General features: G+C 61.1%; 47 protein-coding genes, 1 tRNA gene and 2 riboswitches (1 of these 50 running past the window's edge). Of the genes, 29 read left to right on the top strand and 19 right to left on the bottom strand.

Annotated elements, in window-relative coordinates; genetic code table 11:
* The 8 genes from resB to alr form a co-directional block, all read right to left on the bottom strand.
* Window positions 1-589: the beginning of a cytochrome c biogenesis protein ResB gene (resB, locus tag JFN93_RS20090; RefSeq protein WP_199385933.1), read on the bottom strand. Its footprint begins 773 nt before the window's first position; 589 of the gene's 1,362 nt are visible here — the first part of the coding sequence; its start codon is at window positions 587-589; its stop codon lies beyond the left edge, outside the window.
* Between the two features lie 171 nt (window positions 590-760).
* Window positions 761-1,030 (bottom strand): cytochrome c3 family protein, encoded by a 270-nt coding sequence (locus tag JFN93_RS20085; RefSeq protein ID WP_199385932.1) that lies wholly within the window; start codon window positions 1,028-1,030, stop codon window positions 761-763.
* A 284-nt stretch (window positions 1,031-1,314) separates the two neighbouring features.
* A complete protein-coding gene (purE, locus tag JFN93_RS20080) occupies window positions 1,315-1,818 on the bottom strand; it encodes a 5-(carboxyamino)imidazole ribonucleotide mutase (RefSeq protein ID WP_199385931.1) in 504 nt (167 codons plus the stop codon).
* A 357-nt stretch (window positions 1,819-2,175) separates the two neighbouring features.
* Window positions 2,176-3,450 carry a phosphoribosylamine--glycine ligase gene (gene purD, locus JFN93_RS20075; RefSeq protein ID WP_199385930.1) on the bottom strand — a complete coding sequence of 425 codons (1,275 nt, stop codon included), beginning with the start codon at window positions 3,448-3,450 and terminating at the stop codon, window positions 2,176-2,178.
* Window positions 3,451-3,662: 212 nt separating this feature from the next.
* The gene (gene purH, locus JFN93_RS20070; RefSeq protein WP_199385929.1) at window positions 3,663-5,228 is read right to left on the bottom strand and encodes a bifunctional phosphoribosylaminoimidazolecarboxamide formyltransferase/IMP cyclohydrolase; all 1,566 of its coding nucleotides are present in this window, start codon (window positions 5,226-5,228) and stop codon (window positions 3,663-3,665) included.
* Between the two features lie 390 nt (window positions 5,229-5,618).
* Window positions 5,619-6,872: an ASKHA domain-containing protein gene (locus JFN93_RS20065; protein WP_199385928.1), complete on the bottom strand. Its 1,254-nt coding sequence runs from the start codon at window positions 6,870-6,872 to the stop codon at window positions 5,619-5,621.
* A gap of 461 nt (window positions 6,873-7,333) precedes the next feature.
* Window positions 7,334-8,362, bottom strand: coding sequence for a selenide, water dikinase SelD (gene selD, locus JFN93_RS20060; RefSeq protein ID WP_199385927.1), 1,029 nt, complete (start codon window positions 8,360-8,362; stop codon window positions 7,334-7,336).
* Window positions 8,363-8,512: 150 nt separating this feature from the next.
* Window positions 8,513-9,646 carry an alanine racemase gene (alr, locus tag JFN93_RS20055; RefSeq protein ID WP_199385926.1) on the bottom strand — a complete coding sequence of 378 codons (1,134 nt, stop codon included), beginning with the start codon at window positions 9,644-9,646 and terminating at the stop codon, window positions 8,513-8,515.
* 201 nt (window positions 9,647-9,847) lie between these two features.
* A riboswitch (TPP riboswitch) is annotated at window positions 9,848-9,950 on the top strand.
* A gap of 256 nt (window positions 9,951-10,206) precedes the next feature.
* On the opposite strand from alr, the gene thiD reads away from it, so the two are divergent.
* The 3 genes from thiD (at window position 10,207) to JFN93_RS20040 (ending at window position 13,619) form a co-directional block, all read left to right on the top strand.
* On the top strand, window positions 10,207-11,631 hold the full coding sequence (gene thiD, locus JFN93_RS20050; protein WP_199385925.1) for a bifunctional hydroxymethylpyrimidine kinase/phosphomethylpyrimidine kinase: 1,425 nt from the start codon (window positions 10,207-10,209) through the stop codon (window positions 11,629-11,631).
* Between the two features lie 33 nt (window positions 11,632-11,664).
* The gene (gene thiC / locus JFN93_RS20045; RefSeq protein WP_199385924.1) at window positions 11,665-12,978 is read left to right on the top strand and encodes a phosphomethylpyrimidine synthase ThiC; all 1,314 of its coding nucleotides are present in this window, start codon (window positions 11,665-11,667) and stop codon (window positions 12,976-12,978) included.
* 368 nt (window positions 12,979-13,346) lie between these two features.
* Complete coding sequence (locus JFN93_RS20040) at window positions 13,347-13,619, top strand: hypothetical protein (protein ID WP_199385923.1); 273 nt, start codon at window positions 13,347-13,349, stop codon at window positions 13,617-13,619.
* Window positions 13,620-13,860: 241 nt separating this feature from the next.
* On the opposite strand, the gene JFN93_RS20035 is transcribed toward JFN93_RS20040, so the two are convergent.
* The gene (locus JFN93_RS20035; RefSeq protein WP_199385922.1) at window positions 13,861-14,286 is read right to left on the bottom strand and encodes a TOBE domain-containing protein; all 426 of its coding nucleotides are present in this window, start codon (window positions 14,284-14,286) and stop codon (window positions 13,861-13,863) included.
* A 505-nt stretch (window positions 14,287-14,791) separates the two neighbouring features.
* Between JFN93_RS20035 and JFN93_RS20030 the strand changes: the two genes are divergently transcribed.
* From JFN93_RS20030 to pap, 10 genes are all read left to right on the top strand, one after another.
* Window positions 14,792-15,280, top strand: a complete 489-nt coding sequence (locus tag JFN93_RS20030) for a DUF6484 domain-containing protein (protein WP_199385921.1) — start codon at window positions 14,792-14,794, stop codon at window positions 15,278-15,280.
* A gap of 16 nt (window positions 15,281-15,296) precedes the next feature.
* A complete protein-coding gene (locus JFN93_RS20025) occupies window positions 15,297-15,941 on the top strand; it encodes a DUF4150 domain-containing protein (RefSeq protein WP_199385920.1) in 645 nt (214 codons plus the stop codon).
* 13 nt (window positions 15,942-15,954) lie between these two features.
* Window positions 15,955-17,583 carry an esterase/lipase family protein gene (locus JFN93_RS20020; RefSeq protein WP_199385919.1) on the top strand — a complete coding sequence of 543 codons (1,629 nt, stop codon included), beginning with the start codon at window positions 15,955-15,957 and terminating at the stop codon, window positions 17,581-17,583.
* Window positions 17,584-17,716: 133 nt separating this feature from the next.
* Window positions 17,717-18,634, top strand: a complete 918-nt coding sequence (locus tag JFN93_RS20015) for a T6SS immunity protein Tli4 family protein (RefSeq protein ID WP_199385918.1) — start codon at window positions 17,717-17,719, stop codon at window positions 18,632-18,634.
* A gap of 240 nt (window positions 18,635-18,874) precedes the next feature.
* Window positions 18,875-20,530: an esterase/lipase family protein gene (locus JFN93_RS20010; RefSeq protein ID WP_199385917.1), complete on the top strand. Its 1,656-nt coding sequence runs from the start codon at window positions 18,875-18,877 to the stop codon at window positions 20,528-20,530.
* Between the two features lies 1 nt (window position 20,531).
* Entirely contained in the window at window positions 20,532-21,563 is a 1,032-nt protein-coding gene (locus JFN93_RS20005; RefSeq protein WP_199385916.1) for a T6SS immunity protein Tli4 family protein, read from the top strand.
* Window positions 21,560-23,923, top strand: coding sequence for a TIGR02270 family protein (locus JFN93_RS20000; RefSeq protein WP_199385915.1), 2,364 nt, complete (start codon window positions 21,560-21,562; stop codon window positions 23,921-23,923). Before JFN93_RS20005 ends, JFN93_RS20000 begins: the two co-directional genes overlap by 4 nt.
* A 208-nt stretch (window positions 23,924-24,131) precedes the next feature.
* Window positions 24,132-24,207, top strand: a tRNA-Thr gene (locus tag JFN93_RS19995).
* A gap of 133 nt (window positions 24,208-24,340) precedes the next feature.
* Window positions 24,341-24,829, top strand: a complete 489-nt coding sequence (locus JFN93_RS19990; RefSeq protein WP_199385914.1) for a CYTH domain-containing protein — start codon at window positions 24,341-24,343, stop codon at window positions 24,827-24,829.
* A 141-nt stretch (window positions 24,830-24,970) separates the two neighbouring features.
* The gene (gene pap / locus JFN93_RS19985) at window positions 24,971-26,569 is read left to right on the top strand and encodes a polyphosphate:AMP phosphotransferase (protein ID WP_199385913.1); all 1,599 of its coding nucleotides are present in this window, start codon (window positions 24,971-24,973) and stop codon (window positions 26,567-26,569) included.
* Window positions 26,570-26,759: 190 nt separating this feature from the next.
* Here the strand turns inward: pap and JFN93_RS19980 are convergent, their stop codons facing one another.
* Together JFN93_RS19980 and JFN93_RS19975 are read right to left on the bottom strand one after the other, a co-directional pair.
* On the bottom strand, window positions 26,760-27,533 hold the full coding sequence (locus tag JFN93_RS19980) for a Smr/MutS family protein (protein WP_199385912.1): 774 nt from the start codon (window positions 27,531-27,533) through the stop codon (window positions 26,760-26,762).
* A gap of 17 nt (window positions 27,534-27,550) precedes the next feature.
* Complete coding sequence (locus JFN93_RS19975; protein ID WP_199385911.1) at window positions 27,551-28,411, bottom strand: OmpA family protein; 861 nt, start codon at window positions 28,409-28,411, stop codon at window positions 27,551-27,553.
* Window positions 28,412-28,694: 283 nt separating this feature from the next.
* Between JFN93_RS19975 and JFN93_RS19970 the strand changes: the two genes are divergently transcribed.
* Window positions 28,695-30,593 carry a GspE/PulE family protein gene (locus JFN93_RS19970; RefSeq protein WP_199385910.1) on the top strand — a complete coding sequence of 633 codons (1,899 nt, stop codon included), beginning with the start codon at window positions 28,695-28,697 and terminating at the stop codon, window positions 30,591-30,593.
* Window position 30,594: 1 nt separating this feature from the next.
* Window positions 30,595-31,461, top strand: coding sequence for an HDOD domain-containing protein (locus JFN93_RS19965; RefSeq protein ID WP_199385909.1), 867 nt, complete (start codon window positions 30,595-30,597; stop codon window positions 31,459-31,461).
* Here JFN93_RS19965 and JFN93_RS19960 read toward each other — a convergent pair.
* From JFN93_RS19960 to JFN93_RS19950, 3 genes are all read right to left on the bottom strand, one after another.
* Window positions 31,433-32,422, bottom strand: a complete 990-nt coding sequence (locus JFN93_RS19960; RefSeq protein ID WP_199385908.1) for a PilZ-like domain-containing protein — start codon at window positions 32,420-32,422, stop codon at window positions 31,433-31,435. The two genes, JFN93_RS19965 and JFN93_RS19960, sit on opposite strands and share 29 nt — an antisense overlap.
* Window positions 32,423-32,560: 138 nt before the next feature.
* Window positions 32,561-35,239: a DNA polymerase I gene (polA, locus tag JFN93_RS19955; RefSeq protein WP_199385907.1), complete on the bottom strand. Its 2,679-nt coding sequence runs from the start codon at window positions 35,237-35,239 to the stop codon at window positions 32,561-32,563.
* A complete protein-coding gene (locus JFN93_RS19950; protein WP_199385906.1) occupies window positions 35,236-35,412 on the bottom strand; it encodes a DUF4177 domain-containing protein in 177 nt (58 codons plus the stop codon). The genes polA and JFN93_RS19950 overlap by 4 nt, the downstream gene beginning before the upstream one ends.
* Before the next feature lie 184 nt (window positions 35,413-35,596).
* Here JFN93_RS19950 and JFN93_RS19945 point away from each other — a divergent pair, with 184 nt between their 5' ends.
* The gene (locus tag JFN93_RS19945) at window positions 35,597-35,770 is read left to right on the top strand and encodes a hypothetical protein (protein WP_199385905.1); all 174 of its coding nucleotides are present in this window, start codon (window positions 35,597-35,599) and stop codon (window positions 35,768-35,770) included.
* 126 nt (window positions 35,771-35,896) lie between these two features.
* On the top strand, window positions 35,897-36,331 hold the full coding sequence (locus tag JFN93_RS19940) for an Hsp20/alpha crystallin family protein (protein WP_199385904.1): 435 nt from the start codon (window positions 35,897-35,899) through the stop codon (window positions 36,329-36,331).
* On the opposite strand, the gene larE is transcribed toward JFN93_RS19940, so the two are convergent.
* The 3 genes from larE to JFN93_RS19925 all read right to left on the bottom strand — a co-directional run bounded on the left by larE (window position 36,318) and on the right by JFN93_RS19925 (window position 38,068).
* Complete coding sequence (larE, locus tag JFN93_RS19935) at window positions 36,318-37,151, bottom strand: ATP-dependent sacrificial sulfur transferase LarE (protein ID WP_199385903.1); 834 nt, start codon at window positions 37,149-37,151, stop codon at window positions 36,318-36,320. The genes JFN93_RS19940 and larE overlap by 14 nt on opposite strands.
* A 127-nt stretch (window positions 37,152-37,278) precedes the next feature.
* A complete protein-coding gene (locus JFN93_RS19930) occupies window positions 37,279-37,737 on the bottom strand; it encodes an RrF2 family transcriptional regulator (RefSeq protein WP_199385902.1) in 459 nt (152 codons plus the stop codon).
* Window positions 37,738-37,858: 121 nt separating this feature from the next.
* Entirely contained in the window at window positions 37,859-38,068 is a 210-nt protein-coding gene (locus JFN93_RS19925) for a hypothetical protein (RefSeq protein ID WP_199385901.1), read from the bottom strand.
* Between the two features lie 134 nt (window positions 38,069-38,202).
* On the opposite strand from JFN93_RS19925, the gene dapF reads away from it, so the two are divergent.
* From dapF to dtd, 5 genes are all read left to right on the top strand, one after another.
* On the top strand, window positions 38,203-39,039 hold the full coding sequence (dapF, locus tag JFN93_RS19920) for a diaminopimelate epimerase (RefSeq protein WP_199385900.1): 837 nt from the start codon (window positions 38,203-38,205) through the stop codon (window positions 39,037-39,039).
* Between the two features lie 137 nt (window positions 39,040-39,176).
* Window positions 39,177-39,596 (top strand): HIT family protein, encoded by a 420-nt coding sequence (locus JFN93_RS19915; RefSeq protein ID WP_199385899.1) that lies wholly within the window; start codon window positions 39,177-39,179, stop codon window positions 39,594-39,596.
* 4 nt (window positions 39,597-39,600) lie between these two features.
* Complete coding sequence (locus tag JFN93_RS19910) at window positions 39,601-40,452, top strand: deoxyribonuclease IV (RefSeq protein WP_199385898.1); 852 nt, start codon at window positions 39,601-39,603, stop codon at window positions 40,450-40,452.
* A 15-nt stretch (window positions 40,453-40,467) separates the two neighbouring features.
* The gene (locus JFN93_RS19905) at window positions 40,468-40,986 is read left to right on the top strand and encodes an O-acetyl-ADP-ribose deacetylase (protein WP_199385897.1); all 519 of its coding nucleotides are present in this window, start codon (window positions 40,468-40,470) and stop codon (window positions 40,984-40,986) included.
* Window positions 40,983-41,444: a D-aminoacyl-tRNA deacylase gene (dtd, locus tag JFN93_RS19900; RefSeq protein WP_199385896.1), complete on the top strand. Its 462-nt coding sequence runs from the start codon at window positions 40,983-40,985 to the stop codon at window positions 41,442-41,444. The genes JFN93_RS19905 and dtd overlap by 4 nt, the downstream gene beginning before the upstream one ends.
* Window positions 41,445-41,644: 200 nt before the next feature.
* Here the strand turns inward: dtd and JFN93_RS19895 are convergent, their stop codons facing one another.
* The gene (locus JFN93_RS19895) at window positions 41,645-42,013 is read right to left on the bottom strand and encodes a pyridoxamine 5'-phosphate oxidase family protein (protein WP_199385895.1); all 369 of its coding nucleotides are present in this window, start codon (window positions 42,011-42,013) and stop codon (window positions 41,645-41,647) included.
* 94 nt (window positions 42,014-42,107) lie between these two features.
* On the opposite strand from JFN93_RS19895, the gene JFN93_RS19890 reads away from it, so the two are divergent.
* The 4 genes from JFN93_RS19890 (at window position 42,108) to metX (ending at window position 47,190) form a co-directional block, all read left to right on the top strand.
* Window positions 42,108-42,968: a TIGR02757 family protein gene (locus tag JFN93_RS19890; protein ID WP_199385894.1), complete on the top strand. Its 861-nt coding sequence runs from the start codon at window positions 42,108-42,110 to the stop codon at window positions 42,966-42,968.
* On the top strand, window positions 42,965-44,683 hold the full coding sequence (gene pabB / locus JFN93_RS19885; protein ID WP_199385893.1) for an aminodeoxychorismate synthase component I: 1,719 nt from the start codon (window positions 42,965-42,967) through the stop codon (window positions 44,681-44,683). Before JFN93_RS19890 ends, pabB begins: the two co-directional genes overlap by 4 nt.
* Before the next feature lie 191 nt (window positions 44,684-44,874).
* Complete coding sequence (locus JFN93_RS19880; RefSeq protein ID WP_199385892.1) at window positions 44,875-45,735, top strand: NAD(P)-dependent oxidoreductase; 861 nt, start codon at window positions 44,875-44,877, stop codon at window positions 45,733-45,735.
* Between the two features lie 167 nt (window positions 45,736-45,902).
* Window positions 45,903-46,001, top strand: a riboswitch (SAM riboswitch).
* Window positions 46,002-46,086: 85 nt separating this feature from the next.
* Window positions 46,087-47,190, top strand: a complete 1,104-nt coding sequence (metX, locus tag JFN93_RS19875; RefSeq protein ID WP_199385891.1) for a homoserine O-acetyltransferase MetX — start codon at window positions 46,087-46,089, stop codon at window positions 47,188-47,190.
* 194 nt (window positions 47,191-47,384) lie between these two features.
* On the opposite strand, the gene JFN93_RS19870 is transcribed toward metX, so the two are convergent.
* Window positions 47,385-48,593 (bottom strand): acetate kinase, encoded by a 1,209-nt coding sequence (locus tag JFN93_RS19870; RefSeq protein WP_199385890.1) that lies wholly within the window; start codon window positions 48,591-48,593, stop codon window positions 47,385-47,387.
* A gap of 659 nt (window positions 48,594-49,252) precedes the next feature.
* Between JFN93_RS19870 and recC the strand changes: the two genes are divergently transcribed.
* The 3 genes from recC to recD are packed head-to-tail and all read left to right on the top strand — an operon-like array spanning window position 49,253 to window position 57,518.
* Window positions 49,253-52,528: an exodeoxyribonuclease V subunit gamma gene (gene recC, locus JFN93_RS19865; RefSeq protein ID WP_199385889.1), complete on the top strand. Its 3,276-nt coding sequence runs from the start codon at window positions 49,253-49,255 to the stop codon at window positions 52,526-52,528.
* Window positions 52,525-55,734, top strand: a complete 3,210-nt coding sequence (gene recB, locus JFN93_RS19860; protein ID WP_199385888.1) for an exodeoxyribonuclease V subunit beta — start codon at window positions 52,525-52,527, stop codon at window positions 55,732-55,734. The genes recC and recB overlap by 4 nt, the downstream gene beginning before the upstream one ends.
* Complete coding sequence (recD, locus tag JFN93_RS19855) at window positions 55,731-57,518, top strand: exodeoxyribonuclease V subunit alpha (protein ID WP_199385887.1); 1,788 nt, start codon at window positions 55,731-55,733, stop codon at window positions 57,516-57,518. Before recB ends, recD begins: the two co-directional genes overlap by 4 nt.
* Window positions 57,519-57,671: the final 153 nt, after the last annotated feature.

The following is a 57,671-nucleotide window of genomic DNA, read 5'->3' as shown; positions in this document are numbered from 1 at the left end:
GGATGTTGACGTATCCCTTATATCCGGCAAAGGAGCCGATGATGGCCCCGATAAATACGATGATGATCGAGAAGTGAACTACGTAGACCCCGAGGCGGCACCAGGCGTGTTTCTGGGCGAACAAGTGATACTCGCCGTTTACCTCGGTGACGACCGGCTCGGCGAACTCCTGCTTGAGGAAGGAGACGATCTGGTCTTTGATGGAGGCGGCGGCGCCGGTCATTTTGACATCGCGGGTGATCGAGAGAGAAGTCTCGAAGCGATCGTCCATGACCAGAACCGGCTCGGAAATGATCTTCCAGACCCGGGGGAGCCGCTTGATGGAGCAGCAGATGAGGTTGAGGGTCAGGAAGTAAAGAAGGAGGATGAACCACCAGGAGTGGTACATGTCGAAAAAGCCGAGCTGCTGGTACAGCTTGAACTTCGTTTCACTGATAGTCTGCAGGTACTCTTGCGGGGGGTTCCCCTGCGGGATGATCGTGCCGATAATGGAAACGAGGGCAAGCCCGATGAGAAGAAAAATTGAGAGTCTCAGAGAGCAGAAAAAATCCCATAGTTGGTAAGCAAATCCGCGTTTCGTCGTATTCAAGGCGAGTCTCCCGATGAGGTGGTTTGCAACTGACTGAAAAGAAAGCAAGCCATTATAGACAAATTGTCGAATAGCGACAAACAAAAAATTCCGCTACTTATACCGAGAGATAAAAAAAGGGTAACCGGAACAGTCCGGCTACCCTTTTATTACAAAACAATCAGGAAAACATTACTTCTTGTGGCATTCGCCGCACTTGGTGGGGCCGCTGGTCTTGGCGTGGCACCCTTTGCAGAGCTCGTGCGCCTTGTTCTTGTCGATGGTGATCTTCGACGGAGCCCCTTCGCCGTGGCAAGCCTTGCACTCGGCGCGGCCCTGGTGGGCTTTGTGGTTGAAAGTGACCGCACCTTTGGAAGGAGCCGGGTAGACGACGGTGTCCGCGGCCACGGCGGAAACGGCAAACGCGAAGGTAAGAGCGACGGCTACGATGATTTTGTTCATTAGATTCCCTCCAGTATCGTAAAGTAACGCGAAGATTAATACAGCGCTTTAACCATTGTCAAGGATAAAACCAGGAGCCAGGGGCTCGGGATACGGGGCAGGGAAGCCGAAATCGTCCGTGTTTTAGCGCAAGCGGCACCTCAAGCGGCACCAACTAAGTCCGAGCAAGTCCCCCTTTGTGAAGGGGGATTTGCCTTGGAGGATTTGCCTTCTGAAGGGTTACCAGAACCTCAGCCCCCCTTCGCAAAAGGGGGAGTACAAGGCTCCTTAGCCTAGGGGGGCCACTAGCTCCTCGATTTCTGCAGCTCGTTGTCCTTGCGCTCGACCTCGGCGGCCATCTGCTCGCGATAGGCAATGAGCTTCTTGGTCAGCTCCGGGTCGCGCAGCGAGAGGATCTGCACCGCGAAGATGCCGGCGTTTTTGGCGCCGGCCTTGCCGACCGCCATGGTGGCGACCGGGATACCGCCCGGCATCTGGACCGTGGCGTAGAGAGCGTCGATGCCGCTCAGGGCACCCCCCCCCATCGGGACGCCGATGACCGGCAGGGTAGTCTCGGCGGCGACGACACCGGCCAAGTGGGCAGCCATGCCGGCGGCAGCGATCACCAGCTGGACGCCGCGCCCCGCCGCCTCGTGAGCCAGTTGGGCGGTTCTTTTCGGCGAGCGGTGCGCCGACGAGATGCGCATTTCGTATGGGACGCCGAACTCGTCGAGGACCTTGGCAGCCTCCTCCATGGTCGGCAGGTCGGAGTCGCTCCCCATAACGATAAGAACAGCAGGGTTATTCATTGATTCACCTCTTGGGTTGGTGTGTCAGAAACTGCGCCCTTGGATAACGTTGCCCACGAGCGGATAAAAACGATTGAATTAGTGCGATTAAGGCAAATAACCCATCCTCACCCTGTCCGTCGCAAGCTCGCGCTTTCGCGCGCGTCCCTTGAAGGAGAGGGAACGTTAGACAAGGCAACCGGGCCTTTAAGCACCCGCGTCCTGAGGGGTAGCGGGCGAGCGTGGGTTGGAACGGATGGGGTGAGGGGGGGGGCCACGGTCACAAAACCTGAAAGGCAAATCCCCCCCAGCCCCCCTTTTTCAAAGGGGGGAGGTGCAAGGTTGTACCCTAGCCCCTAGTCCCTAGCCCCGGTTTCCTTATCCCCGCGTCATCGCCTTCGCCCCGATATCCTTCCGGCAGTGCATGCCAGGCCAGGAAATGCGAGCAACGCCCTGGTAGGCGCGGTCGATGGCGTCCTTCACGGTCGTCCCCAGCGCGGTGACGCCGAGAACCCGGCCGCCGTTGGTGACGATCTTGCCGTCCTGGCTTTTGGTACCGGCGTGGAATACCACCAGCTCTTCGAGCTGCGCGGCATCGCCCATTCCGGAGATGACGTCCCCCTTGCGGTAGTCGCCTGGGTAACCCTCGGCGGCCAGCACCACGCAGACCGCGGCCTTGTCGTGCCACTCGACCTGGACCTTGGAGATGTCGCCGGAGGCGACCGCCATAAGCACCGGCACGATGTCCGACTTCATCCGCATCAAGAGCGGCTGGCACTCGGGATCGCCGAAGCGGGCGTTGAATTCGAGGGTCTTGACGTTTTCGCCGTCGATCATGAGCCCGGCGTAGAGGACGCCGCGGTAGGGACGCCCTTCGGCGGCCATGCCGTCGACGGTACGCCGCATCACCTCGGCCATCGCTTTGTCGTGGATCGACTGGGTGACCACCGGAGCCGGGGAGTATGCCCCCATCCCGCCGGTGTTGGGCCCCTTGTCGCCATCGAAAACGGCCTTGTGGTCCTGGGCGCTCGCCAGCGGAATGATGTTCTTGCCGTCGGTGAAGGCGAGGAAGGAGGCCTCCTCCCCTTTCAGGAACTCCTCGACCACGACGCGCGAGCCCGCCGAGCCGAAGGCATTGCCGGAGAGCATGTCCTCAACCGTGGCAACCGCTTCCTCACGGGTCTGGGCGATGATGACCCCCTTGCCCGCAGCGAGCCCGTCCGCCTTGATGACGATGGGAATCCCGGTCCGGTCGATGAACTCGATGGCCGGCTGGACCTCGGTGAAGACACCGTAGGCGGCGGTCGGCACGTTGTATTTATGCATCAGGTCCTTGGAAAAGGCCTTGCTCGCCTCGATGAGGGCGGCGTTCTTCCGGGCGCCGAACGCCTTGAGGCCGTTGTCCTCGAAGAGGTCGACCAGTCCCAGGGAGAGCGGAAGCTCCGGCCCGACCACGGTCAGGTCGATGGCATTGTCCTGGGCGAATTTCAGCAGGCCGGGCAGGTCGTCCACCGCGATGGCGACGTTCTCAGCGAGCTCCGCGGTCCCGGGGTTGCCCGGGGCGCAATATACCTTCTTGACCAGCGGCGACTGGGCGATCTTCCATACCAGTGCGTGTTCCCTCCCGCCGCTGCCTATTACCAGTATCTTCATGTCAATTCCTCAACTGTGCTGTGTGCCCCACTCCGAAGGCCGAAGAAGCGGGACTGGGGGCTAGGGGCTGGGGACTAGAGTGAGCAGACGAGAAGAACGGCGATCCCTCTTCTTTCGTTGAAGCCTGGGGCAACCGGACCTGCCACCCTTTTGGAAGAAGTGTCACGGTTTTCCCTAGCCCCTAGCCACTGCTCCCTAGCCCCGGCTTTTTCCTAGTGGCGGAAATGCCTCATACCGGTGAAGACCATGGCGATGCCGTGCTCGTCGGCGGCGGCGATCACCTCGGCGTCTCTCATGCTGCCACCCGGCTGGATCACCGCGGTCACCCCGGCCTGGGCGGCGTTGTCGAGACCGTCACGGAACGGGAAGAAGGCGTCGGAGGCCATCACGGCACCCTTGACCGGAATCCCGGCGTGCTCGGCCTTGATCGCCGCGATACGGGCGGAGTTGACGCGGCTCATCTGGCCGGCGCCGACCCCTACGGTCGCGTTGCCGCGGCCGTAGACGATGGCGTTGGACTTCACGAACTTGGCCACCTTCCAGGTGAAGAGGAGGTCTTCCATCTCGGCGTCGGTCGGCGCCCGCTTGGTCACCACCTTGAGCTCGTTGAAGAGTTCCAGGTCGGCGTCCTGCACCAGGATCCCGCCGTTGACCCGTTTGAAGTCAAGGCGCGCCGCCGGCTGCTCGGCCCAGAAACCGCACTCGAGGAGACGGACGTTCTTCTTGGCGGCGACCACCTCGGAGGCGGCCTCGCTGATCTTCGGAGCGATGATGACTTCGACGAACTGGCGGTCGACGATGGCGCGGGCGGTCATCTCGTCGAGCTCGCGGTTGAAGGCGATGATCCCGCCGAAAGCGGATTCGGTATCGGTCTTATAGGCCGCCTCGTACGCTTCGAGGATGTTGCCGGCGACGGCGACGCCGCAGGGATTGGCGTGCTTCACGATGACGCAGGCCGGGCCTTCGTTGAACTGCTTGACGCACTCGAGCGCCGCGTCGGTGTCGGCGATGTTGTTGTAGGAAAGCTCTTTGCCCTGGAGCTGACGGGCGGTGCAGATGGAAGCGTCCGTCACGTTCTTTTCGACGTAGAAGGCCGCGCCCTGGTGCGGGTTCTCGCCGTAGCGCATCCCCTGGGCCAGACGGTACTGCATGGTGAGGGTCTGCGGGTAGGCATCGACCCCTTCGCCCAGACGGGCGCCGAGCCAGTTGGAGATGGCGCCGTCGTAGGCGGCGGTGTGCTGGTAGACCTTGACGGCCAGCCGGAAGTTGGTCTCGCGGGAAACGGCGCCGCCGGAAGCCTTCATCTCGTCCAGGACCACCTGGTAATCGGCGTGGTCGACGATGACGGTGACGTCGCGGTTATTCTTGGCCGCGGAGCGGAGCATGGTCGGGCCGCCGATATCGATGTTCTCGATGGCGTCTTCCATGGTGCACCCTTCCTTGGCGACGGTCGCCTCGAACGGGTAGAGGTTCACGACCACCATGTCGATCGGCTCGATGCCGTGCTCCTGCATCTTGGCAACGTGCGCCGGGTTCTCCCTCATGCCGAGGATCCCGCCGTGCACCTTCGGGTGCAGCGTCTTGACCCGGCCGTCGAGCATTTCCGGGAAGCCGGTGAACTCGGAGACGTCCTTCACCGGGACCCCCGCATCACGCAGCAGCTTTGCGGTTCCGCCGGTGGAGAGGATCTCCACGCCATACCCGGAAAGCGCCTTGGAAAACTCGACCACACCGGTCTTCTCCGACACACTGATCAGCGCGCGACCAATCTTTGCCATGAATGTACTCCTTTTCCTTTTCTATTGGTTTTACTTGCCTGACGACGAGTCCAAAAAACAAAAAAGCATTCGGTCCGCAGATACACGCAGATGAACGCAGATAACTTCAAAATCTGAGTGGGAAACAACCGGGGACTGGCTCCGCAGGTGCCTGTCCCCCTCTCAGCCGACACGCAGGTGCCACGACACGCAGGTGCCAGGCACTTTCTAATCCACAGCTCCGCAGGTGCCAGGCACTTTCTAATCCAATTCGTAGGGTGGGCACGCTGTGCCCACGCGGTCAGCTTGGTGGGCAGAGGGCTACCCACCCTACAGAAGGGGGAACGAAGGGGGGACTACCCCTTACCTATGAAGCAACTCCGGCGGGCGGTCGGCCGACCACCTGGGGAGTCATGGGAAATCCAGATTGGCAAGGAACAACTGTTCGAAAAGCGGGGTGCCGGAGAGCGGGATCACGCGGACGGCTTCGGCCAGGCGCTCGACCTGCTCGCGCCCCCCGGGATCGGTCAGGAACCGCTCCACCCCGGCCAGCGCGCCCTCACGGACAAAGCCCGTGATTATTACCATTTTTTCGGTGAAAATTCCAATACTTTTTAGGACCGCAGGGGAAAGCACGGCACCGAAGGAGCCGGTGAGAACGACCTCGCTCAAATCGTCGGCAGAGAGGTGGGCGCGGGAGAGGAGAACCTCTATCCCGGCACGCAGCGCCCCCTTGGCAAGCTGAAGCGCGCGGATGTCCTCCTGGTCGAGGTAGACCGTGCTTTTCGCGTCCCGGTGCAGCACGAACGCGGGGACGCCGTTGATATCGGTACGCCGGTTGGCGAGATTGGAGGGAATCTCGTCGGCGGAGACGATCCGGCCGGTGGCGTCGATGATGCCGGCGCCGCGCAGCGCGGATACGGCCTCAAGAACGCCGGAACCGCAGATGCCATGCGGCGGCGCTCCCGGGATGGTGCGGACGGCCAGACGGTCGCCCGATATCTCCACGGAGCTGATCGCACCGGGAAGCGCGGCGGTGCCGCACTTCAGGTTCCCCCCTTCGAAGGCAGGCCCCGCTGCCGCGGAGGTGGCGAGAAAACCGTTGCCATCGTAGAGGGCGATCTCGGCGTTGGTGCCGAGATCCAGATAGAGCGAGCGGGGGCGGGGCGTTTCGGCGAGCCCGTGCAGGAAGGCGAGCAGGTCGCCGCCGACGAAGCCCCCGGGGAGCGGGAAGAGGTAGGCGGGGACGTCGAGATCCCATCCGAGTTTTGCCGTGGTCACGGATTGGCCGGCACTGAACGAGGGGCGAAAGGGAGGCGCGGCTAAGGATTTGGGGTAGAGCCCGAGGGCGATCTCCTCCATGGCCGAGTTCGCTGCGACCGCGACGCCGGAAAGGTGCTCCGGCGAAGCGTCTATCTGCTGCAGCAGGTCCCGGGTCATCCGCTCCATTTCGGCCGCGGCGGCCATCTGCATGCCGGAGAGCTCCACGGGATCGGCAGCGGCGCCGATACGGGCAAGCACGTCCGAGCCCCACTGGCGCTGTGGATTCATAGCGGAACAGACGCCAAGACGCTCGCCGGTACCAAGGTCAAGGAGAGAGGCGGCGATGGTGGTCGTGCCGAGGTCAAAGGCGGCAGCGAGTTTGCGAATGTGGGAAGGAGTCATTGAAAAAAGGGGCTCTTTATTTGGGAAGACGGAAAATTCACAGAGAAAGGCGCCGACACCTGCAGGAGCGGCATTCCTGCCGTGATCAAAGCCATTCGCGCCCGGAAGGGCGCTCCCACAGCAAGGCGGGCAGATCCGGAGCTACGCTGCGGTGTATTTCGCTAGGCGATGTTGAGGAGCAGACTGGCCGGTTCCCCATGAAGCAGGCGCCAACCCTGTGGGAGCGCCATTCTTGGCGCGAACAACTGGTGCCAAAACTTGTAGGAGCAGCATTCCTGCCGCGATCAAAGCCATTCGCGCCCGGAAGGGCGCTCCCACAGCAAGGCCCTTGATCGCCCCCCTTTGACAAAGGGGGGCCGGAGAGGATTTGCTGTCAGGGTTTTACTTGTTTCTCTGCGCGAGGGAGAACCTCAGAGGCAAATCCCCCTAAATCCCCCTTCGCAAAGGGGGACTTAACGGTGCTACCTGAAAACCAATGCGGTCTCTCTTTTAGGCACGACCTCCCCGATCTGCACCGCGAAGGCGCCGCGGTCGGCAGAACGAGCGAGGAATTCACGGGCGTCGGCCGGAGCGAAGGCGATCAGCAGCCCGCCGGAGGTCTGCGGATCGAAGAGGGGCAGGAGCCGGTCCGGTGTCCCGCCGGATACCAGCTCACTATAGTATTCACGGTTGCGGTAGCATCCGGCCGGAACCATCCCGTCCGCCACCAACGCATCGACCCCGGCAAGGACCGGTATCCGATCCAGCTCCAAGGCAAAGGAAAGCCCGGCACCAAGGGCCATCTCGCAGGCATGCCCGATGAAGCCGAAACCGGTGACGTCGGTCGCGGCAGATGCATTGCATTGCACCATGAGTTCCGCCGCTTCCTTGTTGAGTCGGGTCATCCAGCGGCTGCACTCGGCGGCAAGCTCAGCCGGGACCATCTCCGCCTTGATCGCGGTGGAAACGATGCCGGAGCCGAGCGGCTTGGTGAGGACGAGAACATCGCCGGGACGGGAGGTACTGTTGCGGATTACCCGGCTCGGATCAATCAGCCCGGTCACCGCCAGGCCGTATTTGAGCTCATCATCTTCAACGGTGTGGCCGCCGACGAGGCAGGCGCCCGCCTCGCGCAGCGCATCAGCGCCGCCGGCGAGGATGGCAGCCAGCACCGAAGTCGGGAGCGAACACGCCGGGAAAAAGGCGAGGTTCAGCGCAGTCACCGGCCGTCCCCCCATGGCATACACATCGGAGAGGGAATTGGCCGCCGCAATGCGCCCGAAGGTAAAGGGGTCGTCGACCAGCGGCGTGATGACGTCGGTGGTCTGCACCAGGGCGAGCTGGTCCCCTATGCGGTAGACTCCCGCATCCTCCGCCCCCTCAACCCCCACGATCAGGTTCGGGTCATCGGAGCGTACGATATCAGCAATGGCTTCCTCCAGGCCCGCCGGGCCCAGCTTGGCGGCTCAACCGGCCGCCTTCACCATGCTGGTAAGTCTGATGTCAGACATTGGCAGCTCCTTGTAATGGTTTGTCGGCAGTAGCTGGCGCAGGGACGTAAGGGATATCAACAAACCCTATCGTTTTTCCCTAGCCCCCAGTCCCCAGCCCCTAGCCCCGGGTTCCAGGCCTTCCTTCCCACCCCCAGCCCCGGTTCCTGGCTAATCCAGATAGATCCGCGGGACGCGCTTGCTGATACAGCAGAAAATCTCGTAGGGTATCGTCCCGGCTTTATCGGCAAGTTCCTGGGCGCTGATGCAGACGCCGCTCGGGTCCATCCCCAAAAGGGTCACTTCGTCGCCCACCGACACCCCCTCGATCCCGGTCACGTCGACCATGATCCAGTCCATGCAGACCGTCCCGGTCACCCGCGCCCGCTTGCCGCGGATCAGCACCTCTCCCTTGTTGGTGAGGGCCCGGTTGTAGCCGTCGGCGTAGCCTACCGGCACGCTGGCGATCAGCCGACGCTCATCGGCCGTGTAGCGCCGGCCATAACTGATGCAGGTTCCCGGATCGACCCACTTCAACATGGCGACTTTGCTCCGGAAGCGTAAAACCGGCTCCGGCTCCACCACCTTCCCCTGAAAATCTGCGGAAGGGAGGGCGCCATACAAAATAATGCCGGGACGCACCAGGTTGCAGTAGGGAAGCTTCAGGTTCAAGACTGCTGCGCTGTTGGCGATGTGGATGTACCGGGGTGCAAAGCCCTGGGCCCGTGCCTCGGACACCGCTTTGGAAAACCGTTCCGCCTGGAGTTCGGTGTAGTTCACCCCCTCCGGGTCGAGTTCGTCGGCACTGGCGAAGTGGGAGAAAATCCCCTCCAGCTCCAGGTTCTTGAATCTCTTGAGCTCCCTCAGAAAGGCGGGGATGTCGGCATGGGAGACGCCGAGTCGCCCCATCCCGGTGTCGACTTCGAGGTGGACCAGCGCCTTGCGGTAGAGTTTCGCCGCTGCCGCATCCAGTCCTTCGGCCTGTTCCAGGGTGAAAAGGGCGGTGGAGAGGTGGTAGCCGACGCACTTTCGCTCCTCGCCGGGATAGATCCCCCCCAGGATGAGGACGGTGCGGTCCAGCCCGCTGCGACGCAGTTGGATCCCTTCGGCCAGGAAGGCGACCCCGAAGGCCTCCGCCCCGAGCGACTCCAGCTCCTTGGAAATGTCGAGAAAGCCGTGGCCGTAGGCGTCGGCCTTCACGACGGCGAGGATCCCGCTCCCGGCGGGAATGGTGCGCTTCACCAGCGCGTAATTTTTGCGAAGGGCGGCGAGGTTGATCTCCGCAACGGTCGTACGACCATCCATTTCGTGAATTCCCCATACATCTGAAGATTTCGGTTCCATCGGAAAAGCCCCGGGCCGTTACCAGCCAGGGGCATTCCAGATGCTCGCTTTTTTTAGCACTTCTCCCCTTGGCTGTAAAGGCAAAAACCCGGAAACCGTTGACCTTACGGGAAAAAGAGACGTTGACAAAACGCTGTCTATGAAATAACGTATGCCGCTACACTTGCCAGCTGGGGGAGTTCTTCCGAACTGAGACAGGCACCGCCTGAGACCCTTTGAACCTGATCCGGCTAGAACCGGCGTAGGGAAGCGGCGCGAACTCCCATCCATACCATCCAGGAGCCGCGACCCTTTCCGTCGCGGCTTTTTTATTGGCTGGTGATCGTAAATCCGACGGGCCCTCGCCCTACGGGAGAGGGTCGGGGTAAGGGTCGTATCAGTCTCCCCCGTCCCGTTGTGGCCTCTTCCCTCACCCGCCCTCCGAGCCCCCTCTCCCGAGGGGAGAAGGGTAGATAGGTGTTGCGGGCGCGGCATGCTGCGCCCCTAGCGGTTCAGCCACCCTTTAAGAGATAAGAAGGACCATGTCTTTACATCGAAAAAGTGTCATCTCCGGCCTCTACCTCATCACCGACGACGGCGAACACCTTTTGGAACGGGTCGAGGCGGCACTGCACGGCGGGGTCCGTGTCCTGCAGTACCGCGACAAGCACCGCAGCCACGCCGACCGGTTCGCCCTGGGCAGTGCCCTCAAAGAGCTCTGTGCCCGATTCGATGTTCCTTTCATCGTGAACGACGACCTGGAACTCGCCCGGGAGCTCGACGCCGACGGCGTCCACCTGGGGCAGGACGACGGCGACCCGGTCCGGGCCCGGCAGTTGCTGGGACCGAATAAAGTAATAGGGATCTCCACCCACAACCCGGAAGAGGCCGCTACCGCGGAGGCCGCCGGTGCCGATTACCTCGGCTTTGGCGCCATCTACCCCACCGCCTCCAAGGAGGTCGGCATCATCCAGGGGCCGGAGGCGGTGCGCGCCATCAAGGAACGGGTGAAGATTCCCGTGGTGGCGATCGGCGGCATCGACCGCGACAACGCCCCGGCGCTCATCGACAACGGGATCGATGCGGTCGCCGTCATCTCCGCGGTCCTGGCCGCGGGAGAGCCGGAACTGGCGGCTCGCGAGATCGCCCTTCTGTTCAACCGGGCCCTCCCCCAGCCGCGCGGCGCCGTCCTCACCGTCGCCGGCAGCGACTCCGGCGGCGGCGCCGGCATCCAGGGGGACCTGAAGACGATCACCCTTCTGGGGAGCTACGGCGCCTCGGCCATCGCGGCCCTCACCGCCCAAAACAGCACCGGGGTCACCGGAATCCATCCCGTCCCGGCCGAGTTTCTCCGCGACCAGCTCGATGCAGTCCTGTCCGACCTCCCGATCGACGTGGTGAAGGTGGGGATGCTCCTGTCCCCGGAAAACGCCGCGGTCCTCGCCGACCGGCTCCGCACTTACCGCAAGCAAATGCTGGTACTGGACACGGTGATGGTCGCCAAGGGCGGCGCTCACTTGCTCGATGACGAGGCGGTCCAGGTGCTCAAGAAGGAGTTGATTCCGCTCAGCTACCTCCTCACCCCGAACGTTCCCGAAGCGGAACGGCTGACCGGACTTTCCATCACCAGCGTGGAAGCCATGGTGGCCGCGACCCGGGAGCTGCACCGGATGGGGGCGCGCAACGTTCTTCTCAAAGGGGGACACCTGGAGGGGGACGAGGTGGCCGATCTTTTTTTTGACGGTTCCCGCTTCGCCATTTTCACCGCCCCGCGCACGCCGACGCCGCATACCCACGGCACCGGCTGCGCCCTCGCCTCCGCCATTGCGACGTTCCTCGCCCAGGGGGAACCGCTTCCGGCGGCGATCAGCCGGGGAAAACAGTACATTACCCGCGCCATACAGTTCGCCGGCCCCTTCGGAAAAGGACACGGATCGGTGAACCACTATCGCGCTGCAACACCTTAACAACCCGGCCCTGCCGGACCTATACGACCAGGAGTGGACATGACACAGCTCGAATACGCCCGCAAGGGGATCATTACCGACAAGATGAAGGAAGCAGCCCTCTGGGAAGGAGTGGAGCCGGAATTCATCCGCGCGGGGATCGAAGCGGGGAACATCATCATCTGCCATAACGTGAAGCACAAGAACGGCCGGCCGCTGCCGGTCGGCAAGGGCCTTCGCACCAAGGTGAACGCCAACATCGGCTCTTCCGCCGACGACCTCGACATCCAGAAAGAGCTGGAAAAGGCCCGGGTGGCGGTGCACAGCGGCGCCGACGCCATCATGGACCTCTCCACCGGCGGGCCGGTCGACGAGATCCGCCGCGCCATCATCGCCGAAACCTCCGCCTGCATCGGCACCGTGCCGCTCTACCAGGCGGCGCTCGACGCGGTGCGCAACCAGAAGAAGGCGATCGTCGAGATGACCGTCGAGGACATCTTCAAGGGGATCATCAAGCACGCCGAGGACGGCGTCGACTTCATCACCGTCCATTGCGGCGTCACCCGCTCCACCGTGGAGCGGATGCGCAACGAGGGGCGGATCATGGACGTCGTCTCCCGCGGCGGCGCCTTCACCATCGAGTGGATGGCGCACAACAACATGGAGAACCCCCTTTTCGAGCACTTCGACCGGCTCCTGGAGATCGTCAAGGAATACGACATGACCCTGTCGCTGGGCGACGGTTTCCGCCCCGGCTGCCTGGCTGACGCCACCGACCGTGCCCAGATCCACGAGCTGATCCTTTTGGGCGAGCTGACCCAGCGCGCCTGGGACTTCGGCGTCCAGGTGATGATCGAAGGTCCGGGCCACATGCCGCTGAACCAGATCGAGGCGAACATCATGCTGCAAAAGCGCCTCTGCCACGGCGCGCCGTTCTACGTCCTCGGGCCGCTGGTCACCGACATCGCTCCGGGCTACGACCACATCACTTCCGCCATCGGCGGGACCATCGCCGCCGCGGCCGGCGCCGACTTTCTCTGCTACGTCACCCCGAGCGAGCACCTGAAGCTGCCGTCGGTCGACGATGTGAAGGAAGGGGTGGTGGCAAGCCGCATCGCCGCCCACGCCGCCGACATCGTCAAAGGGGTGAAAGGGGCGATCGAGAAGGACAAGAAGATGGCCGCCTGCCGCAAGAAGCTCGACTGGGAAGGGCAATTCGCGCTGGCCATCGACCCGGAGAAAGCCCGCCGGCTGCGCGCCGAGTCGGGGGTCGCCGATCACGGCGCCTGCACCATGTGCGGCGAGTTCTGCGCCTACAAGGTCATGGACGACGCCACCGAGATGGAGCGCAAAACAAGCCACAAGTAGCGGATATGTGGATTCATTCCTGACATAGCATCTCAGATTGCAGTCACAGATAAAAAGCCATGAGTCATAAGACCCATGGCTTTTTCTTATTTGACTCTCGGCCGATGAAAGCGGCGGCGCTCCCCGGGTCCCCTCTCCTTCTTGGGTCGCGCACGAAAGGACGAGCGTGCGACGGACAGGGTGATCGGGTAAGCCCTCAAGAATCGACTTAACACGACGCCAGAGCCACCTCTGTCAAAGCCCCGATCTCCCGGCGGTTTCTAACCTTTTCCTGAGAGTCTTCTCCGTCAAAAACCTTTGCACTATAAGAAGGTAACGAGCATAATGTTTCCATGATAGCAACTTTCACTTTCAGGAGGACCGGTTAGATGAGAAAATTAGCCATAATGCTTGCCGCTGCAATGTGCATGAGCACTGCGGCGCCGGCCTTTGCAGACATGGCCGGTACCGCTCAAAAAGACGAATGCCTGCTTGCTTCTAAAAACTGCTCGAACACCGTGGACGACATCCAGAATCAGGTCCGCAGGCTGACTGCTGAAATTCAGAAGGGCACCAAAGTCTACTCTCCGGATGAGCTTGCCAAGCTCCAGATGAAGCTCAACGACATCAAAGCGATGATCGAGAGAATGAACGAGGAGTAAGAGTTGGTCCCGCAGCACCTTTTCCGTTTTTGCAATGCAATCGCGTAGGAGGTCTTGAACGCGGAGGAGCGGACCGCGAGGCCCGCTCTGCCTTTTTGTGGCCCTGCCCGGGAGAGAGTACGGGACAGACCGTCGGACCTTGTTTCAGGACAGTTGGAAAAGAAAAACCCCATCATGCCAGGCGGGGTTTTTCTTTTCCAAAGGACAGCGGATGAGACCGCTGCTGCCGATGAAAGCCGTCTCAGGCGACGCCGAGGATGACGCTCGACGCCTTGAACATGGCGCAGGCATGCCCGCCGACCTTGAGGCCGAGTTTCATTGAACTCCCGTGGGTAATAACGGCGCTGACGAGGTTCCCGCCACCGATCTCGATGTCGACCTCGGTACTGACCGGACCTTCAATGATCGTGGCGATGGTGCCGCAGAACATGTTGCGCGCACTGACCTTCGCATCGTGCAGGTCGGTGCCGATAATGACGGAACTCGCCTTGACGATGGCAAACGCAGCGTCTCCGTTCTTAAGCCCGAGGTTGGTAACCGCCCCGTTGGTTACCGTGGCAACGATGGAGACACCGCCTTTTAGTTCGAGAACCACTTCAGAGTTCACAGCCCCTTTAGTGATGTTGGAAACGGTCCCCGAGAATGTGTTACGTGCACTTACCTTCATCGCGATCCTCCCTAGGAAGCTGGCTGGGGGAAGTCATAGACCCCTTTGCCAGGTTGGCCAGGCGAACCACGCTGTTCTCCTGGATACTCACAGACTCTTTACATAGTGACATAGTAGAAAGCGCCTCCAAACAGAAGCGTATTTTTGACAGGTATAGCAGACACGCAGTTGTTGTAAAGAAATGCTCTCTCAGAAATCCGCCCAGTGAAGGAGGGTCTCTTAGGGACAGTCCTCCGGCAACGTGCACGCCTTTCGCTGCAGGAGCAGCATTCCTGCCGCGAACAACCACAGATTCGCAGAAAAAGCCTCCGGTAGGGATGAGGCTTCTTGGCTCGCCAGGGTTCGAGGATCGGTAGATGTTCTTCGGCGTCCCGCGGTGGCTTGACAGGAAGATCCGCCAATGTAGCATGGGGTTCTTATTAACGCACCTCACCCCACCCTTTCCAACCATCTGATAAATCCCCGCCAAACCTAACCTATCCCCAAGGCCCAAAGGTGACCCGCCATGAGCGAACCTGTCAGGATTTTGCCGGTGCCGGAAGACGACGACGGTGACTCCAGGCTTTCTTCCGGATTCAGTACCGGAACGGTAATTTCGGTCGACCCGGGAGAAGTCCTGGTGGATTTCCCCGGCAACCGACGCGGCCCCCTCCGGGCGCAACTGACATCCTCAGTCCAGGCCCAACTGTGGAGACTCTCCCCGCCCGCACAAGTGCTGCTTTGCTTCGAGGACGGCAAGGCCAGCCTCCCGATCATCGTCGACACCATCGCCGGAGAGCCGCAGCCGAGTATCGACGGCCCCTCCCAGCCGGTCGGAATCATCGTTGACGGCAAAAGCCTTATCGTCGATGCCGCCGAAGAGGTGGTACTTCGCTGCGGAAAGGCCAGCATCACCCTGAACAAGTCAGGCAAGGTGCTGATCAAGGGGGAGTATTTGATCAGCCGCGCCTCCGGCACCCACTGCATCCAGGGGAGCTCGATCCGGATCAACTGAGATCGCGGAGGAAGCTATGGCAACCACCACGCAAGTAAACGGCCAGACCGTGGTCCACAAGACCAGCGAGGGCGTGTTGATTACCGTCCCCGACACCTGCCTCACCCCCGTGGGCCCGACCCTCGTCCCCATCCCCTATACCAACGTGGCCCGTTCCGAAGACACCCAGAACGGGAGCCAGACCGTCCTCGTCGACGGGAACCCGATCATGCTCAAGGACTCCTGCTTTTCCAAGAGCAGCGGCGGCATCGGGCCCGGCGTTCTTTCCGGGACCAGTAACGGTAGGGCCACCTTCCAGAACTATTCCTTCGACGTGAAGGTCGAAGGGCGCAACGTCTGTCGCCGGCTCGACGTGATGACCAGCAACAACGGCAACACGCCGCCGGGCCGGCTGACGCAACCCAACTGCGCTGGTGGCACACCGGAAGCCGCCGCAGGCAAGTACCAGCTCACCATCGCCTTCGAGTATCGCCACCCTGACGTGCGCAGCGGCCGCAGACATCAGCCGGTGTTCCAGGTCGCGCATACGGTGAAGGGACCGGAGACCCACCAAAAGACGGAACTAGGTTACGTCGGCACCGTCCACCACTGCGACACACCGGGCGGAAAGTATGGCTTGGGGTTCGAGAGGGGAGACAAACCGGAGGAGCAACCGGATTAACACGGGGGCGAGCATGGGAAGACGCAACTACATCGACATCGACTGGCCGGAGTTGCTTGAGCTGATCGACGGACTGGACCAGGAAAAACTGAACCGGATCCGCATCAACCGGGAGGTAATCCCCATCATCTTCGTCCCCGGCATCATGGGGAGCCGCCTGAAAAACAAGAACTCGGGTGAGAGGGTGTGGGATCCGGACCGGGAGATCATGTGCATGCTCATGAAATACGGAGGGGCGTGGAATTCCCCAGCCCAACGCAAGCGGATGCTCATCGGGGAAAGATTTGAGCCGGAGTACCTGGTGGTTGACCGCGACAACCCGGATCACAACAAGAAGTTTTATACCTCAGAAGACCCTGGTCGTGCCAAGAGGGGATGGGGTGGCGTTTACTGGGGGTCGTACGGGCGGTTCCTTGAACAACTGCAAAATCATGATTGGGAAGTGCCGTTACAACCATCCGAAAAGCCAGGAATAAAGGATCTCGTTGGATATTGTTTCGAATTCCCAGTCCATGCCTTCGGTTACAACTGGACGGACAGCAATTTTAATAGCGGGGAAAAGTTGGCAGAGGAGATCGACAGCGTCATCTGGCGGTATCGAAAAAAAGAGCGGATGTGCAATCACGTAATTCTTGTCAGTCATTCGATGGGGGGGCTCGTTTGTCGTTCAGCATGCAAGCTTCATGATGCGGAGAAGAAGGTGTTGGGGGTCATCCATGGAGTCCAACCGGCCACTGGAGCGGCCGCAGCGTACTGGCGGATGAAAGCAGGTTTCGAGAGAACGGGCGGAGGGCTGCTAAGTTCGCTCAACAGCAAAGTATCAGCCTGGGTGCTGGGGACAAATGGAGAGGAAGTCACCTGCATCCTGGCAAATTCGCCGGGTGGCCTGGAACTGTTACCGAACCAGCACTATACCGATAACAACGGCAATGCCGGTTGGCTACACATACCCGTCAAAGGAGGTACCGAACTTGTTTTGCCAAAGAACGGTGATCCCTATGAAGAAATATATAGAATTAAATCTCAGAAGTTTTGGCGACTGATTAGACCGGACTGGCTGTCACCAACAGACAAGGCTCTTACAACAGAAGATAGGTATGGAAACGAAAAAAGTGCTTGGGGTGAGTACCTCCGTTGTTTAAAGAAAGCAAAATCATTCCACACAAAGCTCAACAAGCTGTGTCATCGGACCACCTACCACTTTTTTTCTAGCAACCTCAAAACCGTCGACCAAATATCTTTTAAAGACGAAGAACTCAGATCTTGGTCAGAATACAAAGCAGCTACTGATGCAGGGGGTATCCCCTACTACATTGAAAAGACATATTCTCACCAATTATCATCCAGGGGTAGTTGCGTAATCTATGCCAATGAGGCAGGAGACGAGTTTACATCGCCACCAGCTGACACAGATGGATTAAGAGTTTTTACAATGACCCATCCAGAACAGTTTCGCGGTGGTGGCGACGGTACTGTACCTCAATCATCAGGGTTCGCATTAGCAGGAGAAGCAGATAGTTTCAAATTATTAGGAGTGGACCACCAAAGTGTTTTTGAAGACCAGATTGCCGTTACCTTCGTCTACTCCACTATTATCAATATTGCAGCCGAACTTATTGAAGCTAACAGAGTCACATGCTGAAGCTTTGAAGGGGGCAAATATGTATAAGCAAACGGGGATTTCGTCTGGTTTCACAATAGCAGTTTCGTTTCTGGTGTTTATCTCCTTTCAAGGATGTACATCAAAAAGATCATCTGCGGGATACGGAGGCCAAATGGGGACAAATCTGATTGGCAGATTTTCGGTTTCGACACCAACTGAAATGGAAATAAAACTTCGGTCGTCGATGCTGAGACGTACCGAATTAAAGGAGATCAGGTGGTCGCCAGGCCGTGAGATGGAGGCGCGATCGCTTGAGTGGGAACGACAACTCCAGGAAATACATGAGTTAAAGGCACCGGAAGGGAAAAAAGCGTTGATAATCACACAAGTGGACAAGTTCCCTCTATTAGAAAAGTGGGCAAAAGGTATCTACTATTACCATGATTTTTATGATGAGGAAGCGGCCCAATGGTCTCTGCTTTTGGACTCGGGCCCTATTGGATTATGGATTGTTGGGAAACCTACCATCGTTGAAATGGAGTTGATTAATCATAAGATGGCCAAGAATATAGAAAATATTGCTTTGCATTACCAAACACTCAACGCAGCTCAAGCAGAACTTGGCCGAGCCAGCAACGGTTTCTATCTGAGTCATGGGGTTATTGATTTACCATACTCTGTTCATGAGGAATCGATCGCTCGTTTCGAAGGGCATCCGCTGCAGCTATCGCTTCTGATTGAGATGTATATGGACGCTAGAAAGGAGATTGAAACCACAAGTCTCATCTCCGGGACCCGCGCCATGCTCGCAGCATCACTATTCATTCCGGGAAGTAGCATGTCGAAGATTCGCCTGCAGCATCGTGAGGTAGCCGGGATGCCGGGCGAGGAATCGGTCCTGAGAATCAAGGAGGGAGACAGCAGAAATCTCGTCTTCACCTGGCGGTTCAACGGCAAATATGACTCTGGTGAGTATCCGACCACGCGGATCGAGATGGAGTCCCCCGACGGCAACCTGGACGAGAAGCTGCAGATCTGGGACGCGATCCTCGACTCGATGAAACCGATGTTCGTCCGGAAACCATCATGAGCAAACCTCCGGGTACCACGGATCGGGTCGTCATTTCCCCCATTGGTCTCGTCACCTCACGGGGACTCGAAGGCAGCCTGTATCGCCCCCCTACCGTAAAGGGGCCGGAGACCCACCAGAAGACCGAACCCGGTCACGTCGGCACCGTCCACCACTGCGACACACCCGGGGGGAAATACAGCTTAGAGTTCGATAGAGGAGACAAACCAGAGGAGCAACCGGATTAGCGTGGGGTCGACTATGGGAAAGCGCAACTACATCGACATCGACTGGCCGGATCTGTTCAAGCCGATCCCCGGGCTGGACCAGGAAAAGTACAACCGGATACGCATCAACCGCGAAGTGATCCCCATCATCTTCGTCCCCGGCATCATGGGGAGCCGGCTGAAGAACAAAAAAACCGGCGAAATCGTCTGGGACCCAGACCGGGAGATCATGTGCATGTTCCGGAAATATGGCGGGTTCTGGAATACGCCGGCACAAAGGAAACGGATGCTGATCGGAAATTCATTTAATGGGAGCTATCTCGAGGTGGATGAGGACAACCATGATCACAACCGGAAGGTGAACAGTCCACTGGATCCTTATCGCGCGGCCCGGGGCTGGGGAGGTGTCTATTGGGGCTCGTATGGAAATTTCCTGGAAACATTACAGAACCACCAATGGTCCCAGCATGTGGATTATGGTCCCACTTCGGCTGAGGAGTTGAGACGACGGACAAAATTAAATGACATGATTGGGATTTGTTTCGAATTTCCTGTTTGGGCCTTCGGATATAACTGGACGGACACCAACCGCGAATCTGGACATAAGCTCGCAGAAAAGATTGAAAAGATCATCGGTTGGTACAGGTCCAAGGGTAGATTATGTACATATGTGATCCTCGTCAGCCACTCTATGGGGGGACTCGTCTGCCGCTCTGCATGCAAGCTTTGGAATGCAGAGAATAACGTGCTCGGCGTAATCCATGGGGTGCAGCCAGTCACCGGTGCTGCGGCAGCGTACTGGCGAATGAAAGCGGGATTCGAGCGGGTCGGAACCGGCTTTTTGAACAGATTTTGTAGCAAAGCCTCAGCATGGGTACTTGGAACTAACGGTGAGGAAGTTACTTGTATCATGGGCAACTCTCCAGGATGCCTGGAGCTACTGCCGAACCAGCTATATAGAAATAACAAACAGGAAGCAGCGTGGCTGAAAATACCCGCGGCAAATGGAGGGTTCACCAGCCTGCCGCGCATGGGCAATCCATACAAAGAAATATACAAAGAGGGTAATCGGTACTGGCGACTGATAGATCCAGACTGGTTGTCCCCAAAAGACAAGGGGGGCACTGAGATTGCACAAAATGCAACCAGGACGACATCTTGGAACAGCTTCATAACATGTCTTAACAAGGCAGAATTTTTCCACTCGTGCCTAAGGGATTCCTGCCACAAGCGCACCTATCAATTTTTCTCTTCTATGCTGAACACTGTTGATTTCATTGGATTTGAGCAGGAGCTATTGTCACTTCAAAAGCAAGAGCAACCATCGGCTTTTAAATTTTCAACATCTATTGCAACAAGTCCGGCCTCTACGACTTTATCCCGAGGAAACAGCATAATGTACTCAGATGGCGATGATATACAAATACCGTCCAGCATCAATCCTACGACACGGCGAGTGAAGCTGTTGCACCCAAACAATTATCACGGAGGAGGCGATGGGACAGTTCCTGTTTCGTCGGCGACCGCACTGAAGATGGTTCTGAATTCCCATCAACTTAAGGGGCTTCCACACCAGGAGGTCTACGCCGACAGGAGTGCAATCGAATATGTAGTCGGTGCAATCGTCAAATTAGCAAACGGAATAATGGATAGAGAGGTTTCAGCATCAACAAAGAGAATTGGAGGTTGAGATGATTAAGGTAATGAATAGGTTGAATCCATTCTGGATCATCCTAGCCATTTTCTTCTCGTGGGCAGCCGTACTTCAAGTAAGGTTTGAAACATCTCCAGAAAAAAAAGGAAGAAAGCTGATGAACACATATCGTATAGGAAGATTTTCAATAGGAATACCAACCCTTATGGAGCAGAAGCTGCGTTCGTCACAATTGAGATTCGCAGATATCAAAGAAATTATCTGGCCGCCTCGCATATCACAGGAGCAGGCACGAGATCAAGAATGGAAAACTTTTATAAATGAGGTAAATCGTCTCCAACCGCCCGAAGGTGTAAACAAGGTAGTTATTTTGCAGCCTGAATTCAATATCGAGGGCAAATGGTCTAAGGGAATCCTATATTACAATGATGAGTTTGACTCCGTGGGCGGACGTTGGTCACTATTATTTGATTCTGGGAAAGTAGGAGTGTGGTTAACCACAGATAACATTGACATCAGGAGAGAAAGTTTCGAACGCCTAAGCATACGGAATTATGAGACAATTGCTAAGGCATATCAACCATTTGACCAATACACCGTCTCACACCAAAGAGATAGCTTTTACCTCGAACACGGGATGATTAACCTTCCATATTCGGAACAGGAAGAATCCATTGTACGTTTCGAAGGTCACCCACTCAACCTCACGTTGGTAATAGAGATGAATATGGACCTCACTCAGAAGATCGAAAAAAGCAGTCTCATCAATGGGACGAGAGCCATGATTGCCGCGTCAATTCTCGTTCCTGGTGGGAGCATATCGAAAATCCGCCTGCGTCATCGCGAAGTCGCAGGGATGCCGGGGGAGGAATCGGTTCTGAGGATACGGGAAGGGGATTCCAAAGATTTGGTATTCACCTGGCAGTTCAACGGCAGAGACAATTCCGGCGAGTACCCGACGACCAAGATCGAAATGCAATCCCCGGACGGCAACCTGGACGAGAAGCTGCAGATCTGGGACGCCATCCTCGACTCGATGAAACCGATGTTCGTTCGGAAGCCGTCATGAACAGCCCCGCCACCTCGGATCGGGTTGCCATCACGGCCATGGGGCTCGTGACCTCACTGGGATTGGACGCCGCCAGTTCCCTTGCCGCCATCCGCAGCGGGCTGGCCAACTTCTCCGAACACGAAACGGTCCTGGTCGAATGTGACCAGTACGGAACTGAACTATGCGGCGCCACCATTGCGCGTTTGCCGCATAACATTTGCCCGCGTGACCTCCAGGGCGCAGATCGGTCCATCGCGCTCCTCTCCCGGGCAATCACGGAATGCACAGAGGGAATTCCCAACCACCTTCGGCAACGGGCGTTGTGGCTGGTTTCGGCCGGGTCGTCGCCCGACCCAAGGGCCCCGGTCCCGCTTCTCCTAGCCGCCCACCCCGAGATCTCGGTTCACATCCCCCAGAAGAAAAACGAACCAGATAGCCAGCTTGGACGCTGCCTCTTTTTCGAAGATCTCATTCAAGCTGCCGAAGCATTGCAGAAACGTGCGGTAGAACTGGCGTTCATAGGATGCGTCGATTCTCTTTGCGGCACCGAAATCCTCGAACTGTTATTGGAAGAAGACCGGCTGAAAAGTCGGATGGACAACCCGGAAGGGATCGTTGCCGGCGAGGCGGCGGGCGTATTTGCGCTGGAGTTGGCATCAAGCGCCGCTCGCCGTGGCGCTGCCCCACTCGGTTTTATCGACTCATGGGGCGGCGGCATCGAGCCTTGCCCTTGGAACAGTAGCAAATCCGAGTTCAGCGCGGTCGGGCTCAGCGAAGCCTTGAATAAGACGGTGCCCCCTATTGATAGCAACGGTGGCAGGCAGTTGATCCATGTGGTCGCGGACCTCAATGGAAATGGCAAAAGATCGCAGGAATGGGCACTGGCCGCCTCACGGGTCTTCGTAGGAAAGGCGGAAACAGAATTGCTGCACCCGGCCGACTGCACCGGTGACTGCGGGATGGCCATGGGCGCAGTGCTGCTCGCCACTGCTCTCGATCTTCTATCCGAGACGCCCTCTCCTACCCGCGTTGTCGTCTACTGTTCCGATGAGGGCTCCGCCCGGCGGGCCCTGTCGCTGCAAAGGGGACATGGATGCCAGGAGACTTCGACCGATGCAAAAAAGGGCAAAGGGGCAGTTACCGTTCCTGCGGTCATCAGCCAGCATGGTGAAGAAGTCGTCTTCCTATGGAACAGCCGCTCGGAAATCGTCACAGCGCCGGATCGGAGCTTGGCCGACCTCAGCCGGCACGACCGACGCTTGGCGGCAAACCTCGCCGGCTTAACCCTTGCCAAAGAGTCCGGAGGGGACGGCTGGGAGCATTGGCCAGCGTTCCCGGAGGCAAGCGATTACTTTGCCGTGGCCTATCCGGCATTCAAAACTGCCGATCAGGAAAGCATCGAGGCTCTCCTGGAAAAAGCAGCGGAAGATGCCGGCTTTTTGAAAGCCATTGCATCGGCCTTGGGCTGGCTGCCATTCACCAAGGCGAAGCCTCACATCGATTTCCTGTTCCGATCCGATTCGCCCCTGCACCGCTACATCACGGTCTCCGCCTGCGCTTTCCACCGCCACGATCCCGGCCACCTTCTCAATCACGCAGCCTACGATGCCTGCCCCCTTCTCGTCGCACGGACGATGAGATCCATGGGGGAGTTGGGGAGACGGGGAAGGCTGAACCTGGTCCACCTGAGCCACTCCTACCAGGCAGATGACCATGAGGTGAGATTTTGGGCCGCCTGGGCCGGAGTCATGGCGGGGGACCCCGATGCAATGTCCGTACTGACGAAGTTCATCACTCCGGAGTCCGAATTCCGGCACCGGGCCTTAGCGCTGGCTCTCAGGCACATGGAGCAGTCAAAGGCTCACCGATGGTGGGATGTCTTGGCGCGTTATCAATCCACCCGCCGACTGGCAGCAGATGCCGCCGGCATAATCGGAGATCCGATGCTGGTTCCGTGGCTTTTGGAACAGATGGCAGCTCCCACCTATGCACGAGGTGCCGGGGCAGCGTTTAGCCTGATAACGGGTGTCGACTTGGCCAACTTGAAGCTCGATACAGCACCTGCGAAACCTTGCGGTTCACCATCTGAGACCGCCGGGGATGCATCGGAGCCTACCCAGGCCCCTGATCGAGGGCTCCCCTGGCCGGACGGGAAAAAGGTCGCCGCCTGGTGGAACGAGAACAGGAAGAATTTCCGTCCGGGCGTCCGCCATCGCCTGGGTCAGCCCCTCTCCAAACTCCACCTGCAGCAAGTCCTGAAGAACGGCAACCAGAGCGCCCGCACCGCGGCCGCGCTTGATCTCGCGCTGATGAATCCGGGGCAGCCACTTTTTGACGTGGAAGCACCGGCAGGTCGGCAGGTTGCGTTGCTGTCTTAGCCCCCCCCCCGGAGCGGCAGCTGTTTACCGACAGGGGACATGGCACAGAGTCGCTCCTGCCTTCGGCAGAGACAGGATCTGCTTCGGAAAATCTCATTGACGATGCACCGTTTTTAAGGTAAAAAGTTGCGTTGACTTGTTCCATCCACACTACGCCGTCACCGGCAGCCAGATCGACGGAACAAGCTTGGCAGTGAAAAACAAATAGGCCGGAGTAACTCAGTTGGTAGAGTAGCTGATTCGTAATCAGCAAGTCGGCGGTTCGAGTCCGCTCTTCGGCTCCATCAAAAAAAAGCCCCTATCCGTCAGGAGAGGGGCTTTTTTCTTAGCTCGGCTGACAATATCCTCTTGAGTCATCCAGAGAACAAGGTACCTTTTTCTGGTCCACTTCCCGCTGATACTGAAAAGGATCGCACTATGCCCACGGAGATCGAACGCAAGTTCTTACTCAAAGATGAAAGCTGGCGCAACCACGCCGGAAAAGGGACCCACCTCCGGCAGGGATACCTCTGCCTGGACAAGGGCCGGGTGGTCCGGGTCCGCACCAAGGAAACAGCAGCGTTTTTGACCATCAAGGGGGAGCGTCAGGGAATATCGGCATCCGAGTTCGAGTATCCCCTGCCGCTTGCCGATGCCGAGGAGCTGTTGCGGGATATCTGCGTGCAGCCGGTGATCGAGAAAATCCGCTACGAGATCGTCCACGAGGGATTCACCTGGGAGGTCGACGAGTTTTTCGGCGAGAACGAAGGTCTCTTCATCGCGGAGGTCGAGCTCGAATCGGAAGAACAGCGGCCTCCCCACCCGCCTTGGGTCGGAGCAGAGGTAAGCGATGATCGGCGCTATTCCAACGCGAGCCTCGTCACCCATCCGTACCGGGAATGGAAAGAGCGTAAAAAGCACCCCTAGCAAGTATCGTTTCAAACCTCCCTCTCCCTCGGGGAGCGGGCTGGGGTGAGGGAAATCACGTTGTAGCGCCCCGCCCTCCGGGCACCCTCGCCCAGGGGGAGAGGGGCATAACGTTTACCTGCTGTGGCAAGGGAGGGCTGCATGTTTGAATCGGCGGAGCTGGGTCACAAGATCGACAATGCTACCTACAAGCGCGAGCTTCCTCCGCTGCGGGAGGCCCTTCTTGACGCGCAGTACGATCTCCTGGATACGCGCAAGTTCCCCCTGATCATCCTGATGGCAGGGGTCGACATGGCCGGGAAAGGTGAGACAGTAAACCTCCTCAACGAATGGCTGGATCCGCGCCACATCGAAACTCACGCGCTGCGCGATCTCACCGACGAGGAGCTGCAGCGCCCGCCGATGTGGCGCTACTGGCGTGTACTTCCACCACGCGGCAAAATCGGCATCTTCATCGGGAGCTGGTACTCCAGTCCGCTTTTGGAAAACGTCTACGGCTCGATAGGCAACGCCGAGCTCGACCAGCGACTGGAACGGATCAACCGTTTCGAGAAGATCCTCTGCGACGAGGGGGCGCTGATCCTCAAGTTCTGGCTCCACCTCTCCGCCGACCAGCAGAAAAAACGCCTCAAGGCGCTGGAAAAAGATCCCGACACCCGCTGGCGGGTCACCGAGAAGGACCGCCGCCACCTCAAGCTGTACGACCGGTTTCACCAGGTCTCCGAGCGGATGCTCCGCGTCACCAGTTCCCCCCGCGCCCCCTGGTTCATCGTCGACGGCAGCGACCCGAACTATCGCTCCCTCACCATTGGAAAGGTGATACTCCAGGCGCTCCGCGAGCGGCTCGACGCGCCACCGCCGGCGCCGGAAGCAAGCTTCCCACCGGTCACCACCGCCATCGACGGGCGCACCGTTTTGAAATCCCTGCAACTCGACCAGAAGCTGAGCAAGGCCGATTACAAGAAAGAACTGGAGCACTGGCAAGGGAAGCTGAACCTGCTCTCCCGCCACCCGGATTTCAAGAAAATCTCCCTGCTCGTCGTCTTCGAAGGAAACGATGCCGCCGGCAAGGGGGGAGCCATCCGCCGCGTGACGCAAGCGCTCGACGCCCGGCAGTACCGGAGCAATCCCGTCGCTGCGCCTTCCGAGGAGGAGCGGCTGCAGCCCTGGCTGTGGCGCTTCTGGCGCCGACTCCCGCCGCGGGGCACCTTCGCCATCTTCGACCGTTCCTGGTACGGCCGGGTTCTGGTGGAACGGGTGGAGGGATACTGCTCCCCGGCGGACTGGATGCGGGCCTATGGCGAGATCAACGACTTCGAGGAGCAGCTGGAGCGCCATCACTTCCTGGTGGTGAAGTTCTGGCTGGCGATCAGCAAGGAGGAACAGTTGCGCCGTTTCGAGGAGCGCGAACGGGTCGCGTTCAAGCGCTTCAAGATCACCGAGGAGGACTGGCGCAACCGGGACAAGTGGGACGAGTACGAGGCGGCGATCTGCGACATGATCGACCGCACCAGCGCCGAGATCACACCTTGGGTGCTGGTTGAGGCGAACAACAAGTATTTCGCCCGGATCAAGGTGCTCAAGTCGCTTTGCCGTTCGGTCGAACAGGCGCTAAAGAGCGTGGCGGCCGATGGGCCGACCAAGGGAGTGGTGGTAAAGCCGGAAAGACGGAAAGAGGTTAAAGCCGTACCGGCCAAACTTAAAAAAGCGAATGGGGGGAAAGAGAAGAAAGGGAAGTAGCGGCGCGAGGACTCATGCTGCTGTGGGAGCGCCCTTCCGGGCGCGATTGGCGGTCCTTGACCGCGCCCGGAAGGGCGCTCCCACAGGGTAATGGCGCTAAGCAAGAAATGAGAAGTTAAGTGCCCCTCCGAACCCAAAGGTTTCGAAAAAAGAGACGCCCCGGTATCTGCCGGGGCGTCTCTTTTTGCACCTATTTACCCTCGGAGGGCTCCCCCTGGTCGGGCTCGGGCGGCTTCTTTTCCTTCAGAAAGACGACGAAGGCGCCGCCGCCTCCCATTTCGCGGGGGGCCGCCACGAACTCCGCGACCATCGGCTTCCCCGCCTCGCGCAACCAGGTAGCGACGGCCTGTTTCAGTACCGGCTCACCGGGAGAATTGTTCCCCTTCCCGGTGATGACCAGCACCCCTTTCTGGCCGCGGCCATAGGCCCCCTTGACGAACCGCTCCAGGTTCTCGATCGCCTCCTCGCGCGTCAGGCCGTGCAGGTCGAGCTCCAGGTCCACCCGGATCGTCCCCCGGCGCACCTGGCGCAAACGGTTTACCGACGCGGGAGGTGCCGTCGGCTCCGGGATCTCATCGGTAAACCGGACGTCCATCCGCAGCGCTTCCACCGCCTGCAGAAAAACCCGCGCATCATCATCGTCCCGCTTGGTAGATTTCGGCGCGGTCGGCTGGGCCGGCTGGGCCGGGGCAGGAGTTCCCTTCTGGCCGAGCCGCTGCACCCCCTCCATGGCATCGAAGAAAAACGACATGTCTTCGGCTTCCTCACGCGACGGGGGCGTTTTGGCGGCCGGCGTGGCAGCGGGCTTTACGGGGGGCTTGGCCCCGGCCGGCTTCGTCGCCGGGGCGGGCTGCTTGGCAGCCGGAGCTTCCTTTTCCCCTGAGGCGACCAGCTTTTTCAACGCCTGGAACGGGGAGGCCGAAAACTCCTTCGGTTTCTGTTGGGTGGGCTGCTTTTTCTTCATATCCTCTCGCTGAATTGCTATTCGTTGGAAACGAGGGTGATCTCGATTCTCCGGTTTTTTGCCCGATCCTCGGGGGTGTCGTTGGAGGCAACGGGATGGTATTCACCGAACGCCACCGCCGCCAAAAGGTGCGGGTCGATACCGTTTTGCTGCAGGTAGCGGGTCACGTTGATGGCACGGGCCGCGGAGAGCTCCCAATTCGTGGGGTAGCGGCGGACCAGTTCGCCACCGATCTGAACGTTGTCGGTGTGCCCCTCGACGCGGATCGCCTTGTCCTTGAGCGTCTTCAGGATGTCTACGACCTTGAAGAGCACCGCCTTTCCTTCCGGCTTCACTTCCGCCTTGCCGGAGTCGAAGAGAACCGACTCCACCACGTTCACGGTCAGTTTCCCCTTCAACTCGGAGATGGTGATCTCACCCTTGGAAATCTCCCCTTTCATCTTGTCCAGCAGGTCCTCGTAGGTCTTGCTGGTCTTCTGCACCTCGAGCTCCTTGAGCTTTTGCTGCCGGACCAGTTCGTCCTTGAGGCGCTTGTTCTCGGTCTGCTGCTCGCCCAGGGTCTGGCTCAGCTCGGCGATGCGCGCGTTTTTGGAATCGGCGGTGGAGCGCAGGCTCTCCTCCAGCCCCTTCTTCGACGTTGCCAGCGCATCGCGCTCGCCCTGGACCGTCTTCAGATCGCCGGAGAGGCGCTGCACCTCCCCCTGGCACTGTTCGTTGCGGGCGGCGAGCTTTTTCCCCTCCCCCTGCTGTTCTTCGAGGCTCTTGCCCAGTCGGGCCGCCTCCTGTTCCTTCACGCGGTAGGTCTCGTTGGAGACACATCCGGTGAGCTGAAAAACGGCGCAAAGCACCGCGACGAGGCAGGATAGATTCCGCATCATGTCAGGCTCTCCAATCTTGAAAATGTATTTGCGGGTGGGGAGTTGGGGAAGTCCGGGGCCGGCGGGAAAGGCTGAACATACATTAGCCGCCTCCAATTCGCGTGATATAATACCAGCCATTTGGGTCAAAAGTCAACGAGAGCAAGGGGTCCGGGGCGCCGCGGCACGCGGCCGCTACCGGATCCGGGCTCTCCAGCGAGGGCATGGTCGGGGGTTTGGAGAGGGGAGAGCAAAGCGATTTGCCCCCAATCCGGACCCCCGACCCCTATTTTAGGAGCGCCCCATGGCAAACGACAGCGGTGTCCAGATAAGCACGGAAGATTCCGGACTCGAGATCGCGGCGCTGTTGGTGAAGGCCGGACATCTCACCCCGGAACAGTTGCAACATGCCAAGCGGGTCAAGGGGAAGCTCCTCACTCCGAAGACCCTGGTCTCGGTGATGCTGGACCTCGGTTTCTTCAACCGGGAGCAGCTCCGGACCACCCTGCAGCAAGGGATCCACTCGGTGAAGCTCGGCGCGCTCCTGGTGGAGCTCGGTTATCTGAAGCCGGGCGAGCTCCAGGCGGCGCTCGCGATCCAGCAGGAAGGGGAAAACACCAAGCTTTTGGGTGAGATCCTGGTGGAACAGCGCTTCATCGAGGAATACACCCTGGCCGAAGCGCTTGCCTACCAGCTCGGCTATCCCTACCTCGACATCGACGTCGCCACCATCGACCGGGCCCTGCTGGGGCGCATTCCGCCCCAGTGGATCGCCCAGCACAGCTTCCTCCCGATCCGCGAGGAGGCGGGCCGGGTGCTGGTCGCCCTGGCCGACCCGCTCGACGCCGAAGCACGCAAGATATCGGAGAAGCTCTTCGGCATCGGGACTACCTTCGCCATCGCCACCCTGAAGGGGATCCGCGAGGCGGTCACCCTCCTGAAGAAGGGGACCGCCACCGGCGGCGACAGCACCGCCACCGACGAGCACACCGTCACCGGCATCGTCAACAGCATCTTCGAAGAGGCGATGCGGGAGGGGGCCAGCGACATCCACATCGAGCCGCTCAAGGGAAAACTGCGGGTCCGTTTCCGGCGCGACGGGATCCTCACCCTGTACAAGGACTTCCCCAAGGAGCTCTCCATGCCGATCAGCTCCCGGGTCAAGGTCATGGCCGATGCCGACATCGCGGAAAGAAGGCGCCACCAGGACGGCCGCATCTGCTACGAGAGCGCCAAGAGCGGCCAGATCCTGGACATGCGGGTCTCCTTTTACATCACCATCCACGGGGAAAAGATCGTCCTCAGGCTTTTGAACAAGAAAGGGGAACTCCTCGAACTCAAGGAGATCGGGATGCCGGACCGGATGCTGGAGCGCTTCATCGACGACGCGCTCGATCCCCCCAGCGGGGTCATGATCGTCACCGGCCCCACCGGCAGCGGCAAGACCTCGACCCTGTACAGCTGTGTCCAGCATCTCAATACCCTGGACGCCTGCATCGTCACCGTCGAGGAACCGGTCGAGTACATCGTCGAAGGGATCGCCCAGTGCTCCATCAACAGCAAGATCGGGGTGACGTTCGACGAGACGCTGCGCCACATCGTGCGCCAGGACCCGGACATCATCGTTTTGGGGGAAATAAGGGACAACTTCTCGGCCGAGACCGCGATCCAGGCCGCGCTCACCGGGCACAAGGTTCTCACCACCTTCCACACCGAGGATGCAGTGGGAGGGCTTTTGCGCCTCTTGAACATGAACATCGAGGCCTTCCTGATCGCCTCCACGGTGAACTGCGTGCTGGCCCAGCGCCTGTTGCGCCGGATCTGCAGCGCCTGCGCCGAGCCGGTGCTCCCCACCCCGACCGAACTCAGAAGGATCAGCTACAGCCACGAGGACCTGCGCGGAGCGGAATTCAAGAAGGGACGCGGCTGCGCCAAATGCCGTTACAGCGGCTACCGGGGCCGGGTCGGGGTGTTCGAGATGCTGATCCTGAACGAGCTGGTCAAAGACGCCATCCTCAGCAAGAAGACCTCCTATGAGATCAGGAGGATCAGCACCGAGACGACGGGGATGGTGACGCTTTTGGAGTCGGGTTTGGCCAAGGCGGCCCAGGGGATGGTTTCATTGCAGGACTGCGTGCGACTGCTGCCGAGGATCGGCAGGCCGCGCCCGGTCGCGGAGATCAGGCGCTTACTGGGGGAATGACATGAGCACCAAATCGTTCGTGGAGCTGATCCAAGACCAGTTGACCCAGGAGACTCTCAACCTGCCGATGTTCCATCCGATCGCGGTGAAGCTGCAGGCGCTTCTCTCGGCGAAGGATTTCACCATCGACCAGGTGGTGGCGTTGATCATCAAGGACCCGGCGCTCACCAGCCAGATCCTGCGGCTGGCCAATTCCGCGTTTTTCAGCGGCCTGTCCAAGGTAACCACCATCACCGAGGCGGTGGTGCGCCTGGGGGCCCGGGAGGTCGCCTCGGTCGCCATGCTGGCGAGCCAGCAGAACAGCTACCAAAGTCTCAACAGTCCGGAACTGAAGGCGTACGCCCAACTCCTCTGGAGGCACGCGATCGGCTGCGCGATCGGCTCGCGGTGGCTGGCGGAGAAGACCGGCTACGGCCACCTCGCCCAGGAGGCATTCATCGCGGGGCTCTTGCACGACATCGGGAATCTCTTGATCCTGAAGGTTGTGGAAGGGATGGGGGGAAGCGAGGAGCAGCCGATCAAGAGCATCAGCCGCGAGCTGGTCACCGAGATCATGCTCAGCATGCATGCCGACTCCGGTTACGAGCTGATGCAGCGCTGGAACCTCCCGGACCTGTACTGCGTGATCGTCCGCGACCACCACCGGGAGCAGAAAGACACGAGCAACCTGCTTTTAAGCATCGTCCACCTGGTGGACAACGCCTGCCGCAAGATCGGGATCAGCAACAACCCCGATCCCTCCCTCATGCTCGCCGCCACCTTCGAAGCCCAAGGGCTGGGGATCAAGGAGATCATGCTCGCCGAGCTGGAGATCATGATCGAAGACGCGATGGATATGGTCAATCCCGCTGTCGGAGATATTTCTTGATGCCGTCTTCGAAGACCTGCTCGATGATGTGCTTTTCGCCGCGCCGCTGGCTTTCCAGGATGGCGTGGGTGAGGTACCAGGCGGCCCCCACGATGATGGCGAGGCCAACGGTGACGGCGATCCAGTACTGCCGGTTGCCGAAAAAGGAGCCGGCCTGGTACTCCGCGGACATCCTCTCCCGCATTTCCGCGAGGTGGGCGAGCTGTTCGGCGGAGATGTAGGCGACGATGGCGTCGCGGTCCCGCTCGTCGATGAAGCGAAAACGCAGGGCGGTGCTGAAGTGGGTGCCGTCGCGCAGCTGCTGGCGGGCGACGACCTCACCGACGATGTGGAGCACCTTCCGCCCGGGCAGGTAGATGGTCAATGCCACCAGAGTGCCCGGCTCCAGCACCTCGGCAACGATGAAACGCAGCCCGCCGCCGCTCATGTTCGCGGCCTGCGGCGGGACCCGCGGGCCCGCCTCCAGCTCCCGGCGCAGCGCCTCGCGCCGCGCCACGACATCGTCGGGCTCGTCCGGGGAGGGCTGCTGGTAGGCGAACTCCCGGTCCCGGTGCTTCTCCTGCCATTCCTTCTTGATCTCGTTGACGTCCTGGTGGAACGGGACCCGGTACTCGACCGGGAGGAAAACCTCGTGCCGGTAGAACTCGCGGGGCTCGTCGATGACGACGTCCTCGATGAGCCGGATCGAGCAGTTCTTGTCGATGTCCTCGGTGACCACGACGCCGCGGCAGAAGCGGACCTTCTCCCGGTGCACCACCCGGAGCTCCACGGCGCGGCCGATCTCCAGCCGGGCCTCCACGGGTAGCAGGTCCCGGGAGAGCCTCAGCTCCAGGAGATCGTCGTCCATTGCGGCCACGACGCCCCACTCCTGGAACATCCTCCCCGTCTCAAGGGGAATTCCCACCCGCACCCTGATCCCGGGGGGAAAATACCGCGCGTATTCTTCGAAGTCCTGGGTCATACCTACCCCACCTCACGTTTAATTAAATCGTTGTGCCTCGCTCGCAGTCCTTTTCCTCCCGCGCCCTCCGGGAGAGGGTCGGGGTGAGGGGCGGGGCGGAAGCCCTACCATGCCATAAAAATCCACCGATGCTGCACGTCAGTGTGCCTCGCTCCAGTTGGCGCCGAAGTTCAGGTCGACCTTCAGCGGTACCTTGAGCGGCACCGCCCCCTCCATCCCGGTCCGGACCAACTCCTCCATCGCCGCGCGCTCGGCGAGCGGCACCTCGAATACCAGTTCGTCGTGCACCTGCATGATCAGGCGGCTCTTCAGCCCCGCCTCGGCCATGCTGCGGGTGACCACGATCATCGCCCGCTTGATGATGTCGGCGGCGGAGCCCTGGATCGGGTAGTTGATCGCATTTCGGTGCGCGAAGTTGCGCACGTTCGGGTTCTTGCTGTGGATGTCCGGGATCGGGAGCCGGCGCCCCAAAAGCGTCGTCACGTAGCCGGCCACCTCCGCCTCGGTGATGCAGCTGTCCAAAAAGGCGCGCGCGCCGCTGTGCCGCTCGAAGTAGTGGTCGATGAAGGCCTTGGCCTGCTTGGACGGGATGCCGAGCTCCTTGGCCAGACCGAAGGCGCTCTGGCCGTAGATCACGCCGAAGTTGATCGTCTTGGCCTGGCGCCGCTGCTCCGGGGTCACCATCTGCGGGAAGAGGCCGAAGACCTCGGCGGCGGTGCGCTGGTGGATGTCCTCCCCGTTGGCGAAGGCGTCGCAGAAGACGCGGTCCCCGGAGAGGTGGGCTAAGACGCGCAGCTCGATCTGGGAGTAGTCGGCGGAAAGGAGCAGGCACCCCTGCTCCGCGATGAAGGCGCGCCGGATGTTGCGCCCCTCCTCGGTGCGGATCGGGATGTTCTGCAGGTTCGGGTCCGACGAGGAGAGCCGCCCGGTGTTGGTGACCGCCTGGTTGTAGGAGGTGTGCACCCGGCCGCTCTGCGGGTCGACCATCTTGGGGAGGGCGTCGGTGTAGGTCGATTTCAGCTTGGAGAGGGCGCGGTATTGCAAAAGGAGCTTGGCCACCTCGTGCTCCTCGGCCAGGCGCTCCAGCTCCTCGACGTTGGTGGACCAGCCGGTCTTCCCCTTGGTCTTCTTGCCGACCGAAAGCCCCATCTTCCCGAAGAGTATCTCGCCGAGCTGTTTCGGGGAGTTGATGTTGAAGGGGCCGCCGCAGTGCTCATGGATCAGCCCTTCGAGCCGGGCAAGTTCTGCTCCGAAGCCGTCGGAGAGTTCGCGCAAAAGCGGCAGGTCGAGCTTGACCCCGTTCAGCTCCATTTCGGCCAAAACCTCAAGAAGCGGCATCTCGGTTTCGTTGAAAAGGGACTCCATCCCCGACTCCTTGAGCTGGGGGAGGAAGAGCTCATGCAACAGGTAGGTGGCATCGGCATCCTCGCAGGCATACGGCATCGCCCGCTCCAACGGGACCTGGGAAAAGTTCAGCTGGTCCTTCCCCTTGCCGGTCACCTCCTCGTACGAGATCATGCGGTGGTCGAGGTACTCGAGCGCCAGGGCGTCGAGCCCCTGCCCGCTGCGCCCCGGGTTCAAAAGGTACGCCATGAGCATGGTGTCGCACCAGATCCCGTCCATCCGGATCCCGGCAAGGCGCAGAAGCTGGTAATCGTACTTCACGTTCTGCCCGATCTTGTGGATGCGGGGATCGGTCAAAAGCGGGCGCAGAATCTCCATCACCTGTTCGGCGTCGAGCTGTTCGGGAGTGCCGGGGTAATCGTGGCCCACCGGGATGTACCAGGCCTCGTGGCGGCAGCAGGAGACCGAAAAGCCGACGATGATCGCCTCGCGCGGGTTGAGGCTCGTGCTCTCCAGGTCGATGGCGAAGGAGGGGGCATCCTTGAGCCGCGCCACCACCTGCTCCAGTTCCTCCCGGGTGAGGACCATCCGGTACTGGTCGGTCGGCAGCGTCGCGCTGGAGGTGAGCTCCTTCGCCAGGGTGTGGAAGCCGTACTCCTTGAAGAGCTCGCCAAGCCGCTTGTTGTCCGGCGCGGAGACCGCGAAACAGTCCAGGTCGTAGGCGATGGGTACGGTGACGTCGATGGTGGCCAGCTGCCGGGAAAGCCGCGCCTGGTCGGCGAATTCGCGCAGCCGCTCCCCCGTTTTCCCTTTCACCTCGTCGGCCCGGGCCAAAAGCTCGTCCATGGTCCCGAACTGGTCCAGAAGCTTCATCGCGGTCTTCTCGCCCACCCCGGGGACGCCGGGAATGTTGTCCGAGGTGTCGCCGGAAAGGCCGAGCACGTCCACCACCCGCTCCGGAGACACCCCGAAGCGCTCCTTCACCTCCTCGATGCCGAAGGCCTTCTCCTTCATGGTGTCGAGCAGGGTCACCTTTTCGGTCACGATCTGCATCAGGTCCTTGTCCCCGGTGACGATGACGCAGGACATCCCCTTTTTCTCGCAGTCGCGCGCGATGGTGCCGATGAGGTCGTCCGCCTCGTACCCCGGCAGTTCCAACGCCGGGATGTGGAAGGCGCGCACCACCTCCTTGATCGGCTCGATCTGCGGCGCGAGATCGTCCGCCATGGCGCTGCGGTTGGCCTTGTAGTTGGGGTAGATGTCGTGCCGGAAGGTCTTCTTGGCAGCGTCGAAGACGACGGCGACGTGGGAGGGCTTGCGGTCCTTCATCACCTTGAGCAGCATCTGGGTGAATCCGTAGATGGCATTGGTGGGAAAGCCCGTGGGTGAGCTTAAGTGAGGGATGGCAAAGTAGGCACGGTAGATATAGGAAGAGCCGTCGATCAGATAGACCGTCTTACTGTCGAAGTTCAAGACGCCTCCTCACGGGTAAAAATGACAAAGGCCATCGAGGGGCGCTTGCTGGACTCCCGCATGGCAAAGTGCAGACCGTCAAAGCGCCACCCTTCCGAGGTTCCCTCGTTGAGAGCATCCTCGATGGTGTCCTCACTGACGTTGTTGATTTCGATCACTTTATATTTGAGCATGAAAGCATCCTTAGAAACACAAATTAGCCCAAACATACTAGCCCATTAGGACGCGGCCATCAACCCAAATGTTTTGTTGCTTTAAACCGGGAAACTGCTATGATTTGGGAAAAAATCAAGGAGGGTGCAGACAGGTCATCGGAAGGATTTTTTAGGTCACTAACCAGTATCAAAGGGAGTCAGCATGGCACAGGATCAAGAGACCAGGATCGATCAACTGGCACAGCGGTTCGAAGCATCGCTGGAAGTGGACTACGAGAAAAAAGACCTGAAGGCACAGCGGGAACTGACCAAACAGACGTTATATGACGGTTCCAAAAAATTAAAACACAGCATGCCGAAAGGGAAGCGGATCTAAAACCGCTGGTCCCTTCAAACCGACACTAAAAAGGGGAAGGACTCGACTGAGAGTTCCTTCCCCTTGACATTTTTGGCGCTGTGACTATCTTTGAGACTTTCCGACGGAAAGATAAGGGGGCAGCAGATGGCGATCGTCAAGTACAACCCGTTGAGCGAGCTGCGCAGCATGCAGGAGAAGATGAACCGCCTTCTCGACCTGGCCTGGACCAAGGAGGTCGGGGACGAGCTGAGGGAAGGCGTCTGGCAGCCGCCGGCGGATATCTTCGAAGACGACGAGGCGGTCACCATCCAGGTCGAGCTCCCCGACCTGGAAGAGAAAGACGTCGAGATCCGGGTCGAGGAACAGGTCCTCACCATCAAGGGGGAGCGCAAGCACGGCGAGGAGATCAAGAAGGAGAACTTCCACCGGATCGAGCGCTACTACGGCCCCTTCCAGAGAAGCTTCGTGCTGCTCCCCGAGCTCGAGAGCGAGAAGCTCAAGATCTCGTGCGACAACGGCGTCCTCACCATCGTGATCCCGAAGGTCCGGCAGGAGCCGGTCACCCTCAAGCTGAAGTAGCCTTCAGCGCCTCACCTTCGTTCATGCTCCCGCTGCGGTATCCCTGCAGGTCCAGGGCGACGTAGGTGAATCCCGCAGCGCGGAAAAATTCCACCACCCGTTTCCTGAGCAGCGGGTCCAGAAGGCGCGGCAGCTCGGCCTCCCCGAGCTCGATACGGGCATTCTCCCCGTGGAACCGCACCCGGTAGACCTTGAATCCCTCACCCTTCAAAAATTCCTCGCACCGCTCCACCTGCTTCAGGCGCCCCTCGGTGATCTCGACACCGTAGGGGAAACGGCTGGCCAGGCAGGCGTACGGCTGTTTCGACCAGGTCGGCAGCCCGAGCCGGCGGCTCAATTCCCGGATCTCCTCCTTGGAGAGGCCGGCCTCCAGGAGCGGGGAGCGGACGTTCAGCTCGCAGGCCGCCTGGCGCCCGGGGCGGTAATCGCCGAGGTCGTCGGTGTTGCTCCCGTCCGCCACGAAGTTGAGCCCCAGCTCTTTCGCCTTGGCGACGCAGATGGAAAAGAGCTCGCTCTTGCAGTGGTAGCAGCGGTTGTGGGGATTGCCGCTGAAGCCGGGAATCTCCAGTTCGTTGGACTCCACCAGGATCTGGCGCGCCCCGACCACGCCGGCCAGGCGTATCGCCTCCTCCAGCTCCGATTCGGGATAGGTGGGGGAGGTGGCGGTGACGGCGCAGACCGCGGCGCTGCCGAGGGTTTCGATGGCGACCTTGAGCAGGAAGGTCGAATCGACCCCGCCGGAGAAGGCTACCAAAAGCGAGCCCATCTCCTTCAGGCTCGCCTGCAAATTAGCGTACTTGGCATCAACTGTTTCGGACATGAAATTACCTGTCAGGAGATCCGCCGGTGGGCGAAAGATGAGGAAGGTGGGCTTACCCGGTAGGAGCAGCATTGCTGCCGCGATCCGTCACAGCCGGTAAGGTCGGCGGCAGCCGGCAGGTAAAGCCCTAGATGAAATACATGAACCGGTGATCCTGCTCGCGCTTGATCCCCAGCGCCTCGCCGCGCTCGCAGAGGGTCTTCAGGGTGACCGAGTCGAAAAACTCGTTCAATTTCGCCGTCGACTCCTCCCACACGGTCTGGGTCACGCAGCTTCCGTCGAAACCGCACTCGCCATTTTTTTTACCCGCGCAATCGACGATGAGGGTATCCCCCTCGGTCGCCTCGATGACCGCGCGGACGGTGATCTCCCCCGGCTCCTTGGCCAGGCAGTAGCCCCCCTGGGGCCCCCGCTTGCTCTTCAGGATGCCGTGCTTCTTCAGCCCCTGGAAGATCTGCTCAAGGTAGCGCGGCGAGATCTCCTGCCGACGGGAGATGTCCTGGATCTGCGCCGGCTGGGTTCCGGCATTGTAAGCGATGTCGAAAAGGGCGCGCAGGCCGTAACGGCTTTTGGTAGAAAGTCTCATGCTGTACCCCGCTTTTTATTGGTAGGCAGAGGGTACAATACTACATCTAAAGCGTCAAGAATTTTGATGCAATCAAAAAGAGAATTGCCAACCGGCAAGCTACGGCTTTGCCGACTGCGGTTTACCAGTAACGCTGTGGCGGCTCCACCCGTTCGCGGCGAACGATCTCGCTGTCGACGACCTCGAAGACGTCGCCGTACTCGTTGGTCCACTTGTCTCCTTCGGAAAGCGGGTACGGCACCTCGCGCGAGCCGAGGTAAACCTCGTCGTTGCCGAGGAAGGCATACCACTGCAGGTTTCCGTTCATCCAGATCTTGTTTTTCAGTTCCATGGTACCCTCCCGGTTTGTTTTGCATGATCTTACTGAAAAGGGCGGTCTCCGGTCAAGCGAGACCGGATTTTTCTTGTTGTACCGGGGTCTTTTTGCTAATAGAGAGAGATATATTTTTTCTCCCGGGGGAACTCATGAGATTCACCAAGATGCAGGGCGCTGGAAACGACTACGTGTACGTGAATTGCTTCGAAGAGAAGGTCGAGGACCCGGCCGCGGTAGCGGTGAAGGTCTCCAACCGCAACTTCGGCATCGGTTCCGACGGACTGATCCTGATCATGCCCAGCGACAAGGCGGACGTGAGAATGCGCATGTTCAACTCGGACGGCTCCGAGTCCGAGATGTGCGGCAACGGCATCCGCTGCGTGGCGAAATACGCCTACGACCACGGCATCGTCTCCAAGAAGGAGATCACCGCCGAAACCGGCGCGGGGATCCTGACCCTGCAGCTTTTCACCGGCGACGACAACAAGGTGAACAAGGTCCGGGTCAACATGGGACCGCCGCGGCTCACCCGCGCCGAGATCCCGATGCAGGGCGAGCCGGCAAGCCAGGTGATCAACCAGCCGCTCAACATCATGCACACCACCTTCAACATCACCTGCGCCTCGATGGGCAACCCGCACTGCGTGATCTTCGTCGAGGACGTCGAGGGGTTCGCGGTCGAGAAGTACGGCCCGCTCATCGAGAACCACGAGATGTTCCCGCGCCGCACCAACGTGGAGTTCGTGCAGGTGATCTCCCGCACCGAAGTCCGCCAGCGGACCTGGGAGCGCGGCGCCGGCGAGACCCTCGCCTGCGGCACCGGCTCCAGTGCGGTGACCGCCGCCTGCGTGCTGAACGGCCTTACCGAGAAGAAGATCCTCAACCACCTCTCCGGCGGCGACCTCGAGATGGAGTGGAGCGAGGACGGCAACATCTACATGACCGGCCCGGCCGTCGAGGTCTTCTCCGGCGAAATCGCGCTGTAAACCACTGCAGCAAGTTCCCGAGGGGCCGGTGCCAGCAGCATCGGCCCTTTTTTCTTTTTATTGGACCGATCCGTTGGATCGGGGGACTGGCTCCGCCAGGTGCCGGTCCCCCTTCGTCCGATGTTGCAGGAGACATCATGAGCAACTGCCCCATCTGCAGCAAATGGGAGGCGGAACCCGAAAACCGCATCGCGGAGCTCAAGCAGACCTACGTCTCGCTGAACCGGGACCAGTTCTTCCCCGGCTACTGCTTCGTCTACACCAAGGAGCACGTCACCGAGCTCTTCCACCTGGACGAGGCGACCCGCAACGCCGTCATGGCCGAGGTGAACGCCGTCGCCAAGGCGCTTCACGGCGCCTTCCACCCGGACAAGATCAACTACGAGCTTTTGGGGAACATGGCGCCGCACATGCACTGGCACGTGCTGCCGAGGCACTCGTCCGATCCGCTCTGGCCGCGTCCGCACTGGAGCGAGCCGCACCAGGAACTGGTCCTCTCCGCGGAGGAGACGACCCAGCGGGTGGCACTGATTCGTTCGCATCTGGAAAGGGGGTAACGGAATGGCTTTGCTCGGAGCACACGTATCCATCGCGGGAGGGGTCTACAAGGCGCCGGAGCGCGGCGCGCAGTCGGGCTGCAAGGTGATCCAGGTCTTCACCCAGAACTCCAACCAGTGGAAAGGAAAGTTCATTCCGGACCAGGAGGCGGAACTTTTCCAGAAAAACATGGCGGTCTTCGGGATCGCCGAGGCGATCAGCCACGACATCTACCTCATCAACCTGGCCGCGGCCCCCGGCGACGTCCGGGACAAAAGCATGATCGCGCTCAAGGAAGAGATGGAGCGCTGCGCCCGCCTGGGGATCGCCAAGATCGTCATGCACCCCGGCTCGCACAACGGAGACGGCACCGAGGTCGGCATCCGGCGCATCTGCGAGGGGCTTGACGAGCTCTTCTACATGGTCCCGCAGTTCACCGGGAAGATCCTCCTGGAGAACACCGCCGGCCAGGGAAGCAACATCGGCTCCCGCTTCGAAGACCTCAAGGGGATCATCGAGGGGTGCGGCTCGCCGGACCGCTTCGGGATCTGCTTCGACACCTGCCACGCCTTCGCTGCCGGCTATAACATTGCCGAGCGCGACGGCTACGAGAAGACCTTCGCGGATCTGGACGCCGCGGTCGGCATCTCGCGGCTGCAGGCCTTCCACCTCAACGACACCAAGAAGGGGCTCGGCAGCCACGTGGACCGGCACGACCACATCGGCAAAGGGGTGCTGGGAATCGACGCGTTCCGCTTCCTCTTGAACGATCCGCGTTTTGCCGCGGTACCGAAGATCATCGAGACCCCGAAAGGGGACGACGACGAGATGGACCGCATCAACCTGCAGACACTACGGGATCTCATCGAGGCCTGAAGCAAGGAGGAATCCATGCGCGAGAAGATCGAGGTCGTCCAGGGAGATATCACCAAACTCGACGTAGATGCCATCGTGAACGCCGCCAACAGCTCGCTTTTGGGCGGGGGCGGGGTCGACGGCGCCATTCACCGGGCGGCGGGGCCGCAGCTTGTCGAGGAGTGCAGCAAACTCGGGGGCTGCCCGACCGGGCAGGCGAAGATAACGGCGGGGTACCGCCTTGCCGCGCGCCACGTGATCCACACCGTGGGGCCGGTCTGGCACGGCGGCGGCAAAGGCGAGCCGGAACTTTTGCGCAGCTGTTACGCGAACGCCTTCCGACTCGCCCAGGAACACGGGCTCGCCTCCATCGCTTTTCCCGCCATCAGCGCCGGGGTCTACGGCTATCCCATGGACCAGGCGTGCCGCATCGCGGTGGAAGAGGCGAAAAGGGCGCTCGCCAGCTATCCCGAAATCCGGCGGGTCGTCTTTTGCGCCTTCGGCCCCGACGCGCTCGCCGCCTACCAAGCCGCCCTTCAGGAGGTCTTTGCGTGAAGGCAGTCGTGCAGCGGGTAACCGAGGCCGCGGTCCGGGTCGACGGGAAGGTGGTCGGCGAGATCGGGGCGGGGATGCTGGTCCTGCTCGGGGTCGAAAAGGGCGACACCGAGGCGCAGGCGGAATGGATGGCGGAAAAGACCGTGGCGCTGCGGATCTTCGAGGACGACGCCGGGAAGATGAACCTGGCGCTCCCGGACATCGGCGGATCGCTCCTGGCGGTCTCGCAGTTCACCCTGGCGGGGAACTGCAGCAAGGGACGGCGCCCCTCCTTCGACACCGCCGCCCCCCCGGAAGAGGCGAACCGGCTCTATATGCATTACATGGAAAAGGTGCGTGCCCTGGGGATCACGGTTGAGAGCGGGATCTTCCAGGCGGACATGAAGGTGTCGCTCATCAACGACGGACCGGTCACCTTCATCATCGAAAGCCCGAAAAAAAGCGGCGCCCCTCGGTAGCGAGGGACGCCGTGCTTTCTTTTCATTGATCAGCCACGACGGGAACCCCATCCTCACCCTGTCCCTCTCCTTGAAGGAAGGAACGTGGAGAGCGACGTTCTCAGAAGCATCAATCTTCCGTCAGGGCTGTTGTCTCCCTCTCCTTCAAGGGTCGCGCGAGCTTGCAACGGTCGGGTGTGGATGGGGTTAAGATGCCCAGGCTACGCCACCGGCCGCACCTCGTCCACGGTGAAGTACGCGACGTGCTTGATCTGACTCGCCGCCGACGGGACCGAGGTCAGCTCGGCGGAAGCGCGAATCTCCTCCAAAAATTCCCCTTCCTTGATTTCCTTGAGGGTCAGGGTCAGCCGCCAACCGGTGTAGCCGCGGATTGGAGCGAGATAGAGATAGCTGGCGCGAGGATTTTGTTTCAGGTTTTCGCAGGTACGCCCCTCGGCAAGCCCCCAGGCAAGCGTATGGTCGTCGATGATGCGCGGCGTCGCGAAGATCGCCAGGTTGACGCTCCCCTTGGCATCTGCGGTGCCGATGATCCCGCGCCCCCCTTCCGGAAACAATTCTGCAAGGTTCATAGGTTACCCCCTTTTCCCTTTTAAGCGGTGAAACCACTATGTTAATCTAGCAGGCTGCTTGCAAATGTCTACGTATACACCATACAGGTGAACCATGCCGAACCTCAAGACCACCCTGGATAAGGTCTACCGCGACCGCTCCGCCGAACATCTTGCCAACGACCCGCTCTCCTTCTGCCACCGCTTCCAGGCGCCGGAAGATCAGGAGGTCGCCGGGCTGATCGCTTCCTGTTTCGCCTATGGCAACGTCAAGATCATCAAACGAAACCTGCAGGACATCTTCAGCGAGATGGGGAGTTCCCCCCGGCACTACGTCGAGCGGTTCGACCCGGCCAAGGGGAAGCGAACCTTCTCGGGCTTCAAGCACCGGTTCAACGACGGCCGGGACCTCTGCGGTCTTCTTTTGGCCGCACAGATCATGGTCCGCGAGGCCGGTACCATCCAGGGGTGGCTGCTCCGATTCCATGATGAGGCGCAGGAGGACGTGACGGAGACGCTCTCCGGATTCAGCGCTTCCATGAAAGAGCTGGACCTGGGCGCCGTGTTCGGACGGGGCGGGGTGCCGGCCGATTCCTATTTCCCCTTCTTCTTCCCCTCCCCCGCTTCCGGCAGCGCCTGCAAAAGGCTCTGCATGTACCTGCGCTGGATGGTCCGCCCCGCCGACGGGATCGACCTCGGCATCTGGACCGGGATCGCGCCGTCCAGGCTGGTCATCCCGGTCGACGCGCACATCCAGCGCATCTGCACCTTCCTCGGCCTCACCACCCGCAAACAGGCGGACTGGCGCATGGCACGGGAGATCACGACGCGGCTTCGGGAACTCGATCCGGAAGACCCGGTGAAGTACGACTTTCCCATCTGCCACCTCGGGATCTCCGAGGGGTGCGACGGGAAAAACCGCGCGACCTGCCGCAACTGCGCCATCACCGGGCTCTGCGCCCAAGGAAAGAAATGACCCGGCAGCCGTCGCAAGCCTACGTGCACGGCTGCACCTTTTCCGGGCCCGCCGGTACGGTGACCGCAACGACCCAAGGGGAGGTGATCCCGGCTTTGAGGCGGATTGAGGCGGCGGTGGCCCAAGGTCTTCATGCGGCCGGGTTCATCAGCTACGAGGCGGCGGCCGGCCTGAATCCGCACCTGACAACCAAGCCCCCCCAGGGTGATTTCCCACTACTCCGGTTCGACTTCTACGAGAACCGGCGGCGGCAACCGGTCCCCGGCCCGGCCGACGAGTGCGCCACCTCCTCCTGGTCTCCCACCTTGGCCGAGCCCGAGTATTTGGCGGCCGTAACAAGAATACGGGAGCTGATCGCCGCCGGAGACTGTTACCAGGTCAACTTCACCCTCGCCGAACGCTTCCGTTTTTCCGGTGCCCCCGCAGCGCTCGCGGCCACTTTGCTTGGCAATCAACCTACCGAGTATGGTTCCTACCTCGAAGCCGATCGTTACCGGATCGTCTCGGCCTCTCCCGAACTCTTCTTTTCCCTTCGGGATGGGCAACTCACCGCCCGCCCCATGAAAGGGACCGCTCCCCGCGGCAGGTGGATCGAGGAAGATCGGGAACTGGCGGCAGGGCTCCGGGAGAATGCCAAGGAGCGGGCCGAAAACCTGATGATCGTGGATCTGCTGCGCAACGACCTGGGGATGGTTTCCGAGACCGGCTCGGTCACCGTGCCGACACTCTTCGAGGTGGAAACGCTGCCGACGGTGCACCAGATGACCTCGACGGTGATTTCGCGACTGAAGCAAGGGGCGACGCTGACCGACGTGATGCAGGCCCTTTTTCCGTGCGGCTCCATCACCGGCGCTCCGAAGCGGAGGAGCATGGAAATCATCGCGGAGCTGGAACGGGACCCGCGTGGCATGTATACCGGCTGCATCGGCTATGTCTCTCCCGGTGGAGAAGCCCAGTTCTCCGTGGCCATCCGGACCGCGGTCCTGGACCTGGAGACGGGAACGGGGGTGCTGGGCATCGGGAGCGGCATTACCCACGATTCGAAAGCGGCGGCGGAGTATGCCGAGTGCCTGGCCAAGGGGAGCTTTGCCCGGCAGCAAAAGCGAGAGTTCCACCTCATCGAGTCGCTGCTTCATGACGAGGGGGGCTACTTTCTGCTGGAGCGGCACCTGAAACGGCTGGAAGAGAGCGCGACCTATTTCGGTTTTCCTTTTCCCGTCGCCGAGGCTCGGGACCTTCTCGAAGCCCAAGCCCGAGGGTGGGAGGGGAGGAATAAGGTGCGGCTTCTCCTGTTCCCGGACGGGACCTGGCATTGTGAGGCAGCACCGTTGCCCGAAGGTGCCCCGGAAGTGAACGTCGTCCTGGCACGGCAGTCGGTCGATTCGAGAAACCGCTTTCTGTATCACAAGACGAGCCTGCGCGAGCTGTTCAGCAAGGAGTTGGCCGCGCGCCCCGACTGTGGCGAGGTGTTCTTCGTTAACGAACGGGGTGAAATCACGGAAGGGAGCTACAGCAACATCGTGGTGCGGATCGGCGGGAAACTTATCACCCCGCGGCTGTCGTGCGGCCTTCTTCCCGGCGTCTTCCGGAGCCAACTTCTGGAGTGCGGGGAGATCCAAGAAGGAACCATAACGGTGGAAGATCTGCACGGAGCCGAGGAGCTTTACATGATAAACTCGGTGCGCAAATGGCGCCGGGCAAAACTGGTTATCTAACTGTGGGAGCGCCTTTCCAGGTGTGATTTGCCTGAACCGCAGTTACCGCCTTCGGCGGATCGCGCCTGGAAAAGCGCTCCCACAGGGTAAGGCAGCTGCCTTGCATAGTTACGCCCCCCTCGTTCCCAAGGTGGACCTTGGGAACGAGATGGTTTTGCAAACAGATTCATTACATTACTTAGGAGGTCACCATGCAGGAATTCGGGTTTATCGGTCTGGGAGTCATGGGAAGCGCAATGGCCAAGAATCTGGTGAAGGCGGGGTTCAAGGTCACGGTCTGGAACCGCTCACCGGAAAAATCTGCCGAACTTGCCGCGGTGGGCGCGCGGGTGGCAGCAAATCCGGCTGAAGTCACCGCAACGTGCGGGATCACCTTCGCCATGCTCGCCGATCCCGCCGCGGCGGAAGCCGTTTGCTTCGGTCCCGATGGCGCCCTGGCCGGCATCGGCGACGGCCGCGGCTACGTCGACATGTCCACCGTCGACGGAGAAACCTCCGCCAAGATCGGTGCGGCCATCCTGCAGAAGGGGGGGAAATTCCTGGAGGCTCCGGTTTCCGGCAGCAAGAAGCCGGCCGAAGACGGGACTCTCGTTATCCTCGCCGCCGGCGATCGTTCGCTCTACGATGCCGCGATGCCCGGATTGGAGAAGATGGGGAAAAAGATCCTCTTCCTCGGTGCCGTCGGCAACGGCGCCCGGATGAAGCTCGTCGTCAACATGGTGATGGGCGGCATGATGACCATCTTCTGCGAAGGTCTGGCGCTGGCCGAAAAGGGAGGACTGGAAAAGAGCGATCTCCTGGAGGTGCTGGATGCCGGTGCGCTGGCCAATCCCATGTTCAAGCTGAAGGGGGGATTGATCTCGCAAGGAAACTACACCGTCGCCTTCCCGCTCAAGCACATGCAAAAGGACCTTCGGCTGGCGGTAGCGTTGGGGGATACCGTGGGGCAGCCTCTGGTCGCGGCGGCGGTCGCCAACGAGGCATTCAAGAAGGCGAAGGCGCTGGGCTGCTCGGATGAGGATTTTTCCGCAGTCTACAAGGTGATCTCTTAAAACCAAAGCGAAGCTGCAGGCGCAGCAGGCTGCGCCCCCCCCTACCGTTAGGTTCCAGCCATTCGGGCGTACGAGGCGCCCCGTTCCCCTGGTCAACTAACTATCCATTTTCCGTTGACAAAAGACGCAGGCTCCCTTATCCTGCCGCAAAACTGAATAGAAAGACCTGCTTATCGAGAGTGGTGGAGGGAAAGGCCCTGCGAAACCACAGCAACCGGCCCATTGGGCGCCAGGTGCTAAATCCTGCCGAAAGGCGAAGATGAGAAAGGCGCTTTGGAAGTCCGATAACCGGAAAAGCCCCTTCTCATTTATGAGTTGGGGCTTTTTCTTTAACCGCAGATCGGAAGAGATATGGCTTACGGCATAGTTACCCCGCAGCTCGCAAAATTCGATACCGACCTCCGTCTGGAGAGCGGCCGTATCCTCGGCCCGATTGAAATCGCGTACGAAACCTACGGCACCCTCAATGCCGACCGGACCAACGCCATCCTGGTGACCCATGCCTGGACCGGCAGCGCCCATCTCGCCGGACGATACAACGAGGAGGAGAAGCGCGCCGGGTGGTGGGACGAAATCGTCGGCCCCGGCAGACTGCTCGACACCGACCGCTATTTCATCATCTGCACCAACGTCATCGGCTCCTGTTTCGGCTCCACCGGACCGACCTCCATCAACCCGAAGACGGGGAAGCGCTACAACCTTTCCTTCCCGGTGATCACGGTCCGCGACATGGTTAACGCCCAGGTCCTCCTGATGGACCAGTTGGGAATCAACCGGCTGGTCTGTGTGCTTGGCGGCAGCATGGGAGGGATGCAGGCGCTGGAGTGGGCGACCCAGCATCCGGACCGCATCGGCTCCGCCGTGATCCTCGCGGCGACACCGCGCCCGTCGGCGCAGGCCATCTCGCTCAACGCCGTCGCCCGGTGGGCCATCTTCAACGATCCGAACTGGAAAAAGGGTGAATACCGGAAAAATCCCAAGGACGGACTCGCGCTGGCCCGCGGCATCGGGCACATCACCTTTCTCTCCGACGAGTCCATGACCACCAAATTCGGCCGCCGCTTTTCGGCGCGCGACGGGCAGTTCGACTTCTTCGGGCAGTTCGAGGTGGAACGGTATCTGTCATACAACGGCTACAACTTCGTGGACCGATTCGACGCCAATTCCTTTCTCTACCTGGCCAAGGCGCTCGACCTCTATGACGTGAGCCTGGGTTGTGAATCAATGGAAGAGGCGTTCGCCCCGGTAACCGCTCCGCTGCAGTTCTTTGCCTTCACCTCCGACTGGCTTTACCCGCCGGCGCAGACCGAGGAGATGGTCGAGGTCCTGAAGAAGCTCGGGAAAGAAGTCGACTACCACCTGATCACCTCCTCCTACGGCCACGACGCCTTTTTGCTCGAGCACGAAACCTTCACGCCGATGGTGCAGACGTTCCTGGAGAACGTTGAGAAATAGCATTTGCGGGTGCCAACGATGTAGGAGCGACATTCCTGTCGCGAAATCACCCGCTGCCTTCATCACCGCCTCCGGCGGAGCGCGCCAGGAACGGCGCTCCCACAGCACCAGCCACCCCTCCAGCAAAAAGGGCTGGCGCCTCGATTGGCGCCAGCCCTTTTTGCATATCGTCATTGTCTCATTGTTTCATTGGACTAATGCCACTTCAGCACCGCCGCCACGTCCTCATTGAGGACCAATTCCTCCCCTGAGGGAAGTACATAGATCGCGATTTTGGAATCGGGAGCGCTGATCTTATGCTCCTTCCCATCCCCGAGCGCCATGAGATCCTGAACCGGATCGAGCTTGATGCCAAAATGCTCCATCTCAACCAGGGCCATCCCGCGCACCGGCCAATCAACCCACCCTTCTCCGAAGCTGAAGACAATGGCGTCGATCGGACCGGTTACTGCGATGTACGACCCGATGTATTTCCTGAGACGGTAGGCCTCCATCTGCAACCCGATGCGGCACCGCTCGTCCCCCTGGCTGGCTTCATGCAGCGCACTGCGGCGGCTCATGTAACGCCCGGCGATACCGGCCAGACCGCTCTTCTGGTTGAGAAAAAGCTCCATCTCGGTCGCCGACAGCCCCATCTCCTTCATGACGAACGAGGTGATCCCCGGGTCGATGTCGCCGCAGCGGGTTCCCATCATCACCCCTTCCAGCGGCGTCAATCCCATGCTGGTGTCGATCGATTTCCCCCCCTGTACCGCACAGAGAGAAACACCGTTGCCGGTATGGACGGTGATGAGGTTCGTCTCCGCCGGGGCCTTTCCCAAAAGCTCGGCGCCGCGGCGCGCGGCATAGAGGTGGGAGTGGCCGTGGAAGCCGTAGCGACGGATGCCGTGCGTCTTGTACCAGTCGTAGGGAAGCGGGTACATGTAAGCCCGCTCCGGCATGGTCTGGTGGAAGGCGGTGTCGAAGATGGCAACCTGGGGCAGGTTGGGGAGCAGCGCGCGAGCGGCCTCGATGCCGGCAAGATTGGGGGTGTTGTGGAGGGGAGCAAGGGTTGCGCAGTCGCGGATCGCGTCGATGACGTCCGCATCGATCTGCACCGAGCGGGTGAATTTTTCCCCCCCGTGCACGACGCGATGCCCGACGGCGGAGATCTGATTTACGTTCTTGATGACCCCGATCCGGGCATCGCTGAGCGTCTTCAGGATCAGCCCCAGCGCCGCCTTGTGGTCGGAGCATTCCGCGTCGCGGTGGGCGTTGGGGAGCCCGGGAACCCTGTGGGTGATGAAGGAATCCCCCACCACGATCCGCTCCACCTCGCCGTGTGCCAGCACCGATTTGTTCTTCCAATCGAAGAGTTGGTACTGAATGGAATAGGTGCGGCAATTGAGGGTGAGAATCATCATGACAAGGGCCTCCAGACCGGAAAACCGAGCAGGTTTTCCAAAAGGTAACGCTCCTTTATAGCAGAGGGGGGAGCAAACAGCAATAGTTTCACCGGGTAAGGGTCGAACCAGGCACGATGATACTAATCTTTCTGGGAGCGACTCCCCACCCCCATCCTCACCCTGTCCGTCGTAAGCTTGCGCTCTCGCGCACGACCTTACAGGAGAGGGGACGTATTTATCGCCCCCCCTGCAAATGCTGCTATGGCAGAAAGATCACCATCTTCTCTGCTGTCGGTTCGTGTGCTCCCTCTCCTTCAAGGAGAGGGTCGGGGTGAGGATGGGGTTGGAGTGCGGGCCCCCCGGTGCCGGGCCCCCGGTGCCGGCCCCCGGTGCCACGGCCCCCGGTGCCACGGCCCCCGGTGCCAGGTCTTGAAATATCACCTATTCTGTGCTGTCCAAAAACCTTATTTTTCAAGACCTGGCACCGCTCTTCTTTCTCTGCTGTCGGTTCGTGGGCTCCCTCTCCTTCAAGGAGAGGGTCGGGGTGAGGATGGGGTTGGAGCGTCGCGACTTTTTATGTCGCATCCTCCTGCAGTTGCCTCCCTTTGCCAATGACAGCGGCAAGCGCTTATGCTATGTTTCCCCATCCGCACAACCGCCACCCTAAGGGATCTCCGATGGCCCTCAAGATCCACACCAGCAACCGAATGGAGCTCCTGCTGGACAGCCTCGCCGAGGTGGTCCGCTCCCCGCTGGAATCCCCCTTTGCACCCGAGACGATCGTCGTTCAAAGCAAGGGGATGCAGCGCTGGCTCTCCATGGAACTCGCCTCCCGCTTCGGGGTCTGGGCCAACTGTGTCTACCCCTTTCCCAACAAGATCGTCCAAACCCTTTTTGCCGCCCTCATTCCCGACTACCCCGAGGATACCCGCCGCTTCGGACAGGAGGTGCTCGCCTGGCGCGTGATGTCCCTGCTCCGGGAGAAGGGTGCTGCGCCGGGGTTCGAAGAGGTTGGCTCGTACGTTGCCGACGATCCCGGTGGCCTGAAAGCGCTGCAGCTCGCGCGCCGGATCGCCGACACCTTCGACAAGTACACCGTCTACCGCCCCGATCTCCTTAAAGCATGGGAGAACGGCGAGCGAAACGACGGGTGGCAGACCCTGATGTGGCGCGAGCTGACCCGGGACCGCTCGGACCGCCACCTCGGTGCCCTCTTCCTGGAGTTCTGCGCCGGTGCCGCCGATCCCGCCGATTTCTCCCGTCGGGTTGCCGAGGCCCTCGCCGTGCCGCTGCGCCTGATGCGCAAGGGGGAGGTTCCCTTTCCCCGCCGCATCGCGCTGATCGGCATCCCCGCGCTGCCGCCGTTCCACCTCAAGGTCCTCTGGGAGGTGGCGCAGCATCTCGACGTGCACCTTTTCCTGCTGAATCCCTGCCGGCAATACTGGGGCAAGATCGTCACCGAGAAAGAGCGGCTGCGCCGCGAGGAAGAAGGCGCGGACGAGTGGTACGAGACGGGAAACCCGCTCCTTGCCTCGCTGGGGAAGCTGGGGCGCGACTTCTTCGAGACCGTCATCGAGGGCTTCGGCTGCGACGATCCGGAGGAAGCGTTTGCCGCGCCCCCCACCGAGTGCGCGCTGCACCGGCTTCAGACCGAGATCCTGGAACTCGCCGAGCCGTCCGCTCCGGAAGGAGATGCCGGACTCCCCCTGGGCGATGAATCGATCCTGGTGCACTCCTGCCACTCGCCGATGCGCGAGATCGAAGTCCTCTACGATGCACTCTTGGCGCTCTTCGAAAAGAACCGGGACCTCACCCCGCGCGACGTCATCGTCATGACGCCGGACATCGAGGCGTACGCCCCGTACATTTCGGCGGTGTTTGAGACGCCGCCGCAAGGGGGGGAACGGATCCCCTATTCCATTGCGGACCGCAACCTGATCAACGAGGGAGAGGCGGCCCGGGCCCTCCTTGCCGTCCTGCGCCTGTGCGGCGGACGTTTCGGCGCGGCGGAAGTGATGGACGTTTTGGAAGCGCCGCCGGTGGCGCGCCGCTTTTCGCTCGCCTCGGCGGACCTGGAAACGGTGCGGGACTGGCTGCGCCGGACCAACATCCGCTGGGGGATCGACGCGGACCAGCGCGGCCGCCACGGGCTCCCCCCTTTCAAGGAGAATTCCTGGGAAGCCGGGCTGGACCGACTCCTCCTGGGCTACGCCGCAAACGGCGCGGGCCGGCGGTTCTTCCGCGACATCCTCCCCTTCGACGACATGGAAGGGGGCGACGCCCTGGTCCTCGGCCGCTTCCTGGAATTCTGCGAGACCCTCTTCTCCTTCTGCCGCAAGCTCGAGGCCCCGCGCCGGGTGACCGGGTGGGCCCAGGAACTGCGCGAGGGGATTGCGGCGCTTCTGGAAAGCGACGAAGACGGCGAGCGGGAGCTGGTTTCCCTGCGCGAGCTTTTGGACGACCTGGAAAAGGATCTGGCCGCGGCCGCGTTCGACGGGGAGATCGGGATCGAGGCGATCCGGTACTGGCTCCAGGAGCGGCTCGGCGAGGCGGAGCGCGGCTTCGGCTTTCTCACCGGCGGGGTCACCTTCTGCGCGATGCTCCCGATGCGCAGTATCCCCTTCCCGGTGGTCTGCCTGATCGGGATGAATGACGGCGCCTTCCCGCGGCGCAACCGCCCCTCCGGCTTCGACCTCATCGCGGCGGAGCCCCGGCGCGGCGACCGCTCGCTGCGCGACGAGGACCGCTACCTCTTCCTGGAAGCGCTCCTGTCGGCGCGGCAGCGGCTGCACATCAGCTACGTCGGGCAGAGCATCCGGGACAATTCCGAAATCCCACCATCGGTGCTGGTGAGCGAGCTCCTCGACTACCTCGCCCGCGGCTACGGCGAAAAGCAGGCCGAAACGCTCTTTTGGGTGCGCCATCCGCTCCAGCCGTTCAGCCCCGCCTACTTCTCCGGCGACAGCCGGCTCTACAGCTACTCGCAGCACAACTTCGCGGGGGCCAAAGCGAAGCTCGCCCCGGTGGCCGCCCTCCCCCGGTTCATCTCTTCCCCGCTCCCCCGGGTCGGCGAAGACGAGTTCGTCACCCTGAAGTCCCTGGTCGATTTCCTCTGCCATCCCTCGCGCGAACTCCTCAAGCGCCGCCTCGGCATGAAGGTCGAACACGCAGTGGAACCGCTGGAAGAGTGCGAGCCTTTGGCCCTGCCTCAACTGGTGAAGTACCAACTGGAACAGGAGATCGTCGCGGCGCAGGTTAAGCGCGAGGACGTGGAAGAGGTCTTTGCCATAGCAAGGGGACGGGGCGATCTCCCTCCGGGAGAGTACGGCCGCACCCTCTTCGACGGGCTGGCCGTGAAGGCCGCGGAATTTGCCCAGCAGGTCCTGGACGCCTGCCAGGGGGAGCCGCTCCCGCCGCTCGATCTGGAGCTGCATTTCGATACCGCCACCGTCATCGGCAGGATAGGGTCGCTGCGCTGCGACCGGCTCTTGCACTACCGCTATACCAAACTCAAGGCGAAGGACCTGCTGCGGATCTGGGTCGAGCACCTGGCGCTCAACTGCCTCGACGAGGCGGGCTACCCGAAGGAGTCGGTGGTGATCGCCTCGGACGCGCTGGTCGCCCTTCCGCCCATCCCGCAGGCCCGGGAGATCCTGGAGCGGATCCTCGCCCTCTACCACCGGGGGATGGAGTTCCCGGTCCGGTTCTTCCCGGAAACTTCCTACGAATACGCCAAGAAGCACCTCGACCCGAAGAAGTCGCACAAGGCGCTCACCGACGCGCGGGGCAAGTGGTACGGCAGCGAATTCTATCCGGGGGAGTCGGGGGACGTTCACAACCACGGGGTATTCGGCGACGAAGAGCCGCTGGACGAGGAGTTCATGGCGACCGCGCTGGCGATCTGGAGCCCGCTGCTGGCACATCAATCCAAGGGGGGGAAACGGACCAAATGAAGCGCTTCGACCTGCTCCATACCCCGCTGGCCGGGAGAAACCTGATCGAGGCGAGTGCCGGCACCGGCAAGACCTTCACCATTGCCGGGGTGTACCTGCGTCTGGTGCTGGAACTCGGCCTGGAAGTGGGAGAGATCCTGGTGGTGACCTTCACCGAGGCGGCCACCAAGGAATTGAAGGAGCGGATCCGCAAGCGGCTCAAGGAAGCGGAGCTGGCCTTCGAGAAAGGCGAGGCATCCGACCCGCTCCTGGCAAAGCTCATCGGGGAAGCTGCCGACCGCACCCGAGCACGGCGGCTCCTCTCGCTGGCGGTCCGCTCGTTCGACGAGGCGGCCATTTTCACCATCCACGGCTTCTGCCAGCGCACCCTGCAGGAAAATCCCTTCGAGAGCGGCTCGCTCTGCGACACCGAGCTGGTCACCGACCAGGGATCGATCCTGCGCGAGATCGCCCGGGATTACTGGCGCATCAACTGCTATTACGCCCCCCGCCCACGGGTCGAGGCGGCGCAGAACGCCGGGCTCTCCCCGGAGGGGCTGCTGAACCTCGCCAAGCGGGTGGCGGCCGACCCGTCGGCGGCGGTGATCCCGGACCTTCCCGCGGAGACCACGGAGATCTCCGCCTGGCTTCTCGCCCTGAAACGGGGCTTTTTCGACTACCTCGCCGCCGAACTCCCCAAACGAAAGCAGACGCGGAACGTCCGCTCCTTCGACGACCTCCTCATCGACTTGAACGCCGCGCTCAAGCAGAAGAACTCCCTGCTGCCGGCGCTGATCCGGAAGCGCTACCGGGCCGCGCTGATCGATGAATTCCAGGACACCGACCCGACCCAGTTCGCCATTTTCGACACCATCTATCCCGCGGAGCATCCGGCTCCCTTCTTCCTGATCGGGGACCCGAAACAGGCCATCTACAGCTTCCGCGGCGCGGACATCTTCGCCTACATGGGGGCCGCTCGCGCCACGAGAGAGCGGCACACCCTGCTGCAGAACTGGCGCTCCCACCCCCGCCTGATCCGCGGGGTGAACACCCTTTTCGCCTCGCACCCGAGTCCGTTTCTCTTCGAGTCGATCCCGTTTCTGGAGGTCGAAGCGGCCCAGCGCGAGCTCGCCCCCCTTACCATCGCCGGAGCCGAGCCGGTCCCGTTCAAGCTCTGGTTCGCGCCGCGCCGGGAGCCGGGCAAGCCGATCAACAAGGGGGACGCGAACGAATTTCTCCCCGAGACGGTGGCGACCGAGATCTGCCGGCTGCTGGAGGGGGGCGCCGCCGGAAAGGTCCGGATCGGCGAGCGAGCCGTGGCGCCGGGTGATATCGCGGTCCTGGTGCGGACCAACCACCAGGCGAAACTGGTCCAAGGCTCGCTGACCAGCCGCGGCATCCCGAGCGTTTTGTGCAGCACCGGTTACCTCTTCGAGGCGCCCGAGGCGGCGGAGCTGTTGCGGGTCCTCTCGGCGGTTGCGGAGCCAGGCCATGAAGCGCTTTTGCGCGGTGCGCTGGCCACCCGGATGACCGGAGTGACCGGAGACGAGCTTGCCGTGCTCATGGCCGACGAGGCGGCGTGGGAAGAGATCCTGGACGAGTTCCGGGGCTACCACGAGATCTGGGCCGAACGCGGCTGCATGACCATGATCCTCCGCTACCTGGAGCGGCGCGGGGTGCGCGAACGGCTCTTGTCGCTCCCCCAGGGGGAACGGCGCCTCACCAACCTGCTCCACCTCATCGAGACGGTCCACCAGGCGCAAGTCGAGGGGCACCTCGGCATGGAAGGGGTGATCTCCTGGCTGGCCACCCGCATCATGGAAAAGAAAGAGGGTGAAGAGCACGAGATCCGGCTGGAGACCGACGAAGCCGCGGTGCAACTGGTCACCATCCACAAGAGCAAGGGGCTCGAATACCCCATCGTCTTCGCTCCCTTCTGCTGGTCCGAGCACGGCGGGCGCAAGGATGCCGCCTACTTCCATGACGATTCGGGGCGGGTGGTGCTGGACATCGGTTCGGAGGATCTGGGCGGCAACCTGGCGCGGGCTGATCGGGAGACCCTGGCCGAGAACCTGCGGCTTTTGTACGTGGCCCTGACCCGCGGGAAATACTTGACCTACCTGGCCTGGGGGGCGTTCAAGGACGCTGGCTCCGGAGCCTTGCATTACCTGCTGCATCCGGAGGCCGCGGCGGGCGGACAGGTGGCGCTGAGCGACGACGAGATGATCGAGGAACTGCAGCGGCTGGCGCAGCGCTCGGACGGCGCCATCGAGGTGGTCACCCTTCCGGAGCCGGACGCGGCGCGGTACGCAGGCGATCACCGGGACGCCTCCGAGCTGAGCTGCCGGGAGTTCACCGGTGGCATCGAGCGCGACTGGCGGGTGGCGAGCTTTACCTCGCTGGCGACCCGGTCGCGGGAGCATCATGAACTGCCGGACCGCGACGAGGCCACCCAGACGGAGGCACCGGATTTCGATGCCCCGTCGAGCGTGCCGGCGACCGGGATCTTCGCCTTTCCCAAGGGAGCCAAGGCCGGTATCTTCCTGCACGAGATTTTCGAGCGGATGGATTTCACCGCACCCGCGGAAGAACTTCCGTCCCTGGTGGTAGAGCTTTTGGATCGGCACGGGTTTGACAAGGAGTGGGAGAAGCCGGTGTCCGCGATGGTTCGGGCGGTCCTGTCGGCGCCTTTGGGGGAGGCCGGATTCAAGCTGGCCGACATTCCGGTGGCGCGCCGCTTCACCGAGCTGGAATTCTTCTTTCCCCTGGCCAAGGTGAGCTCCGACCGGTTGCGCAACGCGATCTGGGCCTTCACCAGCCAACCGCTGCCGGTGGACCTCGGCGCCCTGTTCGACCGGCTCTCCTTTACCACGCTGAAGGGTATGCTGCGCGGCTTCATGGACCTCGTGGTCGAGCACAAGGGACGCTATTACATTCTCGACTGGAAGTCGAACCACCTGGGGAACAGCGTCGGCGAGTACGGCACGGTCCGGATGCGCCGGGAGATGGAGCACCACCTCTACCCGCTGCAGTACCTGCTCTACACGGTGGCGCTGGACAACTACCTCAGGCTGCGGCTGCCGAAATACGACTACGACCGCCATTTCGGTGGGATTCACTACGTCTTTCTGCGCGGTGTGGACGGCACCGGCAACGGAATTTTCAGTGACCGCCCGCCGAAGGCACTGATCCAGGAGCTTTCGGCGGTGCTGGTGGGGTGTTTATGATTCCCGAAGGAATCCATCTCAATGAAATAGACCGGCACTTCGCCGACTTCATCTGCCGCCAGGCGGCAAGCCGCGACGGAAGCCTGTTTGCGGCCGCGGCGCTTTTGAGCCGCGGGGTGGTCTCGGGCGACGTCTGCCTCGACCTGGCCGCGGCACTTACCGATGGCGATGCGCCGCGCTTCGGGATCAAGGATCTGGAAGGATGGGCGGAACGGTTGCGCAGCTTTGCGGTAGTGGGACAGCCGGGAGAATTCGCCCCGCTCATCCTGGACGATGCGAACCGGCTCTACCTCCAGCGCTACTGGCGCTACGAGGACGATCTCGCCGCCGCGCTCCTGAAGCGGAGCGCCCCCGCTCCGGTGGACCAGCCTCTATTGAAGGACGGGTTGGAGCGCCTTTTCGGCGCCAAGGCGCCGGGGGAGACGGACTGGCAGCGGATCGCCGCCGTCGCCGCGCTGACCCGACGTTTCTGCGTCATCTCCGGCGGTCCGGGCACCGGGAAAACCTCCACCGTGGTGAAAGTCCTGGCGCTCCTGCTGGAGCAGCAACAGGGGGAGAAGTTTCGCATCGCGCTTGCCGCACCGACCGGCAAGGCAGCCGCACGGCTCAAGGAATCCATCGTCGCGGGTATTGATTGCGCTCCCGAGGTCGCCGCGCTCATTCCCGAGGAAGTCTCGACCCTGCACCGGCTGCTCGGCTATCTCAAAGGCTCCTGCACCTTCCGCCACCACCGGGAAAATCCCCTTCCGTACGATTTGGTAATCGTCGACGAAGCGTCGATGGTGTCGCTGCCGCTCATGGCCAAGCTGGTCGACGCGCTGCGGGAGGATACCCGCCTGATCCTTTTGGGAGACCGCGACCAGCTCGCGTCGGTGGAGGCCGGTGCCGTGCTCGGCGATATCTGCGGCACCGGCGGGACCCACGGTTTCTCTCCGACCTTCGTAGATTTGGCCGGCAAGGTTTCCGGCGACGAGCTCCCGGTTCAGGACTCAAGCGGCGCGTTGGGCGATGCCGTGGTTCTGCTGCAGAAGAGCTACCGGTTCTCTGCGTCGAGCGGCATCGGGATGATTGCCGCAATGGTGAACAACGGTGACGGTGCCGAGGCCCTTGCGGCATGCCGGGACGGACGGTATCCGGACATCAGGATCGACGCTTTGCCGCCCATGGCGCAGCTCGCAGAGGCACTGGCCGAGCGGATTCTCTCCGGGTATCGGGCTTATCTGAAAGGAGATTCCGCAGAAGGTGCCTTCGCAAGGTTTGGCGAGTTTCGGATCCTCTGTGCGCTGCGCAACGGGCCGTATGGCGTCGACGCGATGAACCGGATGGTGGAGGAGCGGCTGGCCAGGGCAGGGCTCATTGCGCCGCAGGGGCGCTGGTACGCCGGGGAGCCGATCCTCATCACCCGCAACGACTACAACGTGGGGCTCTTCAACGGGGACATCGGGCTGATCCTTCCCGACCGGGAAGCCGGGGGCGAGCTGCGTGCCTTCTTCCCCAGCGGCGGCGGAATGAAGAAGGTGGTGCCGCTGCGGCTCCCCGAGCACGAAAGGGCCTTTGCCATGACGGTCCACAAAAGCCAGGGTTCGGAGTTCGACCGCGTGCTGATGATCCTGCCGGACCGGGATGTTCCGGTGCTGACAAGGGAGTTGGTATATACCGGCATCACCAGGGCGAAGAAATCGGTGGAGATCTTGGGGACGGAGGAGATTTTTCTTGGAGCCGTTGCCCGGCGGGTGGTGCGCCGATCGGGGTTGAGGGACAAACTGTGGGGTGGGCGTGGCTGAGGCGGACTGGTTGCTCCGTGTTAAATTGGTGGCTTCGTGTTCCTAACGGTTCATTGCAAAAGGCAAATCCCCCCCAGCCCCAGCGTTGTCCGGTTAGGTTTTTGCTTTACGTCGCTTGTTTCTTAAGCGGGTGTTTCTTTTCGATCTCGCTTT

This window comes from Geomesophilobacter sediminis (genome assembly GCF_016458275.1).
Taxonomy (GTDB): domain Bacteria; phylum Desulfobacterota; class Desulfuromonadia; order Geobacterales; family Geobacteraceae; genus Geomesophilobacter; species Geomesophilobacter sediminis.
This window is presented reverse-complemented; position numbering and strand designations above follow the sequence as displayed.

Coding starts and splice junctions, on each gene's coding strand:
- JFN93_RS20010 (WP_199385917.1), top strand. CDS start 18,875: ATGGGAAAGCGCAACTACATCGACATCGACTGGCCGGATCTGTTCAAG.
- JFN93_RS19965 (WP_199385909.1), top strand. CDS start 30,595: ATGAGCACCAAATCGTTCGTGGAGCTGATCCAAGACCAGTTGACCCAG.
- purH (WP_199385929.1), bottom strand. CDS start 5,228: ATGGCAAAGATTGGTCGCGCGCTGATCAGTGTGTCGGAGAAGACCGGT.
- JFN93_RS19890 (WP_199385894.1), top strand. CDS start 42,108: ATGCCGAACCTCAAGACCACCCTGGATAAGGTCTACCGCGACCGCTCC.
- JFN93_RS19990 (WP_199385914.1), top strand. CDS start 24,341: ATGCCCACGGAGATCGAACGCAAGTTCTTACTCAAAGATGAAAGCTGG.
- metX (WP_199385891.1), top strand. CDS start 46,087: ATGGCTTACGGCATAGTTACCCCGCAGCTCGCAAAATTCGATACCGAC.
- JFN93_RS19940 (WP_199385904.1), top strand. CDS start 35,897: ATGGCGATCGTCAAGTACAACCCGTTGAGCGAGCTGCGCAGCATGCAG.
- JFN93_RS19925 (WP_199385901.1), bottom strand. CDS start 38,068: ATGGAACTGAAAAACAAGATCTGGATGAACGGAAACCTGCAGTGGTAT.
- JFN93_RS19910 (WP_199385898.1), top strand. CDS start 39,601: ATGGCTTTGCTCGGAGCACACGTATCCATCGCGGGAGGGGTCTACAAG.
- JFN93_RS20085 (WP_199385932.1), bottom strand. CDS start 1,030: ATGAACAAAATCATCGTAGCCGTCGCTCTTACCTTCGCGTTTGCCGTT.
- dapF (WP_199385900.1), top strand. CDS start 38,203: ATGAGATTCACCAAGATGCAGGGCGCTGGAAACGACTACGTGTACGTG.
- pabB (WP_199385893.1), top strand. CDS start 42,965: ATGACCCGGCAGCCGTCGCAAGCCTACGTGCACGGCTGCACCTTTTCC.
- JFN93_RS20015 (WP_199385918.1), top strand. CDS start 17,717: ATGGGGACAAATCTGATTGGCAGATTTTCGGTTTCGACACCAACTGAA.
- JFN93_RS20000 (WP_199385915.1), top strand. CDS start 21,560: ATGAACAGCCCCGCCACCTCGGATCGGGTTGCCATCACGGCCATGGGG.
- JFN93_RS19905 (WP_199385897.1), top strand. CDS start 40,468: ATGCGCGAGAAGATCGAGGTCGTCCAGGGAGATATCACCAAACTCGAC.
- JFN93_RS19945 (WP_199385905.1), top strand. CDS start 35,597: ATGGCACAGGATCAAGAGACCAGGATCGATCAACTGGCACAGCGGTTC.
- pap (WP_199385913.1), top strand. CDS start 24,971: ATGTTTGAATCGGCGGAGCTGGGTCACAAGATCGACAATGCTACCTAC.
- JFN93_RS19880 (WP_199385892.1), top strand. CDS start 44,875: ATGCAGGAATTCGGGTTTATCGGTCTGGGAGTCATGGGAAGCGCAATG.
- JFN93_RS20035 (WP_199385922.1), bottom strand. CDS start 14,286: ATGAAGGTAAGTGCACGTAACACATTCTCGGGGACCGTTTCCAACATC.
- JFN93_RS20040 (WP_199385923.1), top strand. CDS start 13,347: ATGAGAAAATTAGCCATAATGCTTGCCGCTGCAATGTGCATGAGCACT.
- purE (WP_199385931.1), bottom strand. CDS start 1,818: ATGAATAACCCTGCTGTTCTTATCGTTATGGGGAGCGACTCCGACCTG.
- purD (WP_199385930.1), bottom strand. CDS start 3,450: ATGAAGATACTGGTAATAGGCAGCGGCGGGAGGGAACACGCACTGGTA.
- JFN93_RS20005 (WP_199385916.1), top strand. CDS start 20,532: ATGATTAAGGTAATGAATAGGTTGAATCCATTCTGGATCATCCTAGCC.
- JFN93_RS19870 (WP_199385890.1), bottom strand. CDS start 48,593: ATGATGATTCTCACCCTCAATTGCCGCACCTATTCCATTCAGTACCAA.
- thiD (WP_199385925.1), top strand. CDS start 10,207: ATGTCTTTACATCGAAAAAGTGTCATCTCCGGCCTCTACCTCATCACC.
- JFN93_RS19975 (WP_199385911.1), bottom strand. CDS start 28,411: ATGATGCGGAATCTATCCTGCCTCGTCGCGGTGCTTTGCGCCGTTTTT.
- recB (WP_199385888.1), top strand. CDS start 52,525: ATGAAGCGCTTCGACCTGCTCCATACCCCGCTGGCCGGGAGAAACCTG.
- larE (WP_199385903.1), bottom strand. CDS start 37,151: ATGTCCGAAACAGTTGATGCCAAGTACGCTAATTTGCAGGCGAGCCTG.
- JFN93_RS20030 (WP_199385921.1), top strand. CDS start 14,792: ATGAGCGAACCTGTCAGGATTTTGCCGGTGCCGGAAGACGACGACGGT.
- JFN93_RS19970 (WP_199385910.1), top strand. CDS start 28,695: ATGGCAAACGACAGCGGTGTCCAGATAAGCACGGAAGATTCCGGACTC.
- JFN93_RS20065 (WP_199385928.1), bottom strand. CDS start 6,872: ATGACTCCTTCCCACATTCGCAAACTCGCTGCCGCCTTTGACCTCGGC.
- JFN93_RS19980 (WP_199385912.1), bottom strand. CDS start 27,533: ATGAAGAAAAAGCAGCCCACCCAACAGAAACCGAAGGAGTTTTCGGCC.
- JFN93_RS19950 (WP_199385906.1), bottom strand. CDS start 35,412: ATGCTCAAATATAAAGTGATCGAAATCAACAACGTCAGTGAGGACACC.
- JFN93_RS20025 (WP_199385920.1), top strand. CDS start 15,297: ATGGCAACCACCACGCAAGTAAACGGCCAGACCGTGGTCCACAAGACC.
- alr (WP_199385926.1), bottom strand. CDS start 9,646: ATGGATGGTCGTACGACCGTTGCGGAGATCAACCTCGCCGCCCTTCGC.
- JFN93_RS19930 (WP_199385902.1), bottom strand. CDS start 37,737: ATGAGACTTTCTACCAAAAGCCGTTACGGCCTGCGCGCCCTTTTCGAC.
- JFN93_RS19915 (WP_199385899.1), top strand. CDS start 39,177: ATGAGCAACTGCCCCATCTGCAGCAAATGGGAGGCGGAACCCGAAAAC.
- JFN93_RS20020 (WP_199385919.1), top strand. CDS start 15,955: ATGGGAAGACGCAACTACATCGACATCGACTGGCCGGAGTTGCTTGAG.
- recD (WP_199385887.1), top strand. CDS start 55,731: ATGATTCCCGAAGGAATCCATCTCAATGAAATAGACCGGCACTTCGCC.
- recC (WP_199385889.1), top strand. CDS start 49,253: ATGGCCCTCAAGATCCACACCAGCAACCGAATGGAGCTCCTGCTGGAC.
- JFN93_RS19895 (WP_199385895.1), bottom strand. CDS start 42,013: ATGAACCTTGCAGAATTGTTTCCGGAAGGGGGGCGCGGGATCATCGGC.
- JFN93_RS19960 (WP_199385908.1), bottom strand. CDS start 32,422: ATGACCCAGGACTTCGAAGAATACGCGCGGTATTTTCCCCCCGGGATC.